General features: G+C 73.1%; 38 protein-coding genes and 2 pseudogenes. 20 read left to right on the forward strand and 20 right to left on the reverse strand.

What is annotated here, in order from left to right:
• Positions 1-418: pseudogene (locus tag B207_RS40720) on the forward strand (hypothetical protein); the annotation flags it as partial.
• 37 nt (positions 419-455) lie between these two features.
• On the opposite strand, the gene B207_RS0119790 reads toward B207_RS40720, so the two are convergent.
• The 3 genes from B207_RS0119790 to B207_RS37035 all read right to left on the reverse strand — a co-directional run bounded on the left by B207_RS0119790 (position 456) and on the right by B207_RS37035 (position 3,254).
• Entirely contained in the window at positions 456-1,895 is a 1,440-nt protein-coding gene (locus B207_RS0119790; RefSeq protein ID WP_018638340.1) for a cytochrome P450, read from the reverse strand.
• Between the two features lie 101 nt (positions 1,896-1,996).
• Positions 1,997-2,623 carry a hypothetical protein gene (locus B207_RS0119795; RefSeq protein WP_018638341.1) on the reverse strand — a complete coding sequence of 209 codons (627 nt, stop codon included), beginning with the start codon at positions 2,621-2,623 and terminating at the stop codon, positions 1,997-1,999.
• On the reverse strand, positions 2,616-3,254 hold the full coding sequence (locus B207_RS37035) for an LmeA family phospholipid-binding protein (RefSeq protein WP_018638342.1): 639 nt from the start codon (positions 3,252-3,254) through the stop codon (positions 2,616-2,618). The genes B207_RS0119795 and B207_RS37035 overlap by 8 nt, the downstream gene beginning before the upstream one ends.
• Before the next feature lie 558 nt (positions 3,255-3,812).
• Between B207_RS37035 and B207_RS39930 the strand changes: the two genes are divergently transcribed.
• From B207_RS39930 to B207_RS34665, 3 genes are read left to right on the forward strand one after another with little or no spacing between them, the layout of a single operon-like run.
• Entirely contained in the window at positions 3,813-3,953 is a 141-nt protein-coding gene (locus B207_RS39930) for a hypothetical protein (RefSeq protein WP_018638344.1), read from the forward strand.
• A complete protein-coding gene (locus B207_RS0119815; protein WP_018638345.1) occupies positions 3,950-4,519 on the forward strand; it encodes a PRC-barrel domain-containing protein in 570 nt (189 codons plus the stop codon). The genes B207_RS39930 and B207_RS0119815 overlap by 4 nt, the downstream gene beginning before the upstream one ends.
• Positions 4,519-5,004 (forward strand): PRC-barrel domain-containing protein, encoded by a 486-nt coding sequence (locus B207_RS34665; RefSeq protein WP_018638346.1) that lies wholly within the window; start codon positions 4,519-4,521, stop codon positions 5,002-5,004. Before B207_RS0119815 ends, B207_RS34665 begins: the two co-directional genes overlap by 1 nt.
• A 227-nt stretch (positions 5,005-5,231) precedes the next feature.
• On the opposite strand, the gene B207_RS0119825 is transcribed toward B207_RS34665, so the two are convergent.
• The 3 genes from B207_RS0119825 to B207_RS0119835 all read right to left on the reverse strand — a co-directional run bounded on the left by B207_RS0119825 (position 5,232) and on the right by B207_RS0119835 (position 7,410).
• Positions 5,232-5,669, reverse strand: a complete 438-nt coding sequence (locus tag B207_RS0119825; RefSeq protein WP_018638347.1) for an SsgA family sporulation/cell division regulator — start codon at positions 5,667-5,669, stop codon at positions 5,232-5,234.
• Positions 5,670-5,944: 275 nt separating this feature from the next.
• Positions 5,945-6,196 (reverse strand): hypothetical protein, encoded by a 252-nt coding sequence (locus B207_RS0119830; protein WP_018638348.1) that lies wholly within the window; start codon positions 6,194-6,196, stop codon positions 5,945-5,947.
• Positions 6,197-6,534: 338 nt separating this feature from the next.
• Entirely contained in the window at positions 6,535-7,410 is an 876-nt protein-coding gene (locus tag B207_RS0119835; protein ID WP_018638349.1) for an oxygenase MpaB family protein, read from the reverse strand.
• 265 nt (positions 7,411-7,675) lie between these two features.
• Between B207_RS0119835 and B207_RS0119840 the strand changes: the two genes are divergently transcribed.
• Complete coding sequence (locus B207_RS0119840; protein WP_018638350.1) at positions 7,676-9,622, forward strand: NAD-binding protein; 1,947 nt, start codon at positions 7,676-7,678, stop codon at positions 9,620-9,622.
• A 108-nt stretch (positions 9,623-9,730) separates the two neighbouring features.
• Here B207_RS0119840 and B207_RS0119845 read toward each other — a convergent pair whose 3' ends face one another.
• Both B207_RS0119845 and B207_RS39935 read right to left on the reverse strand, forming a co-directional pair.
• Positions 9,731-10,501 (reverse strand): thioesterase II family protein, encoded by a 771-nt coding sequence (locus B207_RS0119845; protein ID WP_018638351.1) that lies wholly within the window; start codon positions 10,499-10,501, stop codon positions 9,731-9,733.
• Positions 10,502-10,549: 48 nt separating this feature from the next.
• Entirely contained in the window at positions 10,550-10,696 is a 147-nt protein-coding gene (locus B207_RS39935; protein WP_154675490.1) for a hypothetical protein, read from the reverse strand.
• A 687-nt stretch (positions 10,697-11,383) separates the two neighbouring features.
• Between B207_RS39935 and B207_RS0119850 the strand changes: the two genes are divergently transcribed.
• Positions 11,384-12,595 (forward strand): amidohydrolase family protein, encoded by a 1,212-nt coding sequence (locus B207_RS0119850; RefSeq protein WP_018638352.1) that lies wholly within the window; start codon positions 11,384-11,386, stop codon positions 12,593-12,595.
• Positions 12,596-12,643: 48 nt separating this feature from the next.
• Here B207_RS0119850 and B207_RS0119855 read toward each other — a convergent pair whose 3' ends face one another.
• On the reverse strand, positions 12,644-15,175 hold the full coding sequence (locus B207_RS0119855) for a sensor histidine kinase (RefSeq protein WP_230205122.1): 2,532 nt from the start codon (positions 15,173-15,175) through the stop codon (positions 12,644-12,646).
• A gap of 265 nt (positions 15,176-15,440) precedes the next feature.
• Here B207_RS0119855 and B207_RS0119860 point away from each other — a divergent pair, with 265 nt between their 5' ends.
• Together B207_RS0119860 and B207_RS0119865 are read left to right on the forward strand one after the other, a co-directional pair.
• The gene (locus B207_RS0119860; RefSeq protein ID WP_154675491.1) at positions 15,441-16,046 is read left to right on the forward strand and encodes a hypothetical protein; all 606 of its coding nucleotides are present in this window, start codon (positions 15,441-15,443) and stop codon (positions 16,044-16,046) included.
• A gap of 292 nt (positions 16,047-16,338) precedes the next feature.
• On the forward strand, positions 16,339-17,130 hold the full coding sequence (locus B207_RS0119865) for a PRC and DUF2382 domain-containing protein (protein WP_268258213.1): 792 nt from the start codon (positions 16,339-16,341) through the stop codon (positions 17,128-17,130).
• Between the two features lie 111 nt (positions 17,131-17,241).
• Here B207_RS0119865 and B207_RS0119870 read toward each other — a convergent pair whose 3' ends face one another.
• From B207_RS0119870 to B207_RS0119880, 3 genes are all read right to left on the reverse strand, one after another.
• On the reverse strand, positions 17,242-19,602 hold the full coding sequence (locus tag B207_RS0119870; RefSeq protein WP_018638356.1) for an ATP-binding cassette domain-containing protein: 2,361 nt from the start codon (positions 19,600-19,602) through the stop codon (positions 17,242-17,244).
• A gap of 142 nt (positions 19,603-19,744) precedes the next feature.
• Positions 19,745-20,155 (reverse strand): VOC family protein, encoded by a 411-nt coding sequence (locus tag B207_RS0119875; protein ID WP_026311247.1) that lies wholly within the window; start codon positions 20,153-20,155, stop codon positions 19,745-19,747.
• A 5-nt stretch (positions 20,156-20,160) separates the two neighbouring features.
• Positions 20,161-20,628, reverse strand: coding sequence for a helix-turn-helix transcriptional regulator (locus B207_RS0119880; protein ID WP_018638358.1), 468 nt, complete (start codon positions 20,626-20,628; stop codon positions 20,161-20,163).
• 118 nt (positions 20,629-20,746) lie between these two features.
• Here B207_RS0119880 and B207_RS0119885 point away from each other — a divergent pair, with 118 nt between their 5' ends.
• The 3 genes from B207_RS0119885 to B207_RS37040 are packed head-to-tail and all read left to right on the forward strand — an operon-like array spanning position 20,747 to position 24,712.
• Complete coding sequence (locus B207_RS0119885) at positions 20,747-21,466, forward strand: HAD family hydrolase (protein WP_018638359.1); 720 nt, start codon at positions 20,747-20,749, stop codon at positions 21,464-21,466.
• A gap of 19 nt (positions 21,467-21,485) precedes the next feature.
• Positions 21,486-24,119, forward strand: coding sequence for a hypothetical protein (locus B207_RS0119890; RefSeq protein WP_230205123.1), 2,634 nt, complete (start codon positions 21,486-21,488; stop codon positions 24,117-24,119).
• Positions 24,120-24,136: 17 nt separating this feature from the next.
• Positions 24,137-24,712, forward strand: coding sequence for a hypothetical protein (locus tag B207_RS37040; protein WP_018638360.1), 576 nt, complete (start codon positions 24,137-24,139; stop codon positions 24,710-24,712).
• 91 nt (positions 24,713-24,803) lie between these two features.
• Here the strand turns inward: B207_RS37040 and B207_RS0119900 are convergent, their stop codons facing one another.
• The gene (locus tag B207_RS0119900) at positions 24,804-25,796 is read right to left on the reverse strand and encodes an NAD-dependent epimerase/dehydratase family protein (protein ID WP_230205124.1); all 993 of its coding nucleotides are present in this window, start codon (positions 25,794-25,796) and stop codon (positions 24,804-24,806) included.
• On the opposite strand from B207_RS0119900, the gene B207_RS34675 reads away from it, so the two are divergent.
• Positions 25,773-26,432 carry a TetR/AcrR family transcriptional regulator gene (locus B207_RS34675; protein WP_063820947.1) on the forward strand — a complete coding sequence of 220 codons (660 nt, stop codon included), beginning with the start codon at positions 25,773-25,775 and terminating at the stop codon, positions 26,430-26,432. The genes B207_RS0119900 and B207_RS34675 overlap by 24 nt on opposite strands.
• A gap of 38 nt (positions 26,433-26,470) precedes the next feature.
• Here B207_RS34675 and B207_RS0119910 read toward each other — a convergent pair whose 3' ends face one another.
• Together B207_RS0119910 and B207_RS0119915 are read right to left on the reverse strand one after the other, a co-directional pair.
• Positions 26,471-27,472, reverse strand: coding sequence for an aldo/keto reductase (locus tag B207_RS0119910; RefSeq protein ID WP_018638363.1), 1,002 nt, complete (start codon positions 27,470-27,472; stop codon positions 26,471-26,473).
• 127 nt (positions 27,473-27,599) lie between these two features.
• Positions 27,600-29,453, reverse strand: a complete 1,854-nt coding sequence (locus B207_RS0119915; RefSeq protein WP_154675494.1) for a TerD family protein — start codon at positions 29,451-29,453, stop codon at positions 27,600-27,602.
• Between the two features lie 485 nt (positions 29,454-29,938).
• Here B207_RS0119915 and B207_RS0119920 point away from each other — a divergent pair, with 485 nt between their 5' ends.
• The 5 genes from B207_RS0119920 to B207_RS34680 all read left to right on the forward strand — a co-directional run bounded on the left by B207_RS0119920 (position 29,939) and on the right by B207_RS34680 (position 36,570).
• Complete coding sequence (locus tag B207_RS0119920) at positions 29,939-31,378, forward strand: MFS transporter (protein WP_026311249.1); 1,440 nt, start codon at positions 29,939-29,941, stop codon at positions 31,376-31,378.
• Between the two features lie 37 nt (positions 31,379-31,415).
• Positions 31,416-32,012, forward strand: a complete 597-nt coding sequence (locus B207_RS0119925; protein ID WP_154675495.1) for a hypothetical protein — start codon at positions 31,416-31,418, stop codon at positions 32,010-32,012.
• Positions 32,012-32,587, forward strand: coding sequence for an FHA domain-containing protein (locus B207_RS0119930; RefSeq protein ID WP_018638367.1), 576 nt, complete (start codon positions 32,012-32,014; stop codon positions 32,585-32,587). The genes B207_RS0119925 and B207_RS0119930 overlap by 1 nt, the downstream gene beginning before the upstream one ends.
• Before the next feature lie 634 nt (positions 32,588-33,221).
• Positions 33,222-35,228 carry a tetratricopeptide repeat protein gene (locus tag B207_RS0119935; protein ID WP_230205125.1) on the forward strand — a complete coding sequence of 669 codons (2,007 nt, stop codon included), beginning with the start codon at positions 33,222-33,224 and terminating at the stop codon, positions 35,226-35,228.
• Positions 35,229-35,253: 25 nt separating this feature from the next.
• The gene (locus tag B207_RS34680; RefSeq protein ID WP_018638369.1) at positions 35,254-36,570 is read left to right on the forward strand and encodes a VWA domain-containing protein; all 1,317 of its coding nucleotides are present in this window, start codon (positions 35,254-35,256) and stop codon (positions 36,568-36,570) included.
• Positions 36,571-36,642: 72 nt separating this feature from the next.
• Here the strand turns inward: B207_RS34680 and B207_RS0119945 are convergent, their stop codons facing one another.
• Positions 36,643-37,887, reverse strand: a complete 1,245-nt coding sequence (locus B207_RS0119945) for a transporter substrate-binding domain-containing protein (protein WP_018638370.1) — start codon at positions 37,885-37,887, stop codon at positions 36,643-36,645.
• On the reverse strand, positions 37,884-39,251 hold the full coding sequence (locus B207_RS0119950) for a hypothetical protein (RefSeq protein WP_018638371.1): 1,368 nt from the start codon (positions 39,249-39,251) through the stop codon (positions 37,884-37,886). Before B207_RS0119950 ends, B207_RS0119945 begins: the two co-directional genes overlap by 4 nt.
• A 232-nt stretch (positions 39,252-39,483) precedes the next feature.
• Between B207_RS0119950 and B207_RS34685 the strand changes: the two genes are divergently transcribed.
• The gene (locus B207_RS34685) at positions 39,484-40,749 is read left to right on the forward strand and encodes a serine/threonine-protein kinase (protein ID WP_051102596.1); all 1,266 of its coding nucleotides are present in this window, start codon (positions 39,484-39,486) and stop codon (positions 40,747-40,749) included.
• Between the two features lie 2 nt (positions 40,750-40,751).
• On the opposite strand, the gene B207_RS0119960 is transcribed toward B207_RS34685, so the two are convergent.
• Positions 40,752-41,183: a hypothetical protein gene (locus B207_RS0119960; RefSeq protein WP_154675500.1), complete on the reverse strand. Its 432-nt coding sequence runs from the start codon at positions 41,181-41,183 to the stop codon at positions 40,752-40,754.
• A gap of 390 nt (positions 41,184-41,573) precedes the next feature.
• Between B207_RS0119960 and B207_RS0119965 the strand changes: the two genes are divergently transcribed.
• Together B207_RS0119965 and B207_RS0119970 are read left to right on the forward strand one after the other, a co-directional pair.
• The gene (locus B207_RS0119965) at positions 41,574-42,368 is read left to right on the forward strand and encodes a hypothetical protein (protein WP_018638373.1); all 795 of its coding nucleotides are present in this window, start codon (positions 41,574-41,576) and stop codon (positions 42,366-42,368) included.
• Positions 42,369-42,513: 145 nt separating this feature from the next.
• On the forward strand, positions 42,514-43,527 hold the full coding sequence (locus B207_RS0119970; RefSeq protein ID WP_018638374.1) for an intradiol ring-cleavage dioxygenase: 1,014 nt from the start codon (positions 42,514-42,516) through the stop codon (positions 43,525-43,527).
• A gap of 113 nt (positions 43,528-43,640) precedes the next feature.
• Here B207_RS0119970 and B207_RS34690 read toward each other — a convergent pair whose 3' ends face one another.
• A complete protein-coding gene (locus B207_RS34690) occupies positions 43,641-46,019 on the reverse strand; it encodes a type I polyketide synthase (protein WP_018638375.1) in 2,379 nt (792 codons plus the stop codon).
• An 87-nt stretch (positions 46,020-46,106) separates the two neighbouring features.
• Positions 46,107-55,217, reverse strand: a pseudogene (locus B207_RS34695) (type I polyketide synthase); the annotation flags it as partial.
• Positions 55,218-55,227 lie beyond the last annotated feature (10 nt).

The raw sequence follows: 55,227 nt of genomic DNA on the forward strand, positions 1-55,227 counted from the left end.
GGACCTCCGCCCGGACCAGGCGATCGTCGTGACGACGGACCCGGTCGGCGCCGCCTACACCGGCTTCCAGCTCATGGACCCGTGGATGCTCGGCCCCAACGCCAGGAAGCACCAGGTCTCGCTCAACCTCGCCCAGACCGCACCCAACCCCGACGGCACGTTCACCTTCGTCCTCGCCCACGAGGACCCCGGGATCGCCAACTGGCTCGACACCACCGGCCTGCGCGAAGGGCTGGGGCTCATCCGGTGGCAGGCGGCACCGCCCGGCGCGCCGATCGACCCGGCCATGCTGGTGCGCGACTTCCGGGTCGTCTCCCTCGCCGACGTGGACGGCCTCGACCTCCCCCGAGTCACCGCCGAACAGCGAACGGCCCAGCTCACGGCCCGGGCCGTGGGCTACCACTCCCGAACACTCTGAAGGCGGCCGATGCGCGGGTACATCCCGCGCTGACTGCTCAGCGGCGGCGGTGGGCGATCATCGGCACACCGCCGCGGGGGCGCAGCGTGACTGACGGCTCAAGCTGGACCGGGACGTCAGCGGCCGGAGTCAGCGTCCAGTCGCGTGCGATCGTCGCCAGCGCCAGGACGCCTTCCGCGACGGCGAAGGTGTTTCCGATGCACTGGCGGGTGCCGGCCCCGAACGGGAAGTAGGCGAACCGTGGACGGGAGCTGGCAGCCCCGCCCGCCGGCTCCAGCCAGCGGGCGGGATCGAAGCGTTCCGGTTCCGGCCACCAGCACTCGTCCCGGTGGATCACCCACTGGCTGAACAGCAGCGTCGACCCCGCCGGCAGCTGGTAGCCGGCCACAACCCGGTCCTCCACGAGGTGCCGGACCATCGCCCAGACCGGCGGGTAGAGCCGCATCGCCTCCTGCAGCACAGCGTCCGTGTACGTCAGCCGGGACAGATCCGCGAACGTCGGCAGCCGGTCACCGAGGACGCCGTCCAGCTCCGCGTGCAGCTTCGCGGCGACTTCGGGTGCCTCCCCGAGCAGGTGGAACGTCCAGGTCAGCGCGTTGGCGGTCGTCTCGTGGCCGGCGAGCAGCAGGGTGACGGCCTCGTCGCGGATCTGGGTGTCGCTCATCGGCTCGCCCGTGTCGGCGTCTCGCGCGGCCAGCAGCAGCGACAGCAGGTCCGTGCCGACCTCGCCGGTGGCGCGCCGGGCGGCGATCAGCTCGTACACGGTCCGGTCGAGGGCCTCCCTGGTGGCCCGACGACGGCGGACCGCCGGCAGCGGGAGCCGCGCCAGCTCCCCCAGCCCCGGCAGGCCGGCCTGCCGCACGGCCGGCCCCGCCATGGCTTCCGCGAGCGCGGCGCGGACGACGTCCACCACCTGGTCGTCGAGGTCGACGTCGAACAGGGTCCGCGCGACGATCGCGAGCGTCAGCTCCGTCATCTCGGTGTGGATGTCGAGCCGCTGCCCGTCCTGCCAGGTCGCCGCGGTCGCGGCCGCGAGGGTGGCGAACTGCTCGCAGTAGCCCGCGATGCGCTCCCGGTGGAACAGCGGCTGCAGGAGCCGCCGCTGGCGCAGGTGGGCCTGCCCGGAGCTGGTGAGCAGGCCGTCGCCGAGCATGAGGCGCAGCGGCTGGACGACGCGCTGCCGCGAGCCGGGCCCACGCAGCACCGCGCCCTTGCCGTAGCAGCGCTGGTGGGTGACCAGGGCGTCCGCGACCGCCTCCGGATCACTCACGAGAAACATCGACACCGGCCGCCGGACCAGGCGCACCAGTGGTCCGTACTGCCTGGTCAGGGCTGTGAGCTGCGACAGCGGTTCGCCGCGCAGACGACGGGCGGCGACAAGCGGTCCACCGGTGGGGCCGGGCACCTCGTCGACGGAACGGGCCGGGCGCAGCGAGGACGACGTGACCGAGGAGGGAACACGCGGAGAAACAGACATCACGCGCACCTTTCAGTGGGTGAGAACAGCGGGTGAGAACAGCGATCAGAGGTTCGCCGGTCGCGGAGTCACAGCGGCGGCGACGAGCCACGGCGGCGGTGTCAGTGGGGAAGCAGGACGATCCCGACCAGCAGCACGATCTTCAGCGCGACGGCGAGATCGCCGGCCCGGCCGCTCAGGTGCGGCAGGCCGAGCGCGGCCAGCACCCGCAGGACCGCGGCCCGGGCGGTCGGCCAGAGCACCATCAGCAGGCTCGCGCCACCCCCGACCAGCGCCACCCGGACGCCGAGCGAACCCGGCGCGAACGCACCGGTCAGCGTCACCGCCGCGATGAGCGCGAACGTCTTGACCCCCGCGAACGCGGCGAGCGGATGCCGCCGCCCGGCCAGCAGCACGGTCAGCCCGCCTGCCACGGCCACCATGACCAGCGCGGTCAGCGCGGTCAGCGGGTCGGCCTCGACCTCGCCCAGCCGGGCCACCTGCAGCGTCGGGGTCGGCTGTCCCAGTCCGGAGGCGGACATGACCAGCACGGCGAGGCTGGCCACCGCGGCCTGGGCGGCACGCAGGACCACGAACGCCGAGAGGATCATCAGGAACCGTCGCAGCCGCGCCCGTGGGCTCGGTCGGCGCCGCCGGGCACGCCAGCCGCGCCAGCGGTTCGGGGTCTCCCGCGGGACCGGCGGTGGACCGTGGACGCGGGAGCCGGTCAGGCGGGCGAGGTCAGCCACGGCAGCCCTCCCCCAGCAGGTCCGACAGACGCACCGCCGCGCCCCCGTCACCCGCCGCCGCGGCCGCGGCCGTCAGCACGGAGCCGGGGACGGTCACGACGAGGCGCAGCCCGTCCGGCACCGCGCTGACCGCCTCGAGCCGCGCCCCGGGCGGAAGGCCCGCGTCGGCGAGGACCCGCGACGTCATCGGCCCGGTTCCGGCCGAGCCGGCGGCCCGGAGCCGAAGCGGCCACGGCACGCCCGGGTCGGCACCGGAACCGGAACCGGAACCGATGCCGGAACCAGCGTCGCCGCGACCGTCGACGGCGCCGAGCCGCAGCGTGCCGGCGAGGGTGATCGAACCGACGGTGACCGAAGGCCGCCCCCTGCCGACGAGGAGCCCGAGCCGACTGGAGATCCGCAGGTCGTGGAACGTGACGGTGGGATCGGCCAGCCGCGGCGCGGTGGCGACCGCGTCCGCCGCGACGGTCACTGCCCGAAGCCGGCCGGACGCTATCTGCGTGAGGAAGGGGAAGCCCCCGATCCGCACGCCCCGGTCGCCGCTCAGCGCCCCCGGGCAGCTCAGCCGGCTGGCGAGCCGGTGCTCGACGAGCGCCAGCGCGACCCGGTCGGCCACCAGCACGGCCGCCACAACCAGTACCGCCGCCGTCCCCCGGCGCCAGGGCCCGTGACGCCGCGACCAGCGGCGGTACTGGCGCCACGGCCAGGGATGAAAGGGCTGTCTCCCCGTGGGGACGGGCGTGGCCGGCATCCGTGCGCCCGGTGCCAACCCGGTCGAAGCCAGCACGGTCGAAGCCGCTGAACAGGTCTGCGCGCCGGCGCCCGGCGGGTCCTCACCCATGGCGACGAGTAGACGTCCGCAACATGTGGAGGGTGTGTGAGCCACCGGCGAAACGTGGGATCCGGCGGCCGTGACAATGACGCGCCGTCGTCACGGCCGGTCCTGCCCGAGCCGCGTCCGTGGGCCGGCGAAGCCGGACGGGGAGGTGATCCAGCAGGACACAGACCGCTCCTCCTCCGCCACCTGGACATCCTGCCGACTCCGCCGCGGGACACCCAGGCCGGGCAGATGTGACCCTTCGCGGACTGGGTAGACCTCCTCGTGCGCCGAGTCGGCGGTCTCCCGCCGGCGCAGGCAGCCCTGCCCCGCCACTGAGCCCGCCGCCGACAGCCAGAGAGGAAGCATGTCGTGAGCTGGTGGCTTTGGTTGATCATCGCAGTCGCCGTCCTGGTGATCCTCACAAGTGGGTTTCTCATCGCCCAGTACCGCCGCCGTGGTGGGGGTGCCGTGTCGGCCCGGCCCACGCCGAACCGGAAGGAGCGGCCGTGACTCTCCTGGTACGCGCGAAGGACCTGGCCAGGCGTCCGGTCGTGACTCTGGCCGGTGACGACGTCGCCCAGATCAAGGATGTGGTCTTCGACAGTCACAGCGGTGCGGTCGCAGGGTTCACGCTGAGCGGCCGAGGACTGTTCGCGGGTCCTCTGAAAACCGCTCTCCCGGTCTCGGCCGTCCGTGGCGTCGGCCTTGACGCAGTGATGATCGACGACCAGGAATCCCTCGTCGAAGGCAGCGACATGCTCGATCGGCGGGACGTACGTGAGCGTGATGTGCTCGGCGATCACGTGGTGACCGACACCGGTGTCGAAGTCGGAACGGTCACGGATGTGATCCTGCGCGGCGGGCCGGCTCCAGAAGTCGCCGGCTACGAGGTACAGACCACCTCCACCGTCCAGCCGGCGGACCGGAAGGTCCTGATCCCGCTGCCGGACACCCTCGCGGCCTCGGGTGAGGCCGTGGTCGTCCCGGGGCGGGCACTCGATTTCGCCGCCCACGACATCGCAGGCTTCGGGGCCGCCCTCGCGGAGTTCCGCTCCCACCACGACGGGGAGAGCTGATGCTGTTCAGCGAAGCAGCCAAGCGCCGTGTACTGAGCACGAAGACGGCGCAAAGCGTCGGCGTGCTCGCTGGATTCGTCGTCGATCCGACGGCGGCGAGGATCGCGGCGCTGCGGGTGAAGAAATCCGAAGGCCCCGGTGACATCCTTGGTTGGGAGGACCTGACCGCCTTCGGGCAGGATGTGATCACCGTCGCGTCGGCCGAGGCGATCGCCGACCCGCACGGCCGGGTGGCGGATCTGCTCGCCAGGCCCGGCGAGCTCCTGGGCAAGCGGATCCTGACCGACGCCGGCAACGAGATCGGTACCGTCACGGACGTCGACTTCGACCCCGCCGAAGGAAAGGTGCTGTCCCTGCTCACCACCGCCGGCAGGCTGGCCGGTGATCGGCTCGTCGGGTGCGGCTCGTACGCTGTCGTCGTGCGGGAGCAACGGTCCTCCGGCACGGGCGAAGGGGCCAGGCAGGACTCGGACCGCACCGGCTGATCGCCGGTGCCCCGCCCGAGCAGCGCCAGCGGCCTTGGGAGCGCCGCGACGTCATCGGCTCGGTCCCCCACGTGGCCCGAGGCAGCCGGAGCGGGGCCGGACGTCCAGAGCCGGGCTGTCCCGGATGTCCGGATGTCGCCCTGTGCCGATCAGATGCCGGACCCGCCGACAGATCGGCTGACGTATCCGCGGGCAGGCTGGTGCACCTGCCGCGGTCCGCCGGCCGGTCAGCTGCGGGTACGGCCCTTCAGCACGCGCAGCTCCAGATCGCGCTCGATCACGGCGTCCTCGGCCGAGGCCGGGAGCAGGTCGTAGGTGTGGCAGACGAAGTCGTTGACCCGGTTCGCGGGCAGCTCGATCAGCGCGTGCCCACCGGGGCTGGTCAGCTCGACCAGCAGCACCCGGCGCCGGTCCCGCACCAGTGGGCGGATCCGCACGTCGCCGAGCCCGGCGCAGCGCCGGGCGCCGTCGACGAAGAGCCGTCGGGCGAACGTCCACACCACGGCTCTCTGGTCGGTGACCCACATGCTCATGGTGATCGCGACGGGATCGACCGGGTCGTAGCGCAGGCTCGTCGGCAGCGGCACCCGCTCACCGCTCGCAGCCAGGTACGTGGCGTTGAACTCCCATGTCACGGTGTCTGACACGATCGGACGGCGGCTCATCAGGCCCCTCCCACCCCTGGCGGCTGGTGCTGTGGAGACACCCTTGTCACACGACTGGTGTCGTTACAGAACGGTGTCATCCAGGAAAGCCGTCATCATCCGGCCTTTGTCGTCGGGGTGGAGTACGAACGACCCGGTTCGGCGGGACGCCGCCCGCCGGCCGCCACCCTCCCGGGTCAGCGGCCGGCGATCACGCTCGACCGCCGGCGACCGGCACCAGACGGCGCCCGCCCAGCGACCGTCCGCCCAGCGACCGTCCGCCCAGCGGTTGCGCGCTAGCGGTCGCCGGCCCAGCGGCGGTCCTCCTCGTCCCACTTGTCGTTGCGGCGGTCGACGTCGTCGCGCCAGTTCTCGGCGTCCGCCGCGGTCGGGTACGGGCCGAGGCGCCGATGGCCCGGCGAGTCCGGCGGGTTCTCGACCCGGTTGTGCTCCATGCACCACCACCATCCGGACGGATTCCACGACGAGCTGTCCACCTGATCCGGGTCGGGCGTCCCGGACGCCTTCCGGCGCAGCCACTTCAGCATGGTGGATCACCTACCCAGCCGACTCCCGCCGTATCCGGGCGCGGGGCCGGACTCCGGCCGGCGTACTTCTCACAGGAGCCGCCGCCAGCCACCGGCCCCGGGCACCGGACCCCTGTCCGCCCGGGCCGCGGGGCCGCCGGCTGCTCCCGCCCGGTCGCCCCGGTGCCGGAAGGTTCCCACCGGAGGACGGCCACCAGGCAGCCGGTCTGGTGAGCAGGCGCGTCTTGTGAGGGGGACGCGCCCGTTCCCAGGCCGGTCGCCCTGACCACCCGCCTGTTCGTCCGGTCGGCCGCCCTGACCGCCCCGCCGGGCGCGGTGGCTATCGCTGGTCGCGGTGGCTATCGCTGGTCGCGCGGTTCGGTGGCCCAGCGGATACTCGACACGACGCCCTGCCCGGCGAGCCGCCACCAGGTGCCCTCGACGACGGGCAGGTACGGCAGGCGCAGCGGCCAGCGGGTCCAGGCCGGCATGAGCCCGACAGCCGCGGCGGCGAGGGCGCTGTAGGGCACCCGGGCGAGCGCCGGCAACGGCGCCCGCAACAGCAGATATCGGGCTGCCTCCCGGGCGTGTGGGGTGCCTTCCAGCTCCGGGCGGAAGGCTGCGAGCTGGTGGGCGAGCTCGGCCCGGGTGCGCGGCGGGTCGGGCACACCGAGCCGCTTCGCGACGACACTCGTGTCGAGGACGTAGCCGTCGCACTCCCGCGGGCTCAGGGGCCGTGCGCCGTAACGCTGGTGCGCGGCGAGGAAACTGTCGACCTCGGCGACGTGAACCCAGTGCAGCAGGTGGGGGTCGGCCGCCGAGTAGGGCCGCCCGTCCGGTGCCACGCCGTGGATGTGCCGGTGCACGGCCTGCACCCGGGCGACCGCCTCCTCGGCGTCGCCGGCCGGGCCGAACGTCGTGACGGCCAGGAAGTAACTGGTCCGCTGCAGCCGGCCCCACGGGTCATGCTGGTAGTCCGAATGATCCGCCACTCCCGCCATCGCGAGCGGGTGCAGCGACTGGAGGAGGAGCGCCCGCAGCCCACCGACGAACATCGCCGAGTCGCGGTGCACCCGCCGGATGGGCCGGTCCGGGCCGAACCACCGCTCGCCGGCGGCCTCGTGAATGCGTTCCCGGCGCTCCGGCCCCTGGGTACCCGCGACTCTGGTGAACACCTCGCTGGCCAGTCTGGCCCTCAGGGGTTCCGTGTCGATCCGCAACCTCAGCAGCACCACTCCTCCATCATGCTCCCGAGCAAGGCCGCGGGAACAACCGACCGGAATCATCCCGTCCCGGCCTGTACCCGCACGGTGCACCCGCGGCACCCCACGGCACCCACGGGTCCCCTGCCGGTCCCACGGGTCCGACAGGCCTCCGCGGAGATCGCGGAACTCCCCGTCCACCGACCGCGTCGCGGCGCGGCCCGGCGCGGCCCGGCGCGGCCCGGCGCGGCCCGGCAGAAGCCGGGTGACACGACCCCGGCATGGTTCAGTGACGGCCATGGGGGGCGCCGGGCCGTCGGGCACTGATCACGTGATCGTGTGCGGGCTGAACTCACTCGGCATGAGCATCACCGAGCACCTGGACGCCGCCGGGGTCCGCGTCGTCGTCGTCGACGACCGTGGTGGGCCCGGTCTGCGCCGCCGGCTGGAACGGCTCGGGGTCACCCTCGTCCCGGAGGGGGCCGAGCACGCGGAATCGCTGCGGGAGGCGGGCCTCGACCGGGCGCTGGCGCTGGTGGCCTGCGGCGGCAGCGATCTGGAGAACCTGCGGACCTGCCTCGTCGCCGCCGAGGCGGCCCCGGGCACCAGGATCGTGGCCAACATCGACAATCACCAGCTCGGCAGCCAGCTCCAGGACACCATCGCCGAGGTCCGGGTGCTCAGCGTCGGTGGGCTCGCCGGGCCGGGCTTCGTCGAGGCGTGCCTGCAGTCATCGGTGATCCACGCCTTCGCCCCCGGCGGGACGTCCGGCGAGGCGGAGATCCTCGCCGTGGTCGACGAGGACGTCCCCCGACGGGCCGCGTTCCGCGAGCTGTACGGAGACCTCACGCCGGTCTCGTTGCGGCGTGCCGGCGAGCGGCGCGCCGACCTCTGCCCGCCGCGGGACGTCATGGTCGCGCCCGGCGACCGGCTGGTCGTCCTGGGCCGGCTCTCGGACCTGCGCACCCGCGGACTGTCGTCGGACGACCTGTCCCACGCCCGCATGTTCACCGCGCTCGCCACCCATGCGGCCAGGGCCGGCGCCGGCACAGCGCCCACAGCCGCCACCGGGGCGCCTGGTTCCGCCGCTCCGACTGCCGACGGCCGCGCCGACGCGGCCACGGCCGGGGTCACGGCCGGGGTCACGGCAGGCAGGGGCGCCGGGCGGAGAGGTGCCCGCCAGCCCCGCGGCAGGCGCCTGCGGGGACTCGCCGCCGTGATGCAGGCGGAGCTCGACGCACCCTTCCGGCGGGCCCTCGCGGTCGTGACCGCCGTGACGGCCGTGAGCACCGTCGTCCTCGCCCTGACCTACCGGAACAACAACCCGGCCGCGCCGGCCGACTTCGACACTCTGGACGCGCTCTACCTCACCGTCGGGACGATGGTCACGGTCGGCTACGGCGACTACAACTTCGGCACGGCCGACACCTGGCTCCAGGTCTTCGGCATCTGCCTGATGCTGTTCGGGGCGCTGGCGGTGGCCGTCGTCTATGCCTTCATCACCAACGTCATCGTCAGTCGCCGGCTGGAGCGGATACTCGGCATCGGCCAGGCGCGCACCGTGCGTGACCACGTGATCATCTGCGGGCTCGGTCCGGTCGGCGTGGCGGTCATGGATGGACTGCTGCGCGCCGGCCGGCCGGCCGTGGTCGTGGAACGGGACGAGAACAACCGCTACCTTCCCGTCGCCCGGGAACGCGGCGTCCCGGTGGTGATCGGCGACGCGACGGTGGGCTCGACGCTGATGGAGGCCGGTCTGGAGCGCGCGACCACGATCGCGGCCCTGACCGGCGACGGCCACGCGAACCTGGAGACCGTCCTGTCCGCCCGGCAGGCGCGAGCTCCCGGCACCGGCGACCTGCCGCTGCGCGTCGTCGCCCGGGTCCTCGACACGGCGCTGGCGGACGACATCGAGCACCGGTTCGGCATCCACACCGCACGCAGCGCCACCGCGCTGGCCGTCCCGTACTTCGTCGCCGCGGCCGTCGGCCAGGACGTGGTCAGCTCCTTCTACGCCGAGCAGACGCCGTTTCTGGTCGTGCGCATGCCGAAGCGTGCCGGCGACGGCGACGGGATCGGATCAGACGCCGACGAGGGCGCCGGGATCCGTGTCGTCGGGGTGGGCGGGGCGGGTGCCGGTGACGGGACCGAACCGCTCGTCGTGGGGCCCGCAAGCAAGATCATCAGCCTGGGGCGCCGCGACCAGCGTCCCCCTGCTCCCCCTGCTCCCGCCGGCCCGCGTTGAGTGCCTGCCCGGGCCGCCGGACGGCGCCGGCTGTGGTCCGCGCCGGCGGGCGTTCCGGGCCCGACGCCCGACGCCCAACGCCCGACGGGTAGGCGGCGGGCCTCAGGGTCAACGGGTGGCGACGCCCAGCAGGCCTGTGCGGATGCGGTCGGCGACCGCGGTGAGCTGCGTGCTGAGGTAGAAGTGCCCGCCGGGGAAGACGGCCAGATCGAAGTCGCCGGTGGTGTGCGGGCGCCAGGCCAGCGCCTCGTCCCGGGTCACCGCCGGGTCACTGTCGCCGATCATCACCCGCAGCGGCGCGTTGATGACGGCGCCTGGCTCACTGCGGTAGGTCTCGATCGCCTGGTAGTCGGCGCGCGCCGACGGCAGGATCATCTGCCTGAACTCGGGATCGTCCAGGAGACGCGGATCGGTGCCGCCGAGCCGCGCGATCGACGCGAGAACGGCGTCGTCGTCCCGACCGTGCACCGAGCCGGGGCGCCCCCGCGACGGCGCCGGCCGGGCGGACGGAAACAGGACCAGCGGCTCCGGAGCACCCGGGGTGTTCTCCAGCCGCCGGATCACCTCGAAGGCGACGATCGACCCCATGCTGTGCCCGAACAGGGCGAGCGGACGGTCCCCGAAGGGCATCAGGTGCGCGGCGACCACGTCGGCGAGCGCCTCGATGCTGGTCAGCGGCTGCTCGGCGAGCCGATCCTGACGGCCGGGGTACTGCACCGCGACGACCTGGGCAACGTCGGCCAGTGCCCGTGACAGCGGGTGGAAGAAGGTCGCCGCGCCACCCGCGTGCGGAAAGCACACCAGCCGCGGGCCGGACTCGTCGGCGGGTCTGAACTGCCGGATCCACCGGTCGACGTCGCCGGTCACGGTCACCACCATCGGGAGAGGGAACAGCGCAGGCACGCGGCTCACCTGCGGACATAGTCATCACATCACGCATTCCGGCCACCGGTCACCTGACGTCTCCGCGGAGCCGAGGGACGCCTGCCCGCCTCCGGCGGCCAGCCGTCCCTCGGCTGCCCGGGAGACGCCGTGGTCCACGGCAACCCGGCCCGGCAGCAGAACCGAAGCCACAGTGCCGCACATTCAGGTCGACCTATGATAGAAAAACGGTGACACTCCCTCTGTCCTGATCGAAGTCCTATGATTTTCGGAGACGGGCGGCAGCCGGCAACAATGCGGAGCCCGGCCGTCGGCTGCCCGGAGAACGCGGCAGCCGCATCGAACGTGTGCCATTCGGGGGTTTGACATGGAATTGCAAGGTCGACAGCCACCTGCCGGGTGTATCCGACGAAGACCCGTTCCAGCACCGACCGGCTGAACCGGGCGGCAGGTTTCCGGAAGCGCGCGTGGGCGGCCCTCCGAATCCACACCCCGCCGAATTCACACCCCGCCCATCCAGAATCTGCCCATCCAGACATTCGGCGTGATTGAATTGCCACGCCATGCCGGAGCGTTTGGCCGGCCTTTTCCCTTCCGGGTTCCCGCCACCGCCCCGGGGCCGCATCTCTCCCCACGTTCCCGCACGCATGCCCGTTCATCTTCATTCCATCTGCCGTTGGCACACACTTTCGGCCCAGGTCAGCGGCCACGGCACGGTCGTGCCCAGCAGTTCGCCAGCGCCTTCGTGCGACCCGGACTCCACTGAACCCGTCCGTGCGCGCATCCATGGCCCGTACCGACACCCGGCCCGGCGATCACGCCACCAGGAACCTTCCAGAGACAGCATGTCGGTAACAGTGAGAGTTCGAAGAGGAGCACATGGTGGTGTTCGATCGCGACGCGGATCAGGCCTCCGACCCGACGCGGGCGGAGCACAGCCCCTCCCCCGACCGGTCAGGCGATGATCATCGGGCGGGCCGCGCCTCCCGCCGGAGCCTGCTGCTGACCGCGACCGGCCTGATGGCCGGGGCCACGGTGGCGGCCGGCGGGACAGCCGCCGCCGTGACCTCCCCGGCACCGGGCCCGTCGTCGTCGCTGCTGCCCGGCCAGCCGGGCGAGCCGGCCGGATCCCGCCGGGAGATGCCGCTGCGCATCGACGTGCACCACCACGCGATGATGCCGGTGCCCGTCCGGGACTGGCTGATCGCCCACGGAGTGATCCCCCCCTCCGGCGGCCCCCTGAACACCCAGTGGGACATCGACACCGCCATCGCCACCATGGACCAGTACGGCATTGCGCTGGCGCTCGTCTCCGCGGCCGTCCCCGCCGCGTTCATGCCCACTCCGGCGCTGGCCGTCGAACTGTCGACGATCGTCAACGACAGCCTGAGCGCCATCTCGGCCGCCCGTCCGGACCGCTTCGGCTGGCTCGCCACGATCCCGTTGCTGGACGCGGCGGACGCCGTCCGGGAGATCAACCGGTCCTACGACGAACTCGGAGCCGACGGGGTGCTGCTCACCACCCACGTCGGCACCCGCTACCTCGGCGACCCGACGCTGGAACCGGTGCTGGCGGCGCTGAACGCACGGGACGGCGTGGCGCTGGTGCACCCGTACGACCTGCCCGGTGCGTCACCGATCGCGGTACCGGCCTTCCTGATGGACTACGCGGCGGACACCGGACGGGCCGCCGTGCAGCTCATCGTGTCCGGCGCACTCGACCGCCATCCACGGATCCGCTGGATCCTCGCGCACGGTGGCGGGGCCTTCCCCTACCTGGCCGGCCGGCTCTCGCTGGGTCGTGCGCTGGGGTACGGGGCCGACCCGGCAGTCGTCCGGTCGGCGCTGCGCCGCTTCTGGTACGACACCGCCGGCCCCATGTCGCCGTACTCGACGCCGAGCCTGCTCGCCGCCGCCGGCAGCGACAAGATCCTTTTTGGATCGGACTACAACGCGATTCCCGCGGCCACACTCGGCGACGGTGTGGCGGCGTTGCGCGCGGACCCGGCGCTCGACTGGCAGGCCCGCGCCGCGATCGCGCGCGGCAACGCCCTGCGGCTGTTCCCCTCCCTCGCCCACCGGCTGCGCTGAGCGGCCGGCGCAGGTCGGATCAGGTCAGGGCCGCGCTGGCTGTCAGAGCTACGCCGACTGCCAGCGCAGTTCCACGGTGAGGCGTCCGTCGTCGACGTCCACGAGCGCCTGGACGGCACCGGTGAGGGCTGGCGGCTCGCGGCCGCCGGGCCAGGCGGCGGAGACGAAAACGCTGCCACCGCCGGTGCCGCTCCACATGGTGAGCATCGCCCGGTTCTCCGGCAGGATCGCCAGGGTGCGGTCGAGCAGATCCACCAGCCCGGCCCGCAGGTCGAGCGGCACGGCAAGCGGCACAGCGCCCGGCTCGCCGGCGATCTGGACCTCGACCGTCATGCCCCGCCCCTCCGCGGCGGCCACCACGGCCTCGATGTCCTCGGCGAGCGTGGCCAGGGTGGCGCCGGCGCCGTCCCGCGCGAGCATCCGCCGGATGCCCGCCGCCTGCCGTGCGCACAGCCGGCGCCACCGCGGGTCCCGCGGATCGGCGTCACCACCGGCGAGGGCGTCCAGCATGGGCAGGACCTCGCCGCGGATGGCGCCCAGCCAGCGGGCCCGCTCCGCGCGGATCATCGCGTCCGAGTCCTGCCCGGCGAGCATCTCCGCCTCGGTCCGCACGGCCAGAGCGGTGGTGTCGGCCGTCCGGCGCAGCAGCGGCCCGATCATCGCCACCATGAGCTGCAGCCCGAGGATGCCGTAGGTGAGGGACAGCAGGCGCGAAAGCGTCAGCGGGTCGGTCGCGCCGCGGACGACCACCGTCACCACAACCGCGCCCAGCGCGACGGCGCAGGCGGCGATCGCCTGCGCGGCCGTCCGGGAGGCGGTCACGAAGGCCAGCAGCAGCGCCACCACGATGAGCGGCCAGTTCGTGATGCGCAGCAGCTCGGTGTTGTCGACGTTGACGCTGGCCAGCACCGCGCCGACCGACAGCGCGGTCAGGGCCGCGGCCTCCGCGCCCGACAGCGGCCGGGGCCGGGACACCCTCGCCACGGCGAGTGTCCCCAGCCCCAGCGCACACCAGATCCCGAGGGCGGCGAGCGGGGAGCGCACGCGCCCGAGGGTGACGACCAGCGGCACCAGCATCAGCACATGCCAGGCGAGCGCGACACCGGCGACGACGGCCCGCAGGCCGGAGCTGTAGTCCCGGCGCAGGGCCACGGCGGTCATCTCCCGCACCAGCTCCGCGCCGGCCCGCTCGCCGTACTCCGCCGCGTATCCCGCCTCGGCCGCCGCTGCCGCCGCCGACACCGACGGACCGGCCGGCCAGCGCATCGTGACGACGGTGCCCCGCCCGGGCGCCGAGTCGACGGTGGCCAGGCCGCCGGCGTCGCGGACCCGGGCGAGCACCGACTGGCGCACCCCGAGCCGGTCGGGGGCGGCCCGGCCCGGCTGGAAGCCGGCGCCCTGGTCACGCACCCGGATCGTCAGCCGCCCGGGCGCCCGTTCCACCCGCACCCAGGCCTCGCCCGTCCCCGCGTGCCGCGCCACGTTCGCGAGTGCCTCACCGGTCGCCCCGGCAAGCGCGGCGACGACCACCGCCGGCGGCTCGTCCGACGCCGCCCGCACGGACCGCTCGAGTGGCGCGGTCCCCTGCAGGTGCACGACAAGACCGCGGTCGCCGGCGCTCGCGACGGCCGCGGCGAGCGCCGCGTCGAGCCCGACCGGTGGCGGCCCGAAGTCGTAGGCGAGCAGCTGCCGGATGGCATCCGCACTCGCCCCGCACCGGCGGCGGGCCAGAACGACATCGCCGCCGCCGCCCCAGGCGAGGCCGGTGAGCGTGTTCAGCACGGTGTCGTGCAGGACCCGCTGGCGCTCACGGCGGTCATGGTCCAGCGTGAGCACGAGCAGCCGGGCGCGATGGCCCAGCATCGCCGAGGTCAGACGGTCGTCGGCGCGGCGGCCCGCGGCCCGCAGCCGCACCGCGGCACACGCGAACAGCACCGGCACCACGATCGTGAACGTGACAGCGGTGAACACCTGCGGGCGCCCCTCGTGCCCACCCACGGCCACCGCGACGACCAGGCAGGCCTGCGCCACCGCGAACCGGCGTGGGGACAGCGCCCACCCCGCGGTCAGCCCGGCGTGCAGAACGGCGAGCAGGACCCAGCTCCCGGTATCGCCGATCGATGGCGGTGGCAGGCAGAACGGGCTGAGCAGCACCGGGACCGCGGCTACCGCCACCGTCGCGGCCGCCATCCGCTCACCGACACCGTGGCGCAGGCTCCGCGCGACGAAGAACGCACCCCAGGCCGCGGTGCCCACGATCACCAGCACCGCGGCGGGCTTCTCCTCGTACCAGGACCGCCACAGGAACAGGTAGATCACGGTGATGAGACACACTGCCGCCCGCAGCCCCGCGAGCGAACGGACCACCGACCGTTCCAGCGCCGCCCCGGCCCGCGTCGACCCGGCCGGAGCAGGGTCGCCCGGACGCTCCAAGCCGCGGCCGCCGGCCCGCCGCGGAAACGGCGCCGGGGCCGCGGGCGCGGCCCCGGCAGGGACCGCTGCCGGCTCCAGTGCCCCCACGGACGCCGGAACACCCACCGGCGCCGCCGGCGCCGCCATGCCCCTGTCGCGCGTCCCCATGCGTTCACCCTGCCATGGCCGAGGTCCGTCGGAGAGCGGGCGACCCGGAAGCCTCCATTCACCCACGCTGATCGTCAATGACGCGCGCCCGCCAGCAGTCCATCATTCTCTACCTCTTTAAACGAGATGTTGGAGCCCGGGAAGCGTCGGTGCCGGCTGGAGGTGACGACTGGAACTGCGCGAGGTTCCGCGGGAGGAAGCCGCCCGGTCATCTCGGAGTGAATGAGGGCCCATAACCGTCGGCTTGCCGCACAGCGTCACTGGCATGACGGTGATCCGCGCGCCGCGCCGGCCCCGGGTCAGCTGCCCGCCACCATGGCGGACCATGGCCGCCTTCGCCGTCGTCCGCGCTGCCACAGCCGCCGCGCTCGTTCTCTGCGCGTTCGCGGCCTGCGGGAGAGTCGTGCCCGCCGCGCGCGGCTCCGACGCTCCGGGCACCGCCCCTCCCACCGCGACAGCGCCGTCCATAGGCAGCTCGCTCATCGCGCTCGGACCACGGCAGGGCACACTCGACGAGGCCGCCGGCCGGCGGCTCACCACCTGGCTGACGGTGATTGTGCTGGCCGGTGGCGGCCAGGAGGCCACGGGCGATCCCGGGGCCAGGCCGAACGGATACGGGCGGTGGGCGTCACGGGTCTGGCTTCGCGCCGCCGGCAGCGGCACCGCCGAGGGCCGGGTGTCCATCGACGTGTACGCGGACGTCCAGGACCGGGAACGCTGGCAACGCGAGACCACTGCCGGCTCACAACATCTGATCGCGGGGCCACTGTGGACGATCACCACCTCCAGCGAGAGGAACGAGGCACTGATCCGCCGCCATCTCGCGCGGGCATCCGCCAGGACCACTCCCCAGGGAGCTGCCGGAAAATAACTTCAGGCTTTGATGCTGCTCTTGTCGAACGATGACCAGCAGGACGTGGCCCGCAGGTGCCGAGGGCAGGATCTGCTCCCGAAACGGCCCGCCGGCCACGTGTCGCTCATGCGTCTCGACCGACAGAACGCCACTCCTCGCAGGAAATTTCACACTATAAAAAGTTATTTTACAATCATCAAACAAGAGGTTTGCTACGGGTAGTTATTAGGAATCTTGGGTCGCGGGTGTCAGTCACCCGTATTCGGGCATCGAACTACAGTAACCGACGCCATCGAGAGAGGAGAGCTACGTGCCTGCGCTCACCGAATACGATCGTTGGCCGGGCTGTACAGTCGTGGACTGCGACGGCATGAAGATCGGAACGGTCGCGACTTTGTTCGTCGAATCGCCCGATAACGGCCGTCCCAAGTTCGCCGCCGTGCACACCGGGATGTTCGGCACGAAGACGACCGTCGTACCACTCGACAATGCGTCCACACAAGGAGACGACCTCGCTGTTCCCTTCACCAAGTCCCAGGTGAAGGACGCGCCGAGGATCGACGCCGGCGCGGATATCTCGCCGCGCCAGGAGCAGAACATCTACTCCTACTACGGGTTCGATGACGCCTCGTCCCGCGGCATGAGCGGCCGTGAGCAGACGCGGGACGAGAGGAGTACGCGGACCGGCCACGCCGGAGGCCCCGACGCCCGGGCCAGCCTCGGCGGCGACGATGCGATGACGCGGTCGGAGGAACGGCTGCACATCGGCACGGAAAACGTCGAGACCGGCCGGGCACGGCTGCGCAAGTACGTCGTGACCGAGAACGTGCAGCGAACTGTCCCGGTCACGCACGAGGAGATTCGCGTCGAGCGCGAGCCCATCACGGGCACCACCCGGGACGCTGCCCACACCGGGCCCGACCTGACCGAGCAGGAGCGCGAAGTGACGCTGCACGCGGAACGCCCCGTGGTCCAGAAGGAGACCGTCCCGGTGGAACGCGTCCGGCTGAGCACCGAGCAGGTCACCCAGGAAGAGCAGGTCAACGAGCAGGTCCGCCGAGAGGAAATCGACATCGATGTCGACGACCCCCCCGGCCGCTGAGCGGTTCCCCGACGTCTCGACAGGGGAGCGGTCTCGCCGCCAGCCTGATCATGGCGCCGAGGCCGGACCGCCCTGCCTCCACCGCACCCGGAGCGGTTCACCGCGTGCCGGTCACCGCGTGCCGACGTAGTCGGCGAGGTGCTGGCCGGTGAGAGTGGAGCGGGCGGCGACGAGGTCGGCCGGGGTGCCCTCGAACACGATCCGGCCGCCGTCGTGCCCGGCGCCGGGGCCGAGGTCGATGATCCAGTCGGCGTGCGCCATGACCGCTTGGTGGTGCTCGACCACGATGACCGACGTGCCGGCGTCCACCAGCCGGTCGAGCAGGCCGAGCAGCTGCTCGACGTCGGCGAGGTGCAGGCCGGTCGTCGGCTCGTCCAGGACGTAGATGCCGCTCTTCGTCGCCATGTGGGTGGCGAGCTTGAGCCGCTGCCGCTCACCGCCGGACAGCGTGGTCAGCGGCTGGCCGAGGCTGAGGTAGCCGAGCCCGACGTCGGCGAGCCGGCGCAGGACGGCGTGCGCGGCCGGGGTGCGGGCGTCGCCGGCGCCGAAGAACTCCTCGGCCTCGGCCACCGACATCGCGAGGACCTCGCTGATGTCACGCCCGCCGAAATGATGGTCGAGGACGGATGCCTCGAACCGCCTGCCCTCGCACTCCTCGCAGGTGGAGGAGACCCCGGCCATCATCCCCAGGTCGGTGTAGATGACCCCGGCGCCGTTGCAGGCCGGGCAGGCGCCCGCCGAGTTGGCGCTGAACAGCGCCGGCTTCACGCCGTTGGCCTTCGCGAACGCCTTGCGGATCGGGTCGAGCAGGCCCGTGTACGTCGCCGGGTTGCTGCGCCGGGAGCCGCGGATCGCGCTCTGGTCGACCGACACCACACCCGCGCCGGCCGGAATCGACCCGTGCACCAGCGAGCTCTTGCCGGAACCGGCCACGCCGGTGATCACGACCAGCACACCGAGGGGGATGTCGACGTCCACCGCGCGCAGGTTGTGCGCCGAAGCCCCGCGGATCGGCAGCTGGCCGGTGGGAGCACGGACACTCGCCTTGAGGGCGGCCCGGTCATCGAGGTGGCGGCCGGTCAGGGTGTCGCTCGCCCGCAGTCCGTCGACGGTGCCCTCGAAGCAGACGGTGCCGCCGGCCGCCCCGGCGCCGGGGCCGAGGTCGACGACGTGGTCCGCGATCGCGATCGTCTCCGGCTTGTGCTCGACGACGAGGACGGTGTTGCCCTTGTCCCGCAGCCGCAGCAACAGGTCGTTCATCCGCGCGATGTCATGCGGGTGCAGGCCGGTCGTCGGCTCGTCGAACACGTAGGTGACGTCGGTCAGCGACGAGCCGAGATGGCGGATCATCCTGACCCGCTGCGCCTCGCCGCCGGACAGCGTGCCCGACGGCCGGTCCAGCGAGAGGTAGCCCAGCCCGATCTCGACGAACGAGTCGAGGGTGTGCGCGAGCGCGGCGAGCAGCGGCGCGACCGACGCCTCGTCGAGCCCGCGTACCCAGCCGGCCAGGTCACTGATCTGCATCGCGCAGAGATCGGCGATGTTGACCCCGCCGATGCGCGACGAGCGGGCCGCCTCGGAGAGCCGGGTCCCCTCGCACTCGGGGCAGGTCGTGAACGTCACCGCACGCTCGACGAACGCGCGGACGTGCGGCTGCAACGCGTCGACGTCCTTCGACAGGAACGACTTCTGGATCCGCGGGATGAGGCCCTCGTAGGTCAGGTTGATGCCGTCGACCTTGATCTTGCGGGCCTCGCCGTAAAGGAACTCCTGGCGCTGCTTCTTCGTGAACGCCGAGATGGGCACGTCGCCCGGCACCACCGCGGCGAAGATGCGCCCGAACCAGCCGTCGGCGCTGTACCCGGGGACGGTGATCGCCCCTTCGGTGAGCGACAGCGACTCGTCGAAGATCTGGGTGAGGTCGATGTCGGAGACCGAACCCCTGCCCTCGCAGCGCGGGCACATGCCGCCGGTCCGGGTGAAGGTCGTCTTCACGGTCTTACTGGAGCCGCGTTCGACCGTGAGCGCGCCGCTCGCCCGCACCGACGGGACGTTGAACGAGTACGCGTTCGGCGAGCCGATGTGCGGCTGCCCGAGCCGGCTGAACAGGATGCGCAGCATCGCGTTCGCGTCGGTGGCGGTGCCGACCGTCGAACGGGGGTCGGCACCCATCCGCTGCTGGTCGACGATGATCGCGGTCGTCAGCCCCTCCAGGACGTCGACCTCGGGCCGCGACAGCGTCGGCATGAAACCCTGGACGAAGGCGCTGTACGTCTCGTTGATCATCCGCTGGGACTCGGCGGCGATCGTGCCGAACACCAGCGAGCTCTTGCCCGAGCCGGAGACGCCGGTGAACACCGTCAGCCGCCGCTTCGGCAGCTCGACGCTGACATCCTTCAGGTTGTTCTCACACGCGCCCTGCACGCGGATCAGGTCGTGGCTGTCGGCGAGGTGCGGCTCCGCCGTGCTCATCATGTCTCCATCTGTGCCCGTCGGGGAGAAAGCCCCCGCGTTCTTCAGGTCGAAGCCCTGTCCGTCAGGTGGAAGCTCGGTGTCTCGTCAGGGTGGGAGGTCTCGTCAGGGTGGCAGGAAGGCGGGTCAGCGCGGTTCCGGGTCAGCGCAGTTCCTGGAGGCGGATCAGGTTACCCGCGGGGTCGCGGACAGCGCAGTCACGCACCCCGTACGGCTGCTCGGCCGGCTCCTGGACGATCTCGGCGCCGCCGGACTGCAGCTGGTCGAACGCCTTGTCCAGGTCGGCGGTGGCCAGCAGGATGCTGGCGTAGGTGCCCTTCGCCATCATCTCCGTGATGGTGCGGCGCTCGTCCTCGGTGATGCCGGGGTCGACAGCCGGCGGGTGCAGCACGATGGACGTCCCCGGCTTCCCGGCGGGGCCGACGGTGATCCAGCGCAGGCCCGAGTAGCCGACGTCGTTGCGGACCTCGAAACCGAGAACGTCCCGGTAGAAGGCGAGGGAGGCCTCGGGGTCGTCGTGCGGGAGGAAGGTCGAGTGAATGGCGATGTCCATGGCCGTCACGCTACGTGCGGCCCCGTCACCGCCGCTTCTCGATTCCTGACCGGTCTGGCGCCCCGGACCGGCCTGGTGACCTGCTTCGCCACGCACGGCGGCATCCCCGCGGTGGCGCGGGACGCCTCCCGCCGGTAGACACTCGGCGGCACACCGACCAGCTCGGTGAACCGGGTACTGAACGTTCCGAGCGACGAGCAGCCCACCTCGAAGCACACCTCGGTCACGCTGAGATCGCCGCGGCGCAGCAACGTCATCGCCCGTTCGATCCGCCGGGTCATCAGGTAGCCGTAGGGCGACTCGCCATAGGCGCGCCGGAACTCCCGGCTGAGGTGCCCCGCCGACATGTGCACGCCGCGGGCGAGCGCCTCGACGTCCAGCGGACGGGCGTGCTCCCGGTCGATCCGGTCCCGGACGCGGCGCAGGCGGGCGAGGTCACGCAGATGCCGCTCGACGGCGTTGCTGCTCGTCACCTGCGCAATCGTGCCACGCCCGCCACCGTCACCCAACACCGCCAGCGCCCCTGGCGCCGTATCGGCAGGGCACCAGTCCGTGCCGGGCCTACCCGCCTCGGCGTGGAATCATGGCGCGGTGGCCGAACCCGCGCTGATTCTGTGGGATATAGACGCGACGCTGCTGACTGTGCGCCCGCTGGGCCAGGAGATCCATGCCGTGGCCTTCGCCGAGGTGGTCGGGCGGCCGTTGCGCGAGCGGGCAGGCACGACAGGCCGGACGGAGCGGGCCATTCTCCTCGAGACGCTGCGGCTCAACGACGTCCCGGCCGACGAGGCGACTCTGGCCGCGCTGTACGACGCGATGGGGCGGGTGGCCCGGTCGGTCGAGGGGCGGATGCGGGAGATCGGGCGGCCGATGCCGGGCGCGGCGGAGGCGGTCGCGAGCTTCGCGGTCGCCGGCGCGGTCCAGTCGGTGGTGACCGGTAACCTCCGGTCTGTCACCGAGTCGAAGCTGCGCGCGCTGGGGCTGACCGACCATCTCGACCTGGCCGTCGGCGGTTACGGCGACGACAGCCACGACCGGGCGGAGCTCGTCCGGCGGGCGGTCTCGCGGGCCGGGGCCGTCTACGTGCGGGTGTTCGCGCCCGCCCGGGTCGTCGTCATCGGGGATACGCCGTACGACGTGCAGGGCGCACGCGACGCGGGGGCCCGGTCGGTCGCGGTGGCGACGGGTGGGACCACGGTGTCCGAGCTGGCCGCCGCCGGCGCCGACGCGGTCCTGCCGGATCTGACCGATGTCGCCGCGCTGGCACAGGCGGCGTTCGGCGCCGTCGGGACCGACAGCTCACCGGTGTAGTTGAGACGGGACGGGGCAGATGCAGGGATTCCAGGGCCCGCCCGGCCAGGGGCTGCCCGGCCAGGGGCTGCCCGGCCAGGGGCCGGGCGCGGGTCGGGCCGGGCGGCTGGCCGGGCGGCTTCCGATCGGGGCGCCCGCAGCGCCGGCGCCCCCGCCGCCGGTCCAGGGCCGGATCGTGTTCGACAGCGCCTGGTTCCCGCTGCGGGAGCACGCATCCAGTGGTTTCTCCCTGATGGGAAGCCGCCGAGTACTGATCACCGACCATCCGGCGGTGTACGTCCACGAGACGAGCGTGCTCGGCGCAGGTGCCGTCTGCGCGCTTGAACCAGCCGTCGACCCGGACGTGACCGTCGAGCTCGTCGCGTACAGCAGCCGCCTCGTCGTCGACCTACGGCTTCCCGCGGGGCGGACGCTGAGCGCGTCCACGCCCGGTCCGCTGCCGCCTGAGGCGCTTGCCACCCTCACCGGCCTGCACGGCCGGCTGTTGCCGGATGCCGTGTCGACGACGTTCGTCAGCCCGTGCGCGGTGTCGGTGACGCCGCTGTTCGAGGATGACCCTGTTGCCGCACCGGCCGGGCCCGGGCCGGTCACCGCCACCACTGCCATGACCGCCGCCGCTGGCTCGACGGCCGTCGCCCCCGCCGCGGCGCCGGAGCTGACGGCGTACGTCGTGGTGCGCGGTGGGCGGCTGGAGCTGCGGTCCCGCGGGCGGACGCTGGTCGAGTGGCCCCGGAACCGGATCGAACTGAGCGCCGCCGGCCCGGCGGCCGCGCAGCTGCGGGGCGGCGCCGTCCTCGACGGCCGTTTCCTCACCGGCGCGATCCTGCACCTGGTCACCCCGCAGGTGCTGCACGCCTTCCTGAGTGCGACGGCGCCCACTCCCGGGTCCGCCACCTCGGTCTCCGCCGGCGGGACGGCGCCCGGGCCCACGGTGGTTCCCGGGGGTGGACCGGTGGCCCTGACGAAGCCCGGTGACGCCGGGGCCACGGCACTGCCGCCGACCGCCGACACCGCCAGCAGCGGCCCGAGCGGCGTTGCTGGCGACGTCGGCGCGGTGGTGGCCACGGCAGGTATCGCCGGCGCCGGCGCACCCGGAACATCAGCCCCCGGAACCTCAGCCGGCGGAACCTCAGCCGGCGGAACCTCCGCCGTCGGGACGTCCGCGCCGGTCTCCGCGCGGGGCGTGGCGGGCAGCTCCGAGACGGCCCGGCTCGACTGCGTGCTCCACGACACCACCCTGGAGCTGCAGGAGCTGCACAGCTCCCAGGTGGTGGCCCGCTTCGACCTGGTGGACCCGCGGCTTCGGGTCGCCGGCTCCGCCGAGCGGTTCGTGATCTTCGACCCGGACCAGGGCCCGGTGACGGTGCAGAGCGAGTCGGCGGTGTTCGGGCGGCGCCTGCACCAGCATCCGGCGCTGCGCACCGCCGCGGAGCTGACGCTGGCCGAGGGCCCCTACCCGGCCGAGCTGGCGGACGGGCGCCCGGTCGCCTGCGCGGTGGCGGCGGACGCACTACGGGTCCGTGGCCCCGGCGTGGACCTGCTGCTGCCGCACACCGACCTGCGGCTGGTCGACGGGACGTCCACCGAGTCGCGCGCGGAACTGCGGGTGGCCACCGCAGCGGCGGAGACGACGATCGTGGGGCAGCTGGAACTGGTACGGGCGGTCCACACCGAGATCGTCGCCGGCCGGCACGCGCTGGCGGACCCGCGCGACATCCCTGACATGCTGCGCGCGGCGGTCGGGCTGGAGGAGGACTACTTCCTCTACACGATCTTCGGGCCCTTCTACGAGCTGCACTCCGCCCTGCTCGGCAGCGCCGGCGCGGGCGTGGATGTCAGCAGTGGTGGTGGCGGCGGTGGTGGTGGTGGCAGTGCTGGAGCGGGGCTGGGTGGGCGGGTGCCGCTGCCGGCGGATGACGAGAGCCGGGCACGGACGGCCGCGATGCTCGCCGAGGGCCTGGTCGAGCTGCAGCGGCACCTCGACCAGGTCGGATCCGTCCTGCCTGCGTTCGTCCGGCACCGGGACGCCCGGCTGTTGGAGCCGCTGACCGGCGGGCGGGAGCCGGCCTGGCTGAAGGCGCAGGAGACCCGGCTGCGCTCCGCGCTGGCTCCGGCGCAGCGGGCCGCCGCCGAAACCGGCCAGCTGGCGGCGCAGGTCGCGCGACTGTTCGACCTCGACCCGGCGGCGCTTCCACGGCCCGACTACACCAGCGCGGCGGTGTCACTCGGCGTCGCCGCCCTGCTGAATCCGGTGTTCCTGGTTTCGGGTGCCAGCCAGGTCTACACCCGTTACGCGCAGGGCGAGAAGCGCACTGCCGCGGTAGGGGCACAGTCGGCGCGCGGGTGGGCCACGGTGCTCGACCGGTGGAACACCCTGGTGACGACCACACTGCCAGTGCTGGGTTACGTCCTCACCGAGAACCTGTTCGCGCTGCGGTGGGAGACGGCGCGCCGGCTCGCCCAGGAGCTGCGCGGCGCACCCGCCGACAGCCGGGAGGCGGTCCTGCGCGGCGTCGGGCGGCGGCTCGCCCGGCTGGACGTCCTGCGGCGCTACCCGGCGAACGCCGGGATCCGGGTGGGCCGGGGCGCGATCGCCGACCATGTGCGCGCCGCCCGGGACGCCGTCAGCACTCCCCGGTTCGCCGACTTCTGACCGCGGAGGCAGCGGACATGTCGATTTTCAGCAGTCAGTTCGACCGGGCCCGCCCGCACGTCGACACCTACGCCGGGCCGCACGACGACCCCGGGCTGCCCCCGGCCCGGCACGCCGACGACCCGGCCGCCGACCACACCGACGCCCATCACGGGTGGGGCGAGGGCTGGGACGGCGGCTGGGACGGCGACCCGCACACCGGCCCGGCGCACGAGTCGAACGCCGGTGCGGCCATGGTCTCGGACGGCCACGCCGCGAGCGCTACCGACGCCGGCGACCACGATGGCGCCGGCGACCACGAGAAGCACCGGGAGTCGGACGGGACGAAGGCCGCCGACGATCACGAGCACAGCGTCAGGCACGGCGGCGACGGCACTCCTGACGAGGGCAAGAACCGCGATGACCAGGCAGACCCGGGCCTCGGGCACGACGACCCCGCCGCCACCGAGGATGGTTATCCCGGGTTCGACGACCCGACGGAGAACGACCGTGAGTTCGGATCTGACCACGACCACGCGGCCGTCCATGACGCCTACCACGACGTCCAGGCGTACCCGGACGATCTCGCCGGTGGCCCGGACACGGTGATCTGAGACAGGGTCTCGCGGACGGGGCTGCTGCCACCGCGCCCGGCCACCACGGCCGGCAGGACGCCTGCACCGGCCCGTTCGGCCGCCCACCCGCTCAGCCGCGCCCGGGGACCGCGCCGCTCGCGATGAGTGACTCGGCGGTCTCGACGATGGTGGTCCGCACGTCGCGGGTGATCCAGCCCAGTTCGGCGCGAACACGGGCGGACGAGGTGCGGGCCGGTGTGTCGAGGAGTGGTAGCGCGAGTCGCAGGGTGGGGTTGACCCGCGAGCCGAGCCGGACAGTCCAGCTGGGGATCGGCCGCTCCGGGACGCGGAAGCCGCGGGGGTTGTACTCGCGGGCGAGAGTCCGCGCGATGTCCGCGAGCCAGATGGCCTCGGTCGCCAGGATGTAGCGGCGGCCGGCGGCCTCCGGCGTCTGAAGCGCCAGTCGGTGTGCGGCGGCCACGTCGCGCACGTCCACGGGGGCGAAGCCGAGCCGAGGCAGCGCCGGCAGTTGCCGGGTGAGCAGTTGCCGCACGACGTCGACCGAGACGTTGACCTCCGGGCCATGGACCGGGCCGAGGATGAGGCCCGGGTTGAGTACGACGAGTTCCAGCCCGAGTCGTTCGGCCTCCGCCCAGGCGGCCCGTTCGGCCAGCGTCTTGCTCTTGGCGTATGGCTCGCAGCGTTCGACGACCGACCAGTCGTCCTCGGTGCACTCCCGCCCGCCGGACATGTCGTGCCCGCTGCGAACGGCCTCGACCGACGAGGTCAGCGCGACCCGCCGCACTCCGGCCCGGCCCGCGGCCCGGAGCACACGCAGGGTGCCGTCGACCGCGGGACGGATCAGTTCCTCCTCGTCGCGGGGACGGTACTTCGGTGCCGGCGACGCGACGTGCTCGATGACCTCGACGCCGTCGACGGCGGCGTCCCAGCCGGGGTCCTCGAGCAGCGAGGCCGGGACGAGCTCGAGCCGCCCTCCGGTCCGCTGTGCGGCGGCGCGCAGGTGGTCGACGGGTGCCCGTGACAGGTCGCGGACCGTGCCACGGACGTCGAAGCCGTGGTCGAGCAGGTCGATCGCGCAGTGGCCGGCGACGAAGCCAGTCACGCCGACTCGGGCGTCGACCCCGGTGGGCGGCCCTACCACCACGGCGCGCTACGCGCGCGACTCCTCGCCGCCGGTCTGGACCTGGTGGCGGTGGAAGGTGTCGGGGCGCTGAGCCTGCGCAGGCTCGCCCGGGAGGTCGGAGTCAGCTCGGGCGCTCCGTACCATCATTTTCCCGACCGGGCTGCGCTGTTCGCGGCGATTGTCGTGGACGGGCACGACCTGCTGTTCACTCGGCTCGACGCCGCGCGGGCCGGCAGCTCCGACGCCGTCGCCACCCTGCGTGAACTGCTCGTGGCCTACGCCGGTTTCGCCGCCGATCATCCAGCGCACATGCGCGTGATGCTGCGCCCCGAACTCGCCGAACCGGCCGCGCATCCGGAGGTGACGGCGGCAGGAGTGCGCCCGATCGAGTTGCTACGGTCGGCTGTTCTGGCCGCACAGGACGAAGGCGCCGTTCCTCCCGGCGACCCGGAGCCCGTGCTGCACATGTTCTGGTCGCTGGCGGTCGGCTACGTGACGCTGTGGCTCGACGGCCCGGTCGAGGCCCGTTGCGCTGTTCTCGGCACGACGCCCGACGCGATGATCCGCCGCGTTGCGTCGGCCGTCGAGGAACTGCTGCGACGACCGCCCGCCTAGAGCCGTGACCACGGCCACGGTCACGGCATCGGCACTGATCAGTTCTGGGCCGGACGGCGCCGGGGCGGCACCGAGATCCCCGCGACGGGGCGGGTACGGTACGGCGCCTCCAGGCGGGCGACCTCCTCGTCGGTGAGCAGGAGGTCGAGCGCGGCGACGGCCTCGTCGAGATGGTGGGGCTTCGTCGCGCCGACGATCGGTGCGACGACGACGGGGTTGCGCGCGACCCAGGCCAGTGCCACCTGGGCCCGGCTCACACCGCGCTCGGCGGCGATCTTCGCGACCTCGTCGACGATGTGCCGGTCGTCATCCTGATAGAGCGCCCTGGCGAAGTTGTCGGTCTCGGTGCGAGTGGTGGCGGTGTCCCAGTCGCGGGTGAGAAGGCCACGTGCCAGCGGGCTCCAGGGAATCACTCCGATTCCCTGGTCGGCGCACAGCGGGAGCATCTCCCGCTCTTCCTCCCGATACACCAGGTTGTAGTGGTTCTGCATCGCGACGAAACGTGTCCACCCGTGGCGCTCGGCGGTGAACAACGCCTTCGCGAACTGCCACGCGTGCATCGACGAGGCGCCGATGTACCGGGCCTTTCCGGCACGGACGACGTCGTGCAGGGCCTCCAGAGTCTCCTCCAGCGGCGTCGAGTCGTCCCAGCGGTGGATCTGGTAGAGGTCGACGTAGTCGGTGCCGAGGCGGCGCAGGCTCGCGTCGATCTCCGTCATGATGACCTTGCGCGAAAGGCCGCCGCCGTTGGCACCGGAACGCATCCGCCCCTGGACCTTCGTGGCGATGACAACCTCGTCACGCCGCGCGAGATCCTTCAGTGCCCGGCCGGTGATCTCCTCACTGCGACCCAGAGAATAGACGTTCGCGGTGTCGAAGAAGGTGACGCCCGCCTCGACGGCACGCTGGAAGAAAGGCCGGGATGCCTCCTCGTCCAGGGACCACGGGTGCGTCCCCTTCCCGGGCGTTCCGTAGCTCATGCAGCCCAGGCAGATCCGGGAGACTTCCAGACCGGTCGACCCCAGCTTCACGTACTCCACGAGATCAGCGTCCTCTCCGCGACGACGGCAGGGCAGGGACCCGGCCATCACTCTGCCACGAGCTGCCGACAGGACGGGCCGGCTGTCTGCCGCGCACCCGGGCGTTCCGATGGCTCCGCGCCGCCGGTCAGTCCTCGGCGTCGACCCCGTAGGAACGTGCCAGCGCAGCCAGTCCGTGGTCGTGGCCCTGCCCCACCGCACGGAACCGCCACAGTCCGTTCCGGCGGTACACCTCGGCCAGGATGAGGGTCCGCTCGGTGGTCGCCGCGTCCAGCGTCGCGGTCAGCCACGGCTGACCGTCCGGTGTACGGGCCATCACGCTGACCGGACCGATCTCCCCGAAGGTCCGGCCGGCGCCGAGCGCGGCGGCGACGACGACCCGGTGCACCGAGCTCGGCAACACGGCGAGATCGAGGGCGATGGCCTGCTCGGACGGTCCGTCGACGCTGAGCGTGGCAGCGCCGTCGTCGGTGCGGGGCTGGTTGAAGAACACGACATCGTCGTCGTCGCTGACCAGCTCGTCGGCACCGACCAGGAAGGCGACCAGGTCGATCTCCACGGTGCTGTCCCAGGCCCAGTTCGCGGCGACCGTCCACCGCGTGCCGGCCGCCGCCGTCGGAAGATCGACGACCGCTCCGCGGACGAGCGCGCGAGGCTCTGAGGCCGTGGTGCCTCCGGGTGGCCGAGGCCCGGCGGCGGCCAGGTTCGCCAGGAGGCGGAGGAAGGTGTCCGCCGTGGTCACGGGGAGCCCCCGACTCCGGATGCGGGTCATCCGGCGGTCGGTCTCACCGCCGGGCAGGCACACCACGTCGGTCACGCTCGCGGTCAGGTTCACCGCGGCGAGACCGCCGGACTCGATGACGCGTTCCCGGACGGCGGCGGCGTCCGCATGCGGCCCGCCCAGGACCAGCACACGCCGGACACCGAGCGGTCGTGCCGCCGAACGGGCTGCCTTCCGGCCGCCCGAGGCCACGCGAACCGGCGAACTCACCGAGCCTCGCACGTCCTGGGACCCGCTACCTGGCGTTTCAGCGAAGCGCGTCGATCCGTCAGCGACAGCCTCCTGGGACGCTGGCACCGCCGTCGCAGGCACCGCCGTCGCAGGCACCGGCGAACCGGTGTCAGCCCCGCCGGTATCGCGGGGCGTTCCCGCCGTGACACCGGCGAGCAGGCGGAGGAGGGTCGCCTCGTCGATCACCGGGATGCCGTGGTCGGCCGCGGCCTTGGCCTTGCCGCTGCCAGCGGCGCTGTCGTTGGCGACCAGGACGCTGGTGCGGCGGCTGACAGCATCCGCGACGGCCAGTCCGGCCTCGGTGAGGAGCCGTTCCAGGGTGGCCCGCGGGGTGCCTGTCTCTCCGGTGAGAGCCACGCGCATTCCCTGTACGAGTCCGGCGGCGGTGAGCTGGCCCGGGTTCAGGAACGCACAACGGGCCCTGGGCGCCTGGGCCGAACGGAGCACCGGCACCCGGCCGCCGGTCGCGATGGGCAGCTCCACGTCCTGCTCGACGGCGAGGGCCAGCATGTGCGGCAGGATCTTCGCGACGACCCGGGCGTCACACAGCGCGTCATGCTGCCGTTCGAAGGGGACCGACCAGAAGTCGGCGACCGTCGCCAGCCGGAAGTCGGGCAGTGGCAGATCGAGACGGCGGGCCAGCACACAGGAACACATCCGCCGCTCGACCGGTAGGTCCCAGGCAGCCCGCGCGGCCTCCGTCGCCAGGAACTGCCAGTCGAAGGACGCGTTGTGCGCGACCAGCACCCGTCCCGCCAGCTGGGCATGCAGCCGGTCAACGATGTCCGGGAAACGGGGGCTTCCCGCGAGCCGCTCCCGGGTGAGGCCGTGGATGTGCACCGGACCGGGATCGCATCCCGGGTCGAGCAGCGTCGACCACTCCGCCTCCACGGAACCGTCCGTGTCGACCTGGATGACGGCGATCGACAGGATCCGGTCCCGTGCCGCCGCGAGCCCGGATGTCTCCACGTCCACGACCGCGAAGGGGGCCGGCAAGCGGGCGGAGCGCTGACCTGGGCTGTTCAGGTTCGAGCTGTTGAGGTTCGACGCGGGCGGTACGGGCAGCGGGCACACAGCAGTAGTGTGTGCGAACACAACCCGTCACGGTTCACATGACGACCACACGAATCACACAAATCGCTCGCAGCGCACCTGTGTGGCCAGGGTCACCCGAGGCGGGATCCACAGCTGCCCCAGCCCGCCCGCGGATGCGCCGAAGGCCGCTGACCTGCATCAGCGCGAGCCCAGGCCGGCCCGCTGCGCCAGGCCGCAAGGCCGCGGAGCGCACCTCCGCACGGATATCCGGGGCGGCACGATCAGGTGCGGGAATGCCGGCGCCCTGTCCGGACTTCGCTGTGACCGATGGCTTTCGAGCTGGCAGACAGCGAACCTCTCCTCCGGCTGGCAGCCGGTGGGCGCGGCCGGGCCGGCGAACGCTCAGGGGAAGGGGCCCGGTGACGCCACCAGCCGACCCGGCGATACCTGATCCACGACGGTGGCGGGCGCTGCCGGTGATTCTGATCGCCAGTTTCATGAGCCTGTTCGACGTGTTCGTCGTCAACGTGGCGGCGCCGAGCATCGGGACGGACCTGGGGGCGTCCAACGCCGGCCTCGAACTGGTCGTCGGAGGCTACTCGTTCACCTACGCCGCCGGACTGGTCACCGCGGGGCGGCTCGGTGACCGTTTCGGTCGCCGCCGGATGTACCTCGTCGGCATGACGCTGTTCACCGCAGCGTCGGCGCTGTGTGGACTCGCGCCGAACGAGGGGGTGCTGATCGCCGGCCGCCTGTTGCAGGGAGCGGGTGCGGCGGCGATGGTCCCCCAGGTCCTCGCGCTGATCAGCGTGACCTTCCCGCCCGCCGAGCGACCGCGGGCCTTCGCGTTCTTCGGTGTCACGATCGGGCTCGGCGGAGTCTGCGGGCAGGTCCTCGGCGGGGTGCTGCTCGACCTGGACATCTTCGGCCTCGGCTGGCGCCCGATCTTCCTGGTCAATGTTCCGGTCGGGCTGGCGGCACTGATCGGCGCGCGGCGTCTGGTCACCGAGTCACGGGCGGCTCGCCCGGAGCGGCTCGACCTGGTCGGCCTCGGCACCCTGACGCTGGGTATCGGGCTGGTGCTGATCCCGCTCACCCTCGGCCGGGACGAGGGCTGGCCGTTGTGGACGTGGCTGGCGCTCGCCGGCGGGGTCCTCGTGCTGGGCGGGTTCGCCGGCTGGGAGGCCCGGCTGGCCCGCCGCGGCGGGCACCCGATCATCCCGCCGTCGGTGGTGCGCTCCCGCCCGGTGGTCGGCGGCATGGTGATGAGCGCGGGTTACTTCCTCTTCTTCGGTGGCTTCCTGCTCGCACTGACGATCTTCCTGCAGGTGGGGCAGCACCGCTCGCCGCTGAACGCCGGGCTCATGTTCGCGCCGCTCGGCGCCGTGTTCGCGCTCTCGTCGCTGGGTGCCCGCCGGCTCGTCGCCGTGCACGGCCCGCGGGTGCTGACCGCGGGCACGCTGGTCACCGCACTGTCGCTGATCGGCATGGCCGTGGTGACCGCGGTGGAGGGTGTCGGCATCTCCGCCTACGAGCTCACTCCGTTGCTGATGCTCGCCGGCGCCGGCAACGGGCTGGTGATTCCCGCGCTGGCGGCGAGTGTCATGGCGGCGGCACCGCCCGACATCAGCGGCACGGTGAGCGGAGTCCTCACCACGACGCAGCAGTTCGCCTCCGCGCTGGGTGTCTCCGGCGTGGGCGCCCTGTTCTTCGCCGAGAGCGCGCGGAACGGGCCGGACGCCGGCCTGCTCGCCACGGTTCTCGTGGGCCTGGCCGCGGTCGGTGTCGCCTTCCTCGGCTCCCTCGTCCTTTCCCGCCGTACCCCGGAGACGCCATCGGGGATGCTGCTCATACAGTGAAGGCACGAGGCGGACACGGTTCGAGGCGGGATTGTTCATGTCCAGTGCGCGCGTCGGCAGAGAACGGAGCATCGGCGACGCCGAGGCAACCACCGGTTTCCAAGGCGGTGACGACCTCGACGCTCTCGGCCTGGTGCTGACCGAGCTCGAACGGCTGGTGCGACGCGGGTCCGAACTGGCAACGCAGGCCTTCGGCCAGTTCACCGCGCCTTCCGGGCTGGTCGAGCTCGCCGATCCCGAGTTCCTCGACAGCCAGGGTGCTGGTCTGCGGCCCTGGCTGTCCGATCTGCGGGCCGCCGCGCGGGCCGGTCACGACCAGGCCGTCGCGGTCGGAGTCCCCGCCTGGCGACGACTCGCCGCCGATGCCGAGGAGGTCGTCCAGAGCCTGGTGGACGCGAACGACAGGGCCGTCGGGGAAGCGACGGCGTCACTGGCGGAGCTGCGCCAGCGGCTCACGGGTTTCCAGGCCAGGGCGGGGCGGTACGGCGTCGTTGAGGACCCCGCCCTGCGCGCTCTGCACGCGGCGGCGAGTGAGGCGCTCACCCGGCCACCGGTCGACCTGGAGGCGGCCGGTCGGCTGGTCGCGGAATACGTCGCGGCTGTGAACCTGCGCGCTCCCGGCACGGCCCGCTGATGGCCGCCGAGCTTCCCTCCTGCCCGGTCTGCCGCACGCCGCACAACCTGGCAGCACGGTTCTGTCTCGGCTGCCGACTCGAGTTCGCCACCGGCCTACGGCCGCAGCCGCCTTTCCTGGTCCCCTTCCGCGGAAGACGCTGGGAGCTGCACATCGACGCCGACCGCGACTACTACGATTCCCTCCCCCAGGACCCGGACTTTCCGGCGGAACCGCGGCCGACCCAGGTCATCCCGCTGCACGCGGCCACCGTCGTGGTCGGCTTCCGCCGCGGATCCGTGCGGCTGCCCGCGCAGACCGAGCTGGTGGAGCCACCGCCGGACCCGGGAATCTCGACGTTCCACGCGCAGCTCGACCGCCAGCCCGACGGCCGGTATCTGCTGCGTGATCCGGGGTCTCTCAACGGAATCCGTCTCGGCCCCGGCCGGCCACGGCTGGCCAGGCAGGATGTCATCCCGCTGAACGAACACGACCGGTTCTTCCTCGGTTCCTGGACGAGGATCACCGTCCGCCGCCGGACGGAACCGCCGAGCCCGCCGAGCCCGCAGGGCCGCACCCGTACCGCCCAGGCATAACGTCCCGCGTTCCACGTCCTCTCTGTACATCTTTTCTATACATCCTGCCCCATTCTCCCTATGCGTTCTGTTGCTTCCGCATATTCTTGAGGGGTCGGACGGCCCGGCTGTCCCAGCGGACGGTCCGGCACCCACGAGCCGCACTGCTCCACCGCAGTCGGCAGGACGACCCGGTCGCCAGGGCCAGCCTGGATCATGCAAGGATTCAGGCCGATATGACCTTCCGCACATGATCGGCACGGTTCCGGGGGTTGTCGATGATCGAAGCATGTTCCCGCCTCGGCGCTGCCATGGCCTCGGCAGCCGTGGTGGTCGGTGCCGCGAACCCGTCCGGCAGCGGAACGACCCGGCGTTGACCACCGATCCCACCGCCGGCGCCTGCGTCCGTCCTGACTGCAACGGCAGGGGAGTGATCGAGCCGAGCGGGCGGTGCGGTGTCTGTGGCCGTCCGCCCAGGCGAGAGCGGAAGGGCCGCAGCGGCCGGAAGCCCTCCTCCCAGCAGTCCGGGGCGCCAGCCGATCCGACCGGGCTGCCTGCGGTGTCAGGAGTGCCGGACTCCGGCCCCCCTCCTGTCATGTCGGACCGGGACCTGCCTTCGGACGCCTGGCAGTGCGCCGGATGCGGTCATGGCCTCATGCCCGACGGGTCGACGACGGCCGCGTATGAAGGCGCCTGCCCCGTCTGTGCGCACCCGTACTCGGTCTCGGTCAAACTGCGCAGGGGTGACGTCGTAGAGGGCCGTTACGAAATCCTCGGCCGGCTGGGCCGCGGCGGCCAGGGCTGGATCTACGCAGCCAAGGACACGAAGTTCCGCAGTGAGGGTGACCGCGCCTGGGTGGTTCTCAAGGGCCTGGTGGACCCCGAGAACGAACAGGCACGGAAGGCTGCGGAGACCGAACGCGTCTTCCTCACCGCCGTGGTGCATCCCGACATTGTCGGCATCCGCGATTTCGTCGCCCACGACGGTGCCGAGTACATCGTGATGGACTACGTGCGGGGAATCACGCTGGACCAGCTGCGGCGGGACCGCGGCGGTCGGCTGGATCCGGCCGACGCGGTGCGGTACCTGCTACGGCTGCTGCCCGCCCTCGGCCATCTGCACCAGCTGGGCCTGGTCTACTGCGACCTGAAGCCCGACAACGTCATGGCCAGGTCGAACGACATCACGCTGATCGACCTGGGCGGGGCACGCCGGCAAAATGACCTGCACTCGGCCTACCTGAGCACGCCGGGTTTCCGCGCGCCCGAGATCGATGACACCGACGAGACGGGCGGCGGGGGCGGAGCCACCGCGCCACGGTCGCTGCCCTCGGTGACCACCGACGTCTACGCCGCCGGCCGCACCCTGGCCGTGCTGGTCCTCGGAACCGGCTGGGGCCTGCGCGGCCGGCACCGGAGCAGTCTGCCGCCGCGCGAGAAGCAGCAGGTGTTCCGCGACCACGAGTCCCTGTACCGGCTGCTGCTGCGCGCGACGGCACCCGACCCGGCGGACCGGTTCGGGAACGCCGCCGAGATGGAACACGAACTGCGCGGCGTGCTGCATGAGATCCTCGCCTGGCAGGAGGCCGACCAGGAGACCGGGCAGGCATCGCCACCACCGCTGAGCCGACGGTTCGCCCCGCTGCCGCACGTCACCGGGGAGGAGGAGCGACTGTCGTCGCGCGGTGTCCTGCCCGCCCCGCTGGTCGACCCGGGCGACCCGGCCGCCGCCGCGCTCGCCGCCATCCCGGTGGACGGCGATCCCTCCACCACCGCCCGGATGCTGGCCGCGTTCCGACCCACGACGGTGGAGGTACGGCTGCGGCAGGTGCGGGCGGAGCTCGACGCCGGGCGGCCGGCCGAGGCCCGGACCCTGCTCGACCGGATCGAGCGGGAGGACAGAAAACCGCGGGACGACAGAAAACCGCGGGACAGCGGCGACCGACGCGCGGCGGGCGGCACGTCACGGGCGGGTGGGTGGCGGGTGGACTGGTACCGGGGACTCGCGTCGTTGGTCGAGGGGAGGCCCGCGGAGGCGGTGGAACCGTTCGACCGGGTGTTCTCCGCGGTGCCCGGCGATCTCGCCCCCCGGCTCGCCCTGGCTGTCGCCTACGAGCGGTCCGGCGACACCCACCGGGCGGCCGAGCACTACGACGTGGTGTCCGTCGCCGACCGGTCGGCGACGAGCGCCGTCTTCGGCTTGGCCCGCTGCCGGTCATCGCCCGCCGATCAGATCAGGGCCTACTCCAGGGTGCCGGAGACGTCACGCTTCCATCCGGAGGCCCGTGCCCGGGTGGTCGAGGCACTCGTCTCCTCGCTGGTCGCCGACCTGGACACCGCGCGAACACCCGGCAGCTCCGCGGAGCAGGCGGAGAAGCGCCTGGACCAGGCCTGCCGGCTGCTGAAGAACGCCCAGCACGACATACCGCCGGCCCGGCGGCTCGGCCTGCGGCTGGAGATCTACCGGACCGCGGGCACCATGCTCGCAGCGGGAGTCCTCCAGCCCGCCGGCACCGTCCTCGACTACCGCCGCGACCCGGCGAGTCTCCTGCTCGCCGAGGAGCGGACGCTGCTGGAGCTGGCCCACGGCACCGAGGACCGCCGCAGCCGGGTGCGGCTCGTCGACGACGCGCATCGGATCCGGCGCTGGACCTGGTTCTGAGATCCGCACCCAGAGGAGTGGCACAATGATCACCTTCGAGGTGACGGCCGACCAGAATCCTTTCCTGCCACCTGGCGAAACCGACATCGACGCCATCGTGAACGTGCAGGCGACGACGGGCGGCGCCGTGGCCGTCCCGGAGCACCATGCCATCGTGCTGATCGTCGACGTCTCCGGCTCGATGGGGTCCCCACCCAGCAAGCTGATGGCCGCGAAGGCAGCGGCACGGGTGGCTGTCGAGAACCTTCCGACCGGAACCCGTTTCGCGGTCATCGCCGGCGACCACGAGGCTCGGGCCGTCTACCCGGCCACCGGCCTCGCCCACGCCGACGCGGACACCCGGCCGGCGGCCGTGGCCGCCATCCGCAAGCTCGCACCCCTCGGCGGGACGGCGATGGACACCTGGCTGGTACGGGCCCGCCAGGTGTTCGACCGGGACCAGGCAGCCGTGATCCGACAGGCGGTCCTGCTCACCGACGGTTACAACGGGTCTCCGCGCTCACAGCTGGAAGCCGCGGTCCGCCAGAACGAGGGCCACTTCCGCTGCGACTGCCGGGGCATCGGCCAGGGGTGGAAGGCCGAGGACCTCCTGTTCATCTCGGGCCGATTGCAGGGCGCCGCCCTCGACGCACCCACCGGCGAGGATCTGCAGAACGACTTCCGCGTCCTGGTCGCGGCGGCGGCGAAGCGGGCGGCGAATGCCGTGCGGCTCCGGATCTGGGTCCCCTTCGGGGCCCACATCCGCTATCTCAAGCAGGTGGCGCCCACGATTCAGGATCTGACCCCGTACGCGGTCCCCGTCGACGGCCAGACGTTCGACTTCCCGATCGGTGACTGGGGAACCGAGCAGCGCGACTACCAGATCGGTGTCGGCGGCCTGCGTCCCGACGAGCCCGACGAGGAGGATGACGAGGAGGAGAGCCTACCGAGCCTGGCCGGGCGCGTCCGGGTCGTTCACGGCGGCCCGGGAGCCGGACCGGACGGCACCGGACCTGCCGCCGCGGAGATCCTCGCCCAGTGGACCGAGGACGTCGTCCGCTACTCCGAGGTGAACCAGCAGGTGGCCCGGTACACCGGGCTGGTGGGCTACGACGAGGCCGTCCGTCTGGGTATCTCAGCGTACGGCCAGGGCGACCTGGAGCAGGCACGCGAGCACCTGGGCCGCGCGGTCCAGCTCGCCTACGAGGCGGGCGAACAGGGCAAGATCAACCTGCTGGCCCACAGGCTCGTCTCGATCATCGACGCCGCCACCGGTGACGTGGAGATCCGCTCCGATGTGAGCGAGCACGAGCTCCACGTCTCGGAGCTGCGCTCACGGTGGACCGCGCCCATCGGCGGCTGACCACCGAAGCCGGCCGCCCGAAGCCGGCCGCCCGGGGCGGGGCGGCCGGGGCGGGGCGGCCGGGGCGGGGCCTCACACCTCCGGCCAGACCGGGTTCTCCTCGAGGGGACTGGCGCGGGGCCCCAGGAACTCCTCGAACCAGGTGCGGTAGCTCGTGGCCCACCGCCCGTCTCGCATCATGTCCCGCAGCGCCCCGTTGACGAACCGGACGAACTCGTCGTCCCGGGCGGCATCCGTCGCCGCCACGCCTGTTCCGCTGCGCCGCAGGGCCACGCCGTACGGCTCGGCCAGGTCAGCCTGTTCCGCGGGCGTGGTGAACGCCTCGTCGAAGGCCCCGGGATCGACCATGAGGTAGTCATCCCGAGCGGCCATGCCGGCGAGGATGACATCGTCGGTCGCGACAGCGTCGGCCTCCCCCTGTTGCACCGCGACCAGGCAGTCGGCGGCGCGCGGACGAACGGTGACGGTCAGCGGCGGTGAGCCGGCGGCCAGCGCCCGCCGGGCGGCGTCGGCGACCTTCCGCTCGGAGGTGCTGCCGGACGTCGAGCAGACCGTGAGACCCGCGAGATCGCCGATGGAGCCGAGACCGGCGTTCCTGGGAACCAGCAGCTTGAAGCTGGATTCGAAGTACACCCCGGAGAACAGGATGCCGTCGTCGTCGGTGTCCGGGTTGTCGGCCTTCCTCTCACAGGTGATGGTGTAGGTCGCGACAACGAGATCGATCCCGGAGTCCGGGTCGTTGACAAGCGGGCCACGGTCGCCTGTCGTCACCGGCCGGAACCGCACCCGGCCAGGATCGTCATCGCCGAACAGGGCGGCGGCGACACCCCGGGCGATGTCGACGTCGAACCCGACCAGTTCGAGATCCGGCCAGTTCATCGAGCCCGCGGGCGGCGAGTCGGTGGTGATGGCGACAGTCAGGTAGCCCCGGCTGTGGATCTCGGCCATCGCCGAACCGGCGGGGAAAGCACCGGGGGGCGGCATCGACGCCGGTGGTGCCGGGCTCCAGCGGACGGGCCGGCCGTCAGCGCAGGTCTGCGCCCTCGGCGTCCCGCCCGCCGCGAGGGAGCCGGGTGCCGTGCCGGTACCACCGCCCGGAACGCGCGCCGACCCTGTGATCGTCACATCGGGCGACGGGCGGGGCGTGGCGACCGGGCTCACGGCGATCTCGCTCGGGAACCGCGCCTCTGTCGTGCCGCAGGCGGCGAGCGCGGTCGCGGCCAGGACGGCGGCCGCGGCGGCCAGGGCAGCGGCTCGCGAGTGCCGCGCACGACGCCGTCTCCCCGGCTCCCGGCCCGTCCCGAGGTCGGCGCTCACCGCTGGTACCGGTAGGCACGGAGACGCCGCGCCATGCCCGACACGACCAGCCCGCTCCCCACGAGCAGAACACCTCCGGCGGCCACACCGAGGGCCGTCAGCACCGGGGAGGTGGCATCCGCCATGTGGGTGCGGAACCTTTCGGTGCTGCTGCCGGCCGCGTCGTCAAGCTCCCCGTCGAGATCGGCGAACAGCGCCGCGCCCGGCCCTGCCGTCAGCAGCGCCGCGTCGCGGAAGGCGCTCCCGTCCGAGCCGACCCCGGAAAGCAGGTCCGTGACCTCCGTGCGGTTCTCACGCCAGCGCCGTAGCCGGCTGTCGATGCGGGCCACGGCCTCCGCCGGCAGTTCCTCGACCGTGAGGGCCCGGTCGAGACCGGCGAGCGAGCCCTCCCACCCCTCGTCGTAGGCGGTGTCGACTCCCAGCGACAGCATGTCGAGGTTCTCGTCGGCGCGGGCCTGCGAGGCGAGGACCCGGGCCTGGGACAGCGTCACCATCGGTACGTATCCTTCGCTCACGCTGTTCTGGGCTCGTGATTCCCGGAGCAGGACGCCGGCGCCGAACAGACCGGCGGCGGCCAGCAGGCAGCCGGTCGCCGCCAACAAACGCGCCTCGAAGACCCGGCGGCTCCGCCGGAAACAGTAGACCTGCAATGCCAGCAGCCCCGTTCCACCGCCGGCGAAAAGCAGCAGGAGCAGCAGATCGGTGCCGCCGTCGGTGGCGGCGTTGAAATCGGCGTCGACCTCGTCACCGGCGATCTGGATCAGATTGTCGACCCGCGGGATGATCTCGTATCGGGCCAGTTCGGACGCTTTCCTGAGATAGGCCTCGGCAGTCGCGCTGCCCGTCCGGACATGGGCCCGGGCGGTCTCCACCAGACCGGTGTACCGCGGGATCAGCTCCCCCAGCCTCGTCAGCAGGTCACCCGCGCACACCGGTGTGGCCGGCGAGCCGCCGGCGCCGGCGCCGGCCAGGCAGCCGGTGATGCCGAGCTGTTGGATCCGGACGATTCTCGCGGCGGCGTCCTCGACATCGCCGGCGGTGGAGGTCCGCCCGGGTCGGGCCAGGTAGGCCGACCGCCGTTCCTCGGACGTGTCGAGATCGGGATCGGTGAGCACGACGTGCTCGAACGCCAGGGCCGCCGCCAGCGCGTCGGCGTTCGACACCTCGCTGCGGACATGCTGGGCCTCGATGACGATCTCGCCCGCCCGATCCCTGGTGTTGGCCAGTGCGGCGCCGCCGAGCACCGTCTGACCGGTCGCCGCCACCGCCGCGACCAGCAGCCACCCGGCCACCAGGAGCGCGGCCCAGCGAAGCCGGCTCGGCGTGTCGAGCCGGCGCCGGACGGCCGCCGAGCGGCCGCTCACGGTTTGCGCCGGAGCCACGCGCTGTACAGTGTTGACCACAATCCGGCAATATAGTCTTCTTCATCAATCATCGGCTTGCCCACCACTCGGGTACCCGCACCGCGAAGAACCACATGACCAAGGTTGGTAACCGGTTGTTTCGGGTCACGCCGACACCAGCGCTGTCCACCCGTCGGCCGGCGGGCGTGTGCCAGCCCACGGGGCCGAGAGGACCAGGCCGCCGTGATGCCCGATGATGGTCGTCGACCACGCGGAGCTCGCCAGGGCACTGCCGCACTACCTCATCGGCGAGAAGCTGGGTTCGGGGTCGTTCGGGCTGGTGCTGGCCGCGACGCACCGGGAGATGGGCCGCCCGGCCGCGATCAAGGTGATGCCGGCCCTGGCGCGACCGGACGACACCGGCGCCGAGGATCGGCTCCTCGCCACGCTGGACCATCCACACGTGGTGCGGGTCTACGACTCCATCAGGACCGACGCCCTGTTCCTGGTGGTGATGGAACTCCTGGCCGGCGGCACCCTGACCCGGCGCCAGGCCGATCTGGGGCCGGAACAGGTGTGCGCGCTCGGCCTGGCGGTGGCCGCGGCGCTGACCGAGATCCACCGCAGCATGCTGCACCGCGATCTCAAACCGGACAACATTCTGTTCACGGCGGACGGGAGGACGGTCAAGGTAAGTGACTTCGGCATCGCGAAGCCTTTGGCCGGAGCGGCGACCACCGCCAGCAAAGTCGTCGGCACGCCGGTCTACATGGCGCCCGAACAGCTCACCGGCGGCCGACTCACCCCGGCGACCGACCTGTACGCGCTCGCCACCGTGCTTTACCAGATGCTCTCCGGCCGGCCCCCGTTCCGCGCGGATCACCTGGGCATCCTCTGGCAGCAGAAGCAGGACGGCCCGCCGCCGCTGACCGACGTGCCCGGCCCGGTCGCCGCGGCGATCATGCGCGCGCTGGCCGCGGACCCCGGCGACCGGTACTCCCATGCCACCGGGTTCTCCCTGGCCCTCGCCCAGGCAGCGGCCGCTGCCTACGGTCCGCGGTGGATCTCCCGTACCGGCATGCATCTGTACCTCGACGACGACGTCCGTCGTGCCGCCGAGGCGCGGCAGCCCTGTCCCCCCACCCCCCCTGACACCCTCGTCCTCCCTGACGCTCTCGTCTCGGCCCACGACCTCGCCATCGACCTCGCCCAGGACGGTCGCGCCGACGCCGCTCACGCCCTCGGCGAGCAGACCTTCATCCGGCGCCGTGACACCCTGGGGCCCGACCACCCCGACACACTGGTCTCGGCCTTCAACCTGGCCGTCTACCTGGGCATGCTCGGCCGGTACCGAGAGGCCCGCGCGGTCGGCGCGGACGTCCTGGCCACCCGCCGCCGGATCCTCGGCCACCTCCACCCCGACACCCTCCGCGCCGGAGAGGCCCTCCTGTGGTGGGTTCAGCAGGAGAAGGAGCTTCCCGCTCCGGACCCGTCCGTGGGCGCGGCGGACCGGGTGTGACGTCAGCAGTCGACGGCGTGCTCGGCCAGCTCGGCCCGCAGTGTGGTGAGCGTCGGGTTGTCCGGCCAGGTGCTGTCGTTCTCGACCTCGTGCTGGGTGCCGCGGGCATCGCGTATCTCATCGACGTCGAAGGCGCCGACGAGGCCCTTGCCGGAGGAAGGCACGTCGTTCTCGAGTTCGACGTCGCAGGTCTGCGGGTCCGCGTCGGTGTTCACGATGATGTGCGCGTCGTAGGCGACAAGACGGGACTTCCCGTTCTTCTTCTCCCGGTCCGCTGACACGTCGACCGTGCCGTAGCCGTGGGAGCGCAGCTTCTCCGCGAACCTGTCCGCGTCGCTTTCGGAACCGCAGGCCGAGAATCCGGCCACCGCGACCGAGGTGAGCGCGACCGCGAGTGCCCGGTTGACGAAAGGTGCCTGCCGCCGCCTGGCCATGATCTTCATCTGCGCCTTTCCTGAGAGGAGGGATCGACACAGATTGCACCGTTCGCCGGATGTGCACGTGTACGTGTCGCCTAACGAACAACGCCAACCCGGACCGGCGGCGCACCGAAAGTGACGCGCCCACCCCGCTGCGCGACATCACAGGAGCGCGGCAGGCCGCACAGCGGCACGGACGCCCGCCCGTCAAGGGGGGCAACGCGAAGATTCACCGGAAGGCAGCCCGCCAAATCAAGGTCAGATCTCTTCGTGCTCACACGTGTCCCACGAACGACAGCCGAAAACGAACGCCGGATCCGACCTTCTCCGGCATCGTGTTGCTCCTCGACAACAACTTTGACGACCGTTCGTGAAACGGCTCGGGTGAATCTCGCGGAGGCAGGAATGGGCGGCAGGCGGCGGGACCGGAGTGTGTTTCGGTCGGTGTCCGGGGGCATCGTCGCGTCGGTGTTGGCGGTCATGGCCGCGGGATGCCAGGAGGGCAGCCTCGCGGCCCTCCCGGCCACGACGCCGACCACGGCACCAGTGGCGGCGCCGCCGGCCACCACCGCGCCCACAGCCGCTCCCGCCCAGGCCACCGGTACCCCGGCGGAAGACCTGCGCGCGGGGGACTACGTGCTCACGGCCGGTCCGGAGACCGTGGACTTCGAAAGCTCGGGCGGCGCCGACGACCCGGACAGCGACAGCAGCGCGATGCGCGCCGAGATCGCGGCGTGTGTCGGCGTCCCCGGCTACGACCCGCCCCCGCCCTCGGACGAGACGACGGGCGACATCTTCACCAACATCGAGGAATCCGACTTCCAGGCGATCAGCCGGGCAAAGATTCTGCCCGCGGAGCAGATCAGCGAGAACGCCGAGATCGTGACGAGCCCCCGTTTCGCCGACTGCTACCGCGGCGCACTGGAGGAGCAGCTGGCAGGTGAGGACTCGAGCGGTTTCACCTACGAGATCGTCGCGGTCGAGACACCGTCCCCGCCACCGGGAGCCACCGCGCTCGTCCGCACCTCGATGGGCATCACGGACGAGTACGGCACCTACGGCTACGTCTTCGACACCGTCTACTTCTACGTCGGCCAGGTCGCCGTCGAGCTCGAGGTCCACAACATCCAGGACGTCCCGCCGCCGGCCGTCGAGCAGGGCCTCATCGACCAGATCGCGGACAAACTGACCAACCAGTGATGATGATGTCGCCTCCCCTGCCGTCAACCCGACCCAGCGGCCAGGGCCTGCTCGCACAGCCACAGCACAGGTGACGCACAGCACCCGCAAGGACGGCTCGAGCAGTGTGGCGGTACAGGATCAGCCGCGCGCCGAGGGAGAAGACATGGCGAACCGTCACCGGTCGAGCCGGACACCGACCTACGAGGGCCGTTCACTGGCCCGCCCCGAGGAGGAGATCGTCGGCCAGGGGCTGGCCTTCGACGTCGGGACGATGGTGAGCCGGCGGCGCATGCTCGCCTTCTTCGGCGTGGGTGCGGCGGCGGCGGGCCTCGCCGCCTGCACGCCGGGCCAGGTCGAATCCTCGGGAGCCGCGGGATCCTCGGGTGCCGCGGCGTCCGCGTCGGCCGGTACCGCGGCGGGTACGGCTGCCGGGGAGATCCCGGAGGAGACCGCCGGCCCCTACCCCGGCGACGGGTCGAACGGGCCGGACGTCCTCGAACAGAGCGGTGTCGTCCGCAGCGACATCCGCTCCAGCTTCGGCGGCGCGACCGGCACCGCCGAAGGCGTGCCCATGACGCTGGAACTGACGGTCACCGACCTCGCCAACGCCGGCGCCCCCTTCGCCGGGGTGGCCGTGTACGTGTGGCACTGCGACCGCGAGGGCCGCTACTCGATGTACTCCGAGGGCGTCGCCGACCAGAACTACCTGCGCGGCGTCCAGATCGCGGACAGCGCCGGCACGGTCCGCTTCACCAGCATCTTCCCGGCCTGCTACTCCGGACGCTGGCCGCACGTCCACTTCGAGGTCTACCCCGACCAGGCCAGCATCGCCGACTCCACCAGGGCCGTCGCCACCTCACAGGTCGCGCTGCCACAGGACGTCTGCGACCAGGTCTACGCGCAGGCTGGCTACGAGGCCTCGGTGACGAACCTGGCGCGCGTCAGCCTCGCGAACGACAACGTCTTCGGCGAGGACTCCGCCGCCAGCCAGCTCGGCACCGTCACCGGCGACGTCACCACCGGGTACACCGTCGCCCTCGCCGTCGGCGTCGACACCACCACCACAGCCGGCGGAGGTGGCGGAGGGCAGGCTCCGGGTGGAGGCGGCCAGGGCCCCGGCGGCGGGCAGCCCCCGTCCGGCGCACCCGGTGGTCAACCACCGGCCAGGTCCAGCTGACCGACCGCCTCCGGCCCAGCACGAGGCCTGTTCCGAAACCGAGAACCGGCATCACTCCAGCCGGTACTTCGAGGTCGTAGATGCGAGGTCGACGCCGGCGGAGGTCGAGACCCTCATCCGGGTTCCAGCCAGAAGCGTCGGCGTTGGAAGGCGTAGGTGGGCAGGTCCGCGCGGCGGGCGCCGGCCCCCACGAAGAAGGCATTCCAGTCGACCGGGATGCCCCGGGTATGCAGGGCGGCCAGCAGCTCGGTGACGGCGCGGATCTCATCGCGGCCAGGCGACAGCAGCGCCAGGTCAGCGGCTCTCCCCTCCGGTACGACAGCGGACCTGGCGCTCGGTCCGCCGTCCGGCCCGGGCCGACCCACGATCACCGTCGTCGCGTTCGCGGGGATGCGGTGGACGTCCCAGGGAATCGGCCCGGACGAGGGTGCGGGTGACGGCGGCGCCCAGATGAGGGCGCGGGCGTCGTCGAGGGTGAGGGTGCCGGTCAGGTGCGCGGCGGCGATCTCGCCGGATCCCTGGCCGAGGCGGACGTCCGGACGCACCCCCCAGGATTCCAGCAGTCGGGCCAGGGCCACCTGGACGGCGAATCCCGTCCAGACCGCCCGCGAGGTCTCGTCGGGTGCCGGGCCGACGGTGCGCAGTGCGGCCGCGAAGGCAGGGAAGCGCCCGGCGAGCGCGCTGCCGGTTCCCGCGAGCGCGCCGGGCCGGTCGGGGAACACCAGGACGAGCGGCGGTCCGGACGTCGTGCCGTCCGACGTGGGCAGGCCGGTGCCCTCGGTGCCGGCAGCGCCCCGGGTCACCGTGACGGCGGAGACTCCGGCGAAGGCGTCCGGGCCGGTCGTCTCCGGGTCGGAGCCCGCTGCCAGGGCCGCCAGGCCGCGCCGGAAAGCGGCGGAGTCGCAGGCCACGAGCACCGCGCGGTGCTCGAAGGCGGAGCGGCCGGTCGCCAGCGAGTACGCGACGTCGACCGGGGCGGGCTCGGGCCGCTCGGCGAGGTGGGTGAGCAGCCGGTCGGCCTGGCCGCGCAGGCCGGCCGGCGACCGCGCCGACAGCAGCCATGGGAGCACATCCAGCGCGGGCTCGGCGGGGGGCTCGGCGGGGGGCTCGGCGGAAGACTCAGCCTCGGGCTCGGCGGGGGGCTGTTCGAGGATCGCGTGGGCGAGGGTGCCGTTGGCGCCGAAGGAGGAGACGCCGATCCGGCGGGGGCGGCCGTCGGTCGCCGGCCAGGGCCGGGGCTGGGTGAGCAGGGCGATGCTGCCGTCGGACCAGTCGGCGTGCGGGGTCGGGGCGTCCACGTGCAGGGTGCGCGGGAGGACGCCGTGCCGCATCGCCAGCGCCGCCTTGATGATGGCGCCGGCCCCGCCCGCCGCCTGGGTGTGCCCCAGGTTGGACTTCAGCGAGCCGAGCCACAGCGGGCGGTCGGCGGGACGTCCGCGGCCGTAGGCGGCGAGGAGGGCCGCGAGTTCGATCGGGTCCCCGACGGGGGTGCCGGTGCCGTGTCCTTCGACGGCGTCGACGTCGCCGGGGGTGAGGCCGGCGTCGGCGAGGGCGCGGGTGATCAGACGTTCCTGGGAGGCGGCGCTGGGGGCGGTGAACCCGTTGGTGGCACCGCTCTGGTCGACGGCGCTGCCGCGGACCACCGCGTGTACCGGGTGGCCGTGGCGCCGGGCTTCGCTGAGCCGTTCGACGAGCAGGACACCGACGCCCTCGGAGATGCCGGTGCCGTTGGCGGCGGCGGCGAACGACTTGCAGCGGCTGTCCGGGGCCAGGCCCTGGCCCTGGCGGGTCGTCTCCTCCCACAGCTCGGTCGTCGCGAGCACCGACACCCCGCCGACCAGCGCGAGCGAGCACTCGCCGCGCCGCAGAGCCTGGCTGGCCAGGTGCAGGCCGACGAGGGACGAGGCGCAGGCCGCGTCGAGAGTGACGCAGGGGCCTTCGAGCCCGAGTGTGTACGAGACCCGCCCGGACGCGATGCTCCCGGCACTGCCGAAGTAGGTGTAGCCGTCGATGCCGGGCGGGGGCGGGCGCAGCCGGTAGCCGTAGTCGTGGAAGATCACGCCGAAGTACACGCCGGTGCGGCTGCCCCGGGCCGTGCGCGGGTCGATGCCGGCGTGCTCGAACGCCTCCCAGGACGTCTCCAGCAGCAGCCGCTGCTGCGGGTCGGCGGCCAGGGCCTCGTTCTCCGACATCCCGAAGAACTCCGGCTCGAAGTCGGCGGCGTCGTGCAGGAAGCCGCCACCGAAGCAGGGCAGGGCCGAGGTGTCCCACCCGCGGTTGTCCGGGAAGCCGGAGATGGCGTCGCCACCGGCCGCGACGAACCGCCACAGCTCGTCCGGGGAGCGCAGGGTGCGCGGGCCGCCGGGGAAGCGGCAGGCCATCCCGATGACGGCGATGGGTTCGGACGTCGCGGCGAGCTGCCGGCGCAGCCGTTCGTTCTCCTTCATCGTCGCGCGCAGCGCTTCGATGAGCCGGTCAGCGGACGCGGTCACGATGCCTCCGGGAGGGTCGTGCGGACAGGACGGGCCGTGCGGACAGGACGGGGCCGTGCGGACGGGACTGGTCGTCGGCGGCGCCGGTCAGGAGTCGTTCTCACCGAGGGCCAGCCGGATCAGGGTGTCGGCGTCCATCTCGTCGAACGCGGCGTCCAGCCCCGGCCCCACGCCCGCGTCGGTTTCCGCTCCCGCTCGTTCTTCTGCGCCTCCCACCCGCTCTCCTGCGCGCTGGCCGGCGATGGTGACCGGTTCGCCCGCCGTGGCCGGAATCGCGTCCTCGGCGTGGTTCCGGCCGGGAGGGGTGAGGGGGGAGGGGGAGACGGCTGCGGGATCGGCGACAGCGGCGACATCGCCTGGTGTGGTGGTGGTGTTGAACAGCTGGTCCCGCAGGTGACCGGCGATGACGGCGGGGGTCGGGAAGTCGAAGACGAGCATCGGACGCAGCCGCACGCCCGTGGCGGCGGTCAGCCGGTTGCGGAACTGCAGCGAGGCGAGCGAGTCGAACCCGAGTTCCTTGAACGGGCGATGCGGGGCCACCGCGTCCGCGGAGGTGTGGCCGAGCGCGGCCGCGGCGATGGCGCAGACGGCGTCCAGCAGGGTCTTGTCGCGTTCGGCGGCGCTGAGTCCGGCGAGGCGCGCGGCCAGCGTGGGCCCGGTGGCACCGGCGTCGTCGGCGGTACCGGGCACGGTTCGGCGCCGCGGGGTGCGGACGAGGTGGCGCAGCAGCGGCCCGGCGGCGTCCGCGGGCAGGGCCCCCCGCAGGTTGATCCGCATGGGCAGCAGGACGGGCCGGTCGCCGGCGAGGGCGGCGTCGAGCAGGGCCATGCCGTCCCCGGCGGAGATCGGAAGCAGCCCGTTGCCGGTCATCCGGCGGCGCAGCTCGGTGGGGTCGAGGTGGGCGGCCATGGCGCCGCGGGCCGCCCAGTAGCCCCAGCCGAGGGCAACCGCGGGGAGCCCCGCCGCCCGGCGGCGGTGGGCGAGTGCTTCCAGGAAGGCGTTGGCGGCGGCGTAGTTTCCCTGCCCGGGGCTGCCGAAGGTCGCCGCGGACGAGGAGAACAGCACGAAGGCGGCCAGGTCGTGGCCGCGGGTCAGCTCGTGCAGGTGCAACGCGGCGTCCGCCTTGGGGCGCAGCACCCGGTCGAGCCGCTCGGGGGTGAGCGAGCTGAGCACGCCGTCGTCGAGGGTCCCCGCGGTGTGGACGACCGCGGCCAGCGGGCGGTCCTCGGGAATCGCGGCGAGCAGGGCGGCGAGCGCGGCCCGGTCCGCGACGTCGCAGGATGCGACCGTGACCTGCGCGCCCAGCGCGGTGAGGTCCGCCACGAGGGCGGCGGCACCGGGGGTGCCCGGGCCGCCGCGGCTGGCCAGCAGCAGGTGTCGGACACCGTGCGCGGTGACCAGATGACGCGCGACCAGCCCGCCGAGCGTTCCCGTACCACCGGTGATCAGTGTGGTGCCGTCCGTCCGCCAGGGGGCGGGGGTGGCGGGGGCCGCGGGCGCTGCCGACGCGCGGACGAGACGCTGGCCCAGGAGCAGGCCGTCCCGGAGGGCGACCCGCGGTTCCCCGGAGGTGAGGGCCGCCGGCAGGGCGCGCGGTGAGGACGGGGCGGCGTCGACGTCCACGAGCAGGAACCGGTCCGGGTTCTCGGACGCGGCCGAGCCGAGCAGGCCCCACACCGCGGCCGCGGCGAGATCGACATTCTGGTCGCCCGGGACGGCAGCCACCGCGCCGCGGGTCACGGCGACGAAACGGGTGGCGGCGAAACGGTCGTCGCCGAGCCAGGCCTGTGCCCGCTCCAGCGCCTGATCCAGGCCGGCGCGCACGGCCACCGCCGTGTCGGTGGGCTCTCCGGACGTCACCGCAGGCGTCTTCGGCGTCTCCGGCGTCTCCGGCGGGGCGCAGGTGACCAGGACGACGTCCGGAACAGGCTGTGTCGCGCCGTTGCCGCCGCCGCCGTCGACACCGCCACCGCCGCCAGCTGCCTCGGCGAGATCGACGCAGCCGTGGACGTTCACGCCGGCCAGCGCGAGGGCGGTGCGCAGGCCGAACGGATCCGGCCCCACCACGGCCCAGCGCAACGCCGGCCCGACCGGTGCCACGGGCGGAGTGACGGGTAACCAGTCGAGTGCGAACATCGCGTCGGCGACCACGGCCGGGCGGATGTGCAGGCGTTCGGGCTCGGTCTGCCCGAAGGCGATCGCGCCGACGGTCGCGACCGGTGCGCCGGTGTGGTCGGCGAGGGTCAGCGCGACCGTGTCGGATCCCGCCGGGTGGACGTGCACCCGGACGGTCCGGGCGCCGGTCGCCAGCAGGCGCACGTCCCGGTAGGTCCGGGGCAGGACGATCGGCGCGGTGGCCGGCGCCCCGATCGGCGGAGTGCGGTCAGCGGATGCCGACTGACCGGCAGGTACGGCGCTCGGGCCGTTCGCCAGGTGGTGCCAGAGCACGAGCTGCCCGGCGGCCGCGAGCAGCGCCGGGTGCAGGTCGAAGCCCGCTCCGGAGATGTCCGCCTCGGCGTCCTGACCGCCGATGCCGTCGACCTCACCATCGCCAGCGCCGCGGGGAGCGGCGGCGGCTACGGCGACCTCGGCGAACAGGCCTGCCGTTCCCTGCCACACCGCGGTCAGACGTGGGCCGTCCCCCGGGCTGTCGCCGTGGCCGGCCGCGCGCAGATCCGCGTGGAGGGCGTCGACGTCCAGCGGTGCCGCGCCGGCGGGGGGCCAGGAGGTCAGATCGACGCCGCCGTCGAGCGCCCCTGCACCACCCGGCACTGCACCACCCGGCACTGCGCCATCCGATACTGCGCCACCCGGCACCTTGCCGGGCGAGACGTCGTCCTCTCCCGCCGGGGAGGTGCCGTCGGTCAGCGTCGCTGTCGCGTGGGTGCTCCAGGGGGCGTCGGCGGGGGCGTCGTCCGGGCTGGTGTGCAGGGTCAGTGTGCGGCGGCCGGTGCCGTCGGGCGGACTGATCCGGGCCTGGACGCGCAGCGCCCCGGCTCCGGCCTCCGGCAGCAGCAACGGCTCGGCCATGGTCAGCTCGGCGACGCCATCCGCACCGACCTCGTCGCCGGCGCGGATCGCGAGCTCCAGCAGGATGGCGTCCGGCGCGACCGGGACGCCGGCCAGTGTGTGGCCGGCGAGCCACGGATGGGCCGCCGGGGCGATCCGGCCGGTCAGCAGCAGGCCGCCGTCGGCCAGCGGGACGGCGGCGCCGAGCAGCGGATGTCCCGGATGCCCCGGCGTCTCCCGGCCGCCGGCGGAGGCCAGGCCGGTGCCCGGCAGGCCGGTGGACGCCGCGCCGCTGCCGAACGTGGCGGCGAGGTTGGGTGCTGACGTCCGCGGCCAGAAGCGCCGGCGCTGGAAGGCGTAGGTCGGCAGGGCGGCGGGGCGGGCGGACGTGCCTGCGAAGGCGGGCTGCCAGTCGACGTCCACGCCGCGGACGTGGGCCTGGGCGAGCGCGGCGAGGAAACGGTCCGGGCCGCCGCGGCCGCGTTCCAGGGTGGGGAGGACGGCGATGTCGCCGCCGGCCTCCTCCGCTGTCTCGGTGAGCCCGAACCCGAGCACCGGATGGGGGCTGACCTCGACGAACGTGTCGAAGCCGGCGGCGAGCAGCGCCCGGGTGGCGGCGTCGAACAGCACCGGTTCGCGGGTGTTGGAGTACCAGTAGTCGGGGCCGGGCTGGGTGCCAGTGGCGGTGCCGGTGGCGTCCAGCAGGCCGCCGGTGACGGTCGAGTAGAAGGGGATCCGGCCGGCGGTGGCGGTCACCGGCCGCAGGATGTCCGTCAGTTCGGCGCGGATGTCGTCGACCTGGGCGCAGTGGGTGGCGACGGAGGCGGCGACCATCCGGGCACGCACACCGGCGGCGTCCAGTTCGGCGAGCAGTTCGGTGAGCGCGTCGGTGTCGCCGGCGACGGTGACCTGGCGGGGTCCGTTGACGCCGCCGACGGCGAGCCGGCCGTCGAAGCGGGCGAGGCGGGTGGCGACATCGGCGGCGGGCAGCGCGACGGAGGCGAGCGCACCGCGGCCGAGCAGGCGGTCGGCGAGCAGCCGGCTGCGCAGCGCGATGACGCGGGCGGCGTCGTCGAGCGAGAGCAGGCCGGCGACGTGGGCGGCGGCGACCTCCCCCTGGCTGGTGCCGACCACCGCCGCCGGGGTCACGCCGTAGGCCTCCCAGGCCGCGGCCAACGACACCATCATCGACATGAGCGCCGGCTGGATCACCTCGATGGCCTCCAGCGGCGGCGCGCCCACGGCCCCGCCGACGACGTCGAGCAGGGACCAGTCGAGGTACGGGGCGAACGCCTCGGCGCAGGCGGCCATCCGCTCGCGGAACGGTGGGCAGGAGGCGAGCAGCTCCCGGCCCATGCCGGCCCACTGCGACCCCTGCCCGGGAAAGACGAAGGCGACCCGCGGGTCGGGACGGGCCAGGCCACGCACGGCGAGCACCCCCGCGGCGCTGGCTGAGGCAGCGGCACCGCCGGTCAGGCCGGTGAGCGCCGATGGGACGTCGTCCGCGGGATCCGGCTCCGCGCCGAGCCGGGCGAGACTCGCGCGCAGCTCGGCGTGATCGGTGCCGACGAGGACGGCCCGGTGGTCGAAACGGCTGCGGGTGGCCGCGGTGGCGAGGCCGGCATCCGCCACGGCCAGGCCGGGATGGGCGTCGAGATGATCACCCAGCCGCCGCGCCTGGGCGCGCAGCGCCTGCTCGCTGCGCGCCGACACCAGAATCGGCACGGGCACGGGCACGGGCACGGCGGGCGTCGGCGTGACGGGGGTCGACGCGGGTGCGAGCACCGGCGAGGACGCTTCGTGGATCGTCGGGGCGTCGTCGTCGGGCGCTTCACGGACGATCACGTGGGCGTTGGTGCCGCTGATCCCGAAGGCGGAGATCCCGGCCCGCCGCGGGCCGCGCCCGCGCCCGTCGCGCTCCCCCGCGTCCGGCCGCGGGACGTCCGAGGTCGTGCCGGCGGTGGGGCCGGCGGTGGGGCGGTCGGGCCAGGGGGTCGGCTCGGCGAGCAGCTGGACGGTGCCGCTGCTCCAGTCGACGTGCGGGGTGGGTTCGGCGGCGTGCAGGGTCCGTGGCAGCAGTCCGTGCCGCATCGCCAGCACCATTTTGATCACGCCGGCGACGCCGGCGGCGGCCTGCGCGTGGCCGATGTTGGACTTGAGCGATCCCAGCCACAGCGGGCGGTCCTCCGGGCGGCCCCGGCCGTAGGTGGCGAGGAGCGCCTGGGCCTCGATGGGGTCGCCGAGCTTCGTACCGGTGCCGTGCGCCTCGACGGCGTCCACGTCGGCGGGGGTGAGACCCGCGGCGGCGAGCGCCTGGCGGATCACCCGCTGCTGGGCGGGGCCGTTCGGCGCGCTCAGCCCGTTGGACGCGCCGTCGGAGTTGACCGCCGTCCCCTCGACGACGGCGAGCACGGGATGTCCGTTGCGGCGGGCGTCGCCGAGCCGTTCCAGGACGAGCATCCCGACGCCCTCGGACAGCCCGGTGCCGTCGCCGCCGGCGCCGAACGCCTGGCAGCGTCCGTCCGGCGACAGGGCACGCTGCCGGCTGAACTCGACGTACATCAGCGGCGAGGACATCACGACCGCCGCGCCGGCGAGCGCCAGCGAGCACTCCCCCGTGCGCAGCGCCTGCGTCGCCTGGTGCAGGGCGACGAGCGAGGACGAGCAGGCCGTGTCGATGGTGACGGCCGGTCCGTGCAGGCCGAGGGCGTAGGAGATGCGGCCGGACATCACGCTGGCGGCGTTGCCGATGCCGATGTAGCCCTCCATCGGCTCGGCGGCGGCCATCGCCCGCGGGCCGTAGTCCTGGACGTTCGTGCCGACGAACACGCCCGCCGACGTCCCGTGCAGGGTGGTCGGGTCGATGCCGGCGCGTTCGAGCGCCTCCCAGGACAGTTCGAGCAGCAGCCGCTGCTGGGGGTCCATCGCGAGGGCCTCGCGGGGGCCGATGCCGAAGAACTCGGCGTCGAAGTCGGCGACACCGTCGAGGAACCCGCCGTGGCGGACGTAGGACGTCCCGGGGCGCTCCGGGTCCGGGTCGTAGAGGGCGTCGAGGTCCCAGCCGCGGTCGGCCGGGAACCCGCTGATCGCGTCGCGGCCCTCGGCGAGCAGCTGCCACAGGTCCTCGGGGGTGCGGACCCCGCCGGGCAGCCGGCAGGCCATGGCGACGATCACGATCGGATCGGCGTCGACGGCACCAGCGCCGGCGCCGGCCCGGCCCGTTCCCCCGCGCGGCACCGCGACCGCGCCTGCACCCGAAGCCGCGCCCGACCCCGAAGCCGCCGCGTCGACGGTCTCGTCGGCCAGCAGGCCGGCCGGTCCGTTCGCGGCGAGCTCCTCGCGGAGGAACCCCGCGAGCGCCGTCGGCGTCGGGTAGTCGAACACCAGGGTGGCCGGCAGCCGCAGGCCGAGCGCCTCACCGACCCGGTTGCGCAGGTCGACGGAGGTGAGCGAGTCGAAACCGAGATCCCGGAAGGCCCGCTGCGCCCCCACCGCGGACGGGTCGGCGTGCCCCAGCACGGCCGCCGCCCGGGCCCGGACCTCGTCGAGAAGCGCCCGGTCACGCTCGCCGGCGGTCAGCGCCGCGAGCCGCCGGACCAGCGGCGGCACCTCCTCGGCGCCTGCAGTACCTGCGGCACGTGTGGTACCTGCCGGCGCCTCGGACAGCGGGTCGAGCAGTGGGCGGGGCCCGGCCGAGGTGAACACCGGGATGAACCGGTCCCAGTCGATGTCCGCCACGACGACCTGGGTCTCGTCGTGGTCCAGCGCCTGCCGCAGGGCCGCCAGCGCGAGTGGCGCGTCGAGGAAACCCAGCCCGCGAGCCCGCTGTCGCTGCTCCGGATCTCCCGCCTCTCCCCCATCCCCCGTCGCCCCCGCCTCGGTGCCGGTGCCGGTGTCGATGTCGATCGGCAGGGGGCGCCACAGGCCCCAGGCGATCGCGGTCGCGGGCAGGCCGCGGGCGCGGCGGTGCTGGGCGAGCGCGTCGAGGTGGGCGTTGGCAGCGGCGTAGGCAGCGTGGTCGGCGCTGCCCCAGATCCCGACGACCGAGGAGAACAGCACGAACGCGTCCAGGGTGTCGGTGTCGAACAGCTCGTCGAGGCGCCGCGCGACGCCCGCCTTGGTGGCGAGGACGTCCGCGAGCTCGCCGGGTGCGACATCGTCGAAGGGCCGCAGCCCGAGCAGCGCCGCCGCGTGCACGACCGAGCGGATCGTCTTCCCGGCCGCGGTCTGCTCCCGGACGACGGCGGCCAGCGCATCCGGATCCGCGGGGTCGCAGGTGGCCACGGTCAGCCGGAAGGGCCGCGAAGCGGTGCCGTCCGCGTGCAGCGCGGCCAGGTCGAGGTCGTCCGCGCGGTGCGGCCCGGCCAGCACCACATGCTCGGCGCCCTGGTCGGCCAGCCAGCCGGCCAGGTACGGGCCGAGCGGCCCGCCACCGCTGGTCACCAGGACCGTCCCGCGCGGCCGCCACCGCCGTACCGGCGGGCCCGCACCGAGCGGCGCGCGCGACAGGCGCCGGACGAGCACTCCGCCCGGCCGGATCGCGAGCTGGTCCTCGCCCGACGTCCCGCGCAGGGCGGCACGCAGCCGCCCGCGGGCGGCCTCCTCCAGGGTGCCGGGCAGGTCGACGAGCCCGCCCCAGCGGGACGGGTGCTCCAGCGCGGCCACCCGTCCCAGGCCCCACACCTGTGCCTGGGACGGATCAGCCACCGCGTCGCCGGCCTCGGTGGACACCGCTCCGCGGGTGAGGCACCACAGCGGCGCGTCGACCTCCAGGTCGCCGAGCGCCTGCACGAGCGCCAGCGTCACGGCCACCGCGGCGCCGAGGCCGGGCCGGTCGGGATGTTCCGCTCCGGTCAGGGCCAGCAGCGACAGCACTCCGCGCACTGGGGGATCCTGGCCCGCGCCGCAGGCGTCCAGGCGGCGGGCGAGCGCGTCCCGCGTCAGATCCTCGGGACCGAGGCGCACGCTGACCACCTCCGCGCCGCCTTCGGTCAGCGCCAGCGCCACCCCGGTGAGCACCTCGTCCGCGGACATCGCGTCCGCGTCGCCGGTGGGGGGCGCGCCGGGTGCACTGTCGGGTGCGGGTGGGAGGAGCAGCAGCCAGGTGCCGGCCACGCCGGGGTCGTCCGGTAGGAGCGGTTCGTCCGCGGACGGGCGCAGCGGCTCCCAGCCGACCCGGTACCGCAGCCCGTCGAGGACATCCCGGTCGCGGTCGCGGTCCTGGTGATCACGGGCTGGCCCGGTGCGCAGGGCGGGGTTGTCCAGCCAGTAGTGCCGGTGCTCGAACGGGTAGGTCGGCAGGTCTACGGGACGTCCGCCGGCCAGCAGCGGCTCCCAGTCCACCGCCACTCCGCGCACCCACAGTTCCGCCGCGCCGGTGACCAGCCGCCGCAGACCGCCGTCGCCCCGTCGCAGCGACCCGACAGCGACGGTGTCGTGGATGCCGGCCGCCTCCGCGGTGCCCGTGACCGCGGCGGTGAGCACCGGATGTGGGCTGACCTCGAGGAACGTCCGGCAGCCGTCGGTGAGCAGGGCTTCGACGGCGGTGCCGAAGCGCACGGTGGAGCGCAGGTTGCGGTACCAGTAGTCGCCGTCCAGACCCGTCGGGCCCGCCGGGCCGCCGGTCACCGTCGACCAGAACTCGACGTCCGCCGGGCCGGGTGTGACGTCGACCAGTGCGGCGACGAGGCGCTCGCGGAGCTCCTCCACCTGGCTGGTGTGGGAGGCGTAGTCCACCGGCAGCCGCCGGGCCCGCACCCCGTCGGTCTCCCAGCGGGCCAGTATCTCCGCCAGCGCCGCCGGCTCACCCGCCACCGTCGTCGCCGACGGCCCGTTCACCGCCGCCACCTCGACCCGCCCGGCCCACGGGGCCAACGCCGCCTCGACGTCGGCGACCGGCAACGCCACCGACACCATCCCGCCACGACCCGCCAGGCTCTCCCCGATCAGCCGGCTACGTACCGCCACCACCCGCGCCGCGTCCTCCAGCGACAGCACTCCCGCCACACACGCCGCCGCGATCTCCCCCTGCGAATGCCCGACCACCACATCCGGCCGCACCCCCCACGACTCCCACACCGCCGCCAACCCGACCATCACCGCCCACGACACCGGCTGCACCACCTCCACCGACTCCAGCCCCGGCGCCCCCGCAGCACCCCGCAACACCTCGACGACCGACCAGCCCACGAACCGCGAC

It is taken from the genome of Parafrankia elaeagni, from assembly GCF_000374165.1.
Classification (GTDB): domain Bacteria; phylum Actinomycetota; class Actinomycetes; order Frankiales; family Frankiaceae; genus Parafrankia; species Parafrankia elaeagni.

What these genes read in the sequence shown, in the direction of transcription:
- B207_RS34665 (WP_018638346.1), top strand. Translation starts at nt 4,519, where the DNA reads ATGCTGTTCAGCGAAGCAGCCAAGCGCCGTGTACTGAGCACGAAGACG.
- B207_RS0119855 (WP_230205122.1), bottom strand. Translation starts at nt 15,175, where the DNA reads ATGGGGACGCGCGACAGGGGCATGGCGGCGCCGGCGGCGCCGGTGGGT.
- B207_RS0119935 (WP_230205125.1), top strand. Translation starts at nt 33,222, where the DNA reads ATGCCCGACGGGTCGACGACGGCCGCGTATGAAGGCGCCTGCCCCGTC.
- B207_RS37040 (WP_018638360.1), top strand. Translation starts at nt 24,137, where the DNA reads ATGTCGATTTTCAGCAGTCAGTTCGACCGGGCCCGCCCGCACGTCGAC.
- B207_RS0119875 (WP_026311247.1), bottom strand. Translation starts at nt 20,155, where the DNA reads ATGGACATCGCCATTCACTCGACCTTCCTCCCGCACGACGACCCCGAG.
- B207_RS0119925 (WP_154675495.1), top strand. Translation starts at nt 31,416, where the DNA reads ATGTCCAGTGCGCGCGTCGGCAGAGAACGGAGCATCGGCGACGCCGAG.
- B207_RS34685 (WP_051102596.1), top strand. Translation starts at nt 39,484, where the DNA reads ATGATGGTCGTCGACCACGCGGAGCTCGCCAGGGCACTGCCGCACTAC.
- B207_RS0119890 (WP_230205123.1), top strand. Translation starts at nt 21,486, where the DNA reads ATGCAGGGATTCCAGGGCCCGCCCGGCCAGGGGCTGCCCGGCCAGGGG.
- B207_RS0119870 (WP_018638356.1), bottom strand. Translation starts at nt 19,602, where the DNA reads ATGAGCACGGCGGAGCCGCACCTCGCCGACAGCCACGACCTGATCCGC.
- B207_RS0119930 (WP_018638367.1), top strand. Translation starts at nt 32,012, where the DNA reads ATGGCCGCCGAGCTTCCCTCCTGCCCGGTCTGCCGCACGCCGCACAAC.
- B207_RS0119960 (WP_154675500.1), bottom strand. Translation starts at nt 41,183, where the DNA reads ATGGCCAGGCGGCGGCAGGCACCTTTCGTCAACCGGGCACTCGCGGTC.
- B207_RS0119965 (WP_018638373.1), top strand. Translation starts at nt 41,574, where the DNA reads ATGGGCGGCAGGCGGCGGGACCGGAGTGTGTTTCGGTCGGTGTCCGGG.
- B207_RS0119825 (WP_018638347.1), bottom strand. Translation starts at nt 5,669, where the DNA reads ATGAGCCGCCGTCCGATCGTGTCAGACACCGTGACATGGGAGTTCAAC.
- B207_RS0119790 (WP_018638340.1), bottom strand. Translation starts at nt 1,895, where the DNA reads ATGTCTGTTTCTCCGCGTGTTCCCTCCTCGGTCACGTCGTCCTCGCTG.
- B207_RS34680 (WP_018638369.1), top strand. Translation starts at nt 35,254, where the DNA reads ATGATCACCTTCGAGGTGACGGCCGACCAGAATCCTTTCCTGCCACCT.
- B207_RS0119850 (WP_018638352.1), top strand. Translation starts at nt 11,384, where the DNA reads ATGGTGGTGTTCGATCGCGACGCGGATCAGGCCTCCGACCCGACGCGG.
- B207_RS0119845 (WP_018638351.1), bottom strand. Translation starts at nt 10,501, where the DNA reads ATGGTGGTGACCGTGACCGGCGACGTCGACCGGTGGATCCGGCAGTTC.
- B207_RS0119970 (WP_018638374.1), top strand. Translation starts at nt 42,514, where the DNA reads ATGGCGAACCGTCACCGGTCGAGCCGGACACCGACCTACGAGGGCCGT.
- B207_RS0119860 (WP_154675491.1), top strand. Translation starts at nt 15,441, where the DNA reads ATGACGGTGATCCGCGCGCCGCGCCGGCCCCGGGTCAGCTGCCCGCCA.
- B207_RS0119840 (WP_018638350.1), top strand. Translation starts at nt 7,676, where the DNA reads ATGGGGGGCGCCGGGCCGTCGGGCACTGATCACGTGATCGTGTGCGGG.
- B207_RS0119830 (WP_018638348.1), bottom strand. Translation starts at nt 6,196, where the DNA reads ATGCTGAAGTGGCTGCGCCGGAAGGCGTCCGGGACGCCCGACCCGGAT.